Raw genomic sequence first — 54531 nt, 5'->3', positions numbered from 1 at the left:
TTTGCGGGGGAATACCTAAAGATACAAAAAAGCCAACTAATTCGCAACATTTTATGTATGAATTAGTTGGCTGATTTTATAGTATTTACTGAATGTCCCCATTTAGACAAACTTATTGTGCCAAAACCTTTTGTACACATTTTTCCAACTCTTCTCCTCTCAAACCTTCACCCACAATTCGGTTATTCTCATCCAATACAAACAACATTGGAATACCATGAATTTGATAAACATCCGTAACAATACTATTCCAACCTTTCAAATCAGACATATGCAACCAAGGCAAGCCATCTGCTTCAATTGCTTTACACCAAGCATCAACTTTTATATCTAATGAAACACCTATAACCTCCAAGCCTTTGGATTTATACCTCTCATAAATCTTTTTCACATTAGGATTCTCTGCCCGACACGGTCCACACCATGAAGCCCAGAAATCAATAATTTTCGCTTTGGCTTTCACTCCATAAATAGAAAGCGAGTCACCTTCCGGTGTTTGCATTCGTAAATCCGGTGCTGTTCCTCCAACCACTAGTGCTGCAATCTTCTCAGCAAATGGTTTCACATAGCATCCCGGGACAGTTGCTCGAGCATTCATACCCAATAATTCATACTTCTTTGACAAACTCTTTCTTTCCATCAAACGCTCCATTCTCCATGCCAACAACGCAGCACTCACGATATTGTCATTTGCCTTCAAAAATTCATCTTCTGCTTCATCATAAAGGTCTTCATATCGCAACAACAAACCTTTTATTTGCAACCTACTAAAATAATCATCTTTACCATACTCAGCTTCATATTCTTTACGTATGGAATCACATTCACGCTGCAATTCAAGTTCTTTTTTTCTAAATTCGTTACGAAGCTTTTGCATTTTACCTCCACCTGCAACTTCATACACTTTCAACTGCTTAACGTCTGCACTCACCTTATAATCACCCTTCTCCAAAAAAATAGGTATACGTAAACGTGTATTCACTGCACGAATTTCAGCTGCAATAGGTCGTCTTACTTTTCCGGTGAAATAAAACTTTCCATTAGCTGTCAGAGAATTAGCAAGAGTATCATATTTACCGGTAGCATCCTGAACAAGCAATAAAATACGTCCTCCATGATTCTTGATATGTCCACTAATTTTATACTGCCCGAACATTTGCAAACTCATAAATAATAAGCCTACTAACATTGCTATATTTTTCTTATGCCAATTCATCGTCTATTTTTTTCTTTCTTTGTAAACAATGTCCACAATTTTACCTAACTTCTTGTATTCTTTTTTCTTAACTAAATCCCCCATCAAATTCGGGACATCATACAAACGCATAATACCACATTCATTCTCAGGAACTCTTCTTTCACGTGTTCCTATAAGCAATTGGTAATTACGTGCACGCTCCCAATCTTCATACGCTTCCCACGCAACAAAAGGATTAAATCTAAGTACTTTTATACTCTCTCCGGGGAAATACAACACTTCTTTTGCCGGAATATCCGGATGCCCCATATCAAACTGATAAACCTTTTGTCCATCTGAGTAAAACAAATAAGGAAGTGAATGATGACAAGCAAACATTGTAGCATTTTCCAAATCTGCACCAGTTACCTTCCCATAATATTCTTGAATATTATACTCCTCATAATCTCCTTGTTGCCACCAATATTGCGGTGCTTTATAACGCGCACGCAATTTCATACCACAGAAGAAAAATTCATGAGTTGTCGGATGTTTCAATATAGCATAGATTAATCCCGATTTTGTTGACTCCATGTGTACAAGGTCGCATCCTGTCTGAACAGGAAATATATGCTCTCCAGAAAAAGTCATCACGGAGGGATAGGTAGAGTTATTTCTTATCACTAGAAATTGTCTATGAGTGGCATCATATAAAACGGCAGGAGCACATCCGTAACCACCATTAATATAGTTATCATCAAAACTAACACCGACAAAGGGAGCGGCTCTAAAATCTATTTTGCCGTCAATCTTATTGATAGGATATTCAAATACACTACCATAAACAGACCTATCGATACTATACACCTCATGTCTATCATCGACGATTACCAAACGATTACTCACAGAAAACATCGATAAATTCGAAGCAAGTAAATGAACTGCATCCGGGGTAATACCGAATCGCCATTTCAAACTATTGTCTTCACCCACTCGCAAATATTCAGGATCCATTACATAAGTATCATCATCAGTCACTAACATTGGGAATACTTCATTAACGCTATAATTATATAACAAACGCCTCGGGAATCCCGGCTTAAAAGGTTCATTTCCCCAAATATTATGAGCTATCAAGTCATCATTCTCATTTGAATTAAATATAATATCCATGCGAGATTTCCCATTTTCTTCACACAACACCATCCAACCTTCACTTGTCATAGATTTCACTCGCAACTGAAAAGGTGTCGACCAACAAATGCCTGTTTCTTTATCTATTATATTAAAAAAGCATGAGTAATCACCAGGTTTCAACGTTAATAACATATCTATCCGGCGTTCTGTAGAAAGCACCAAACTATCTACATGCTCAATTTTATTAAAATCAACTCCTTTAGGAATTGCCTTCCATAAATATTCATAATCTGCTTCATTAAAATCTTTTAATGTCGAATTAATTACAGGATCAAATGAAAGGCTATCGACAAAAGAGACTTTTGTATATAACTTACCCTTTTCCAAATTCTCTACAACCATCAATTCATTGATTTCCTTGTAGATATAATTACCTTTATCGTCCGAGCATGCCCCAAATTGCAACACACTCAACACAATTAATATATACTTAAATTTCATAGCATCAAATATTTAAACATTTAACCTTGAGAAGCAGCCCCCATCTCCATCGGCTTGCCATTCTCATCTTCTTGAGGATTATCTTGCAACCAACGGTGCATATATTTTCCTACAAACTTTAAATACCCTTCAGTCAATTTTGTCTTTACAAAATCTTCGCGGTCGATATTCATCACATCACAAATTAATGCAGTTTTTTTCTGCGACCAAACTCCAAAATATTTTATCCCATATATATTCCACCATGCCGGCATGGGAAAATTCTCATTCATCACAATGACGCGCTGATAATCAATAGGCCGTGTCTTGAAATTTACGCTATCGATTAGAATCGTAGCTTCTCGCGTGTAAATAAAACGAAGTTCAGGATTCTCTATCAATTTCACCACAAACCGCTTAGGATGCTTTATCAGGTCTTCTGTACGCAATAAATCTATACCAATAGAAGTTTCCGCTTGATTAGCAGACATCACATACTCAGTTGCAAATGCCTTAAAATCCACTCCTTCTATCGCCGACAAAGTATCTGTATCTGAATACACTTCAATGTTAAATTTACGGTCATAATTTGCAGTATTTCCATACAGACAAACTTTCAATTGAATTGATTGCATCTTTATATCGGAATTTTTTAACCCCCAAGCCACTCTAAGTGTATCAGAAAATATTCCCTCATCTGCAAAATAAATTCCGCTATCTCCTTCGTAAGTGTTGATATCCTTTTCACATGATACACAACTTACTAATATCAATAATAAAAATAATAGATTCTTCATAATAGATACATTTTAATTATACTGACTTTCTGCATCAGGTATTGGAAGCACATAATTCGACAATTTCACTGACACTAAACCATATTGGTCTGTAGCAGATTGCATTTCAGTTTTTTTGTTGCGCTTGTACCAGAAAAATAGTTGCCCCTCTCCATAAAACTCTTTCTTCCACTCTTTTTCTAAATAATAATTTACATCCCATTCTCGTACATTCCCCAAATTACGATGATTTCTGAACGTATTAAAATATTTAGCACGTGTTGGTCCATCTGTTGATGTTTCAGAAGCTATCATATACATCTCACTGATACGAATCATCGGTATCATTTGATTATACAAAGAATCTGTACCTTGAAACTTATTAAACACTCTATATGTTGTGCCTGAAATTTCTACAGTTCCGCTTAAAGAACTTGAATAGCGATAGTCTGCTTTATCTGACTCGAACACATAATTAACAACATCTCCACGCGGAGCCAACAAGGTATTAAGTTTCAAATTAGCACCATCAAACAACGAAGTATATAATGTATTTCTGTTCAAATTTTGCAAAGCAAACATAATTTCAGTAGAAAACACTCTATCTGCACTCTTAGAATTATCTAATTTCATCGGAGTTACCCATGGAAATTTTTCCTCTTGGATTTTAATGACAGACTCGGCATAATAAAGAGCACGTTCTTTGTTGCCCATATATAAATAAGCACGTGCTAATAATCCCTGTACGGCATAATAGTTCAACCGCAAATTTCTATCCTGAAGAAAAACATCTTTAGCATTTCCCTTCACACCATATTTCACAATGGGATCGTTTACTAACAATTGCTCTGCTTGCAACAAATCTTCAATAACCATGTTCATAAAGCCATTTGCAGCATAGGATGGTGCGGCATCAAACTGAAATTCCTTATAATAAGGGATTGAAATTGCCGTTGAATCCTCAGTATAAATAGGTCCGAACAAACGAAACAAATCAAAATGCAACAAGGCCCTCAATGCCAATGCTTCACCTTTAATCAAATTATAATACTCTCCTGCAAGCACATCACTATGAAGCTCTATATTTTTCAAAATAAGATTAGTATTAGCAATCAATTTATAGGCTGTGCCCCAAATACTTGTAGTCTTACCTCTTCCTGCAGAACCATTATACGAGAACTCCATCAACTCTTTATTGCTCTTATTTTCATCTCCAATAGCATATCGCTGAGCTAAAATTTCTATAAATTCACATGACAGATTCTTACCATACAAATCAGAACTATTTAATTCTATATAGACACCATTCAGCGTTTTCTTAAAACCCACCAAGCTAGAGAAATTATTATCTTCAGAAATTCTATCACTCGGCTTTACATCCAGCCAATTTGAACAGGAAAAACCAACTCCTCCCCAAAGGCATATAAAAATTATCAAATACTTTTTCATACATCATCCAGTTTAGAAATTAATAGAAACGGACATCGAAACACTCCGTGCAAACGGATAACTTATACCTCGTTCATCTTTAATCGTAGAAAAACGACAAATATCATTCATATAAGCACTTACCGTCAATCCGGAAAATCGGACATGCTCCATCCACCTTTGTGGAAACTCGTAAGCCAAACGTGCTGATTCTATAGCTATATAATTGTTATCTTGCACAAAACGCGAAGATATTGGTGTTATCTCAGTGCGAGAAATACCTTTAAACTTTGTTTTATCGCCAGGCTTTTGCCAACGATCGTACAAAGCTCGTCTATCCTGATTCTGCGACAAACCGGCAACTGAAATATTCTCTACTTTTTCATATAAAGTACTATTAAATCTTTGACCGCCTAAACTATAACGAATATGCAAGTTCAGAGAAAAACCTTTCCAATATAACGAATTACTCCAAACACCTTCTACATCAGGATTTGTATTACCCACAACGACTTCATTATCGTAGCTATGTTGAAATGTAGGCTTTCCATCCTTTGTCAAGAATATTTCCTTACCTGTTGCAGGATCTATACCTGCCGAACGCACCGCCCACAACGCTGTTGGACTACCTCCATCATAATATCGAGTCAAGTTCTTTGACAAATTTTCCTTGTTATACTGGTTTAATTTTCTACCAATCTTATCATAATACGTTTTAACACTTCTGAAAGAAAGACTCATCGTCCAATTAATACGTTCTTGAGGACGGTAGATAATAGCATATCTGACAGTTCCACTGACACCTTTATTTACTTGTTTACCGATATTACTAAGACGAGATAACATCCCGACAGATAAAGGAATTCCTATCGAAGCCAATAATGGGTCGGTGTTCTTATGAAAATAATCGAAATTAATATGGAAACGATTCCACATACTCAAATCAAAGCCCACATTAATATCTGTTGTCTTCTGCCATTGTAAATCCGGATCTCCGAATGTACTAACCAACAAACCTGTCCCAAAATTATTCTGCAGCCAATTATTATATTGATAGGTTGTAATCGTATTATACGAACCAAAGTTTTGATTACCGGGATTACCGACAGAAGTACGAATTTTCAACACATCAAGAATATCGGTATTATCCTTGATAAAATTCTCATTATGAACATTCCAAGCAACCCCTACAGCCCATGTCGTCGTAAACTTTTTATTAGAACCAAACACAGAAGTTCCATCCATTCTAGCATTTGCATCCAACAAATATTTATTCTTATAGGAATAGCCACCGTTAAAATAGAAATTTGCAGAGCGGTTCTTTAAATCACCATAAGAAGGTTTGCCATTATCCGGATATTTATTAGAGAAGCCTGGAGTTGTATAATTTCCCTCTGGAAAACCTACTGCCGAAAAACCTTTGGAAATACTCTTCCTTTCGCTTATCGACATTCCCAATACAGCATTGATTTGATGAGCATCATTGAAAATCTGTCCATATGTCAGGGTCAAATCCCCATCATAAGAAAAATCATCTCTTCTCACATCATTATACGAACCCTTCTTCAATAATTCCACTTGGTCAAACTCCGTTGCCTCAGGAGACGTAAATCTTTCGGAATCGGAAGTTTGTTTTGCAACTCCAAAACGACCTCTTATGTATAGAAAATCAAATGGACGGTATTCCAAATTAAAATTATTGCGAACTCCAAACATTTTGCTTTTATCATAGCTGCTTAATGCGGCATTCCATAATGGATTACCAACAATCTCTGAAGCATCCGTTGCACTGAATTCATTATCTTTATACTCCAACCACTTTTCTACTATACCATCAACCGTTCTTTTAGGATAATACGGATTTGCATGAGCATATTCAGAAAAAGGTACAACAGGATTAGTATATTTCGTAACATCCACACTTATTTTATTAGAGAACGTTAATTTCCCAACGCGATACAATAAATCAAGATTCCCACTAAAAATATCACGAATAGAAGATTTCATCACGCCTTGTATTTTATTATAGCTACCACCAAATCCATAACGAAACTGCTCGCTTCCCCCTTCCACATAAAGATTATGCCTCTGATTAAAGCCTATCCGAATCGGTTCTGAAAGCCAATAGGTATCAACACCTCTCAACACATTGCTTAATAATTTATTATAACGGACTTCTTTTAACTCCTGATAATCTGCAATATTCGATTTAAAGTTACCTGCCAAACGTTCAAACTCCAATTTTTCAGCAGCATTCATCAAATTATAATCAGTTAAATCTGCAAAAGAGATTTCGTAATTACCGTTATATGATAAACGTAGCCTACCCCCTTGAGGAACTTTTGTTTCAACCACTACCACTCCGTTCGCAGCTTTAGCACCATAAATAGCAGTTGATGCAGCATCCTTCAAAATAGTAACAGATGCTATTCTGTCCATACTCAAATCCATAATTGTCTGCAAACTAGTTTCGAAACCATCCAAAATAAACAGAGGCTGATTAGGATCTTCTCCAAACTGTTCCTTCAAACCAACAATGCTACTCTTTCCACGAATTTCCAAATCGGGTAATTTATTTGGGTCTGACCCAAACTCATTGTTTTCTAACACAGCAAAAGCAGGGTCCAATACTTTCAAACTCTGAATCAAATTCTGATTTCCTACACTCTTCAATTCTTCCGCCTTATATGTCTGAGAAGAACCGGTAAAACTTTCTTTTTTTCGAGTATATACACCAGTAACAACGACTTCATCAATATTCGAAGATTCAGTTTTCAACAAAACATCCAAATATTCCCGCTTGCCCACAGTCACCTCTACAGTCTCATAACCAACAAATGAAATCTCCAAAGCAATAAAATTATCAACAACTGTCAACTCAAATTTACCTTCCATATTAGTGGCTGTTCCCAACGAAGTTCCTTTAATCTTAATGGTCGCTCCAGGCAATGGATCTCCTGTCGTTTTATCTCTTACAATACCTTTTATTGTCCTAGATTTAATCTTTTGATCATCCAATCGTACAGACTCACCACGAACAATAATAGCTCCATCACGAAATTCAAACCCTAAATTTTTTCCCTTTAACAAATCATGCAAAAAGTCTTTCAAATCCACCATTTTTGCATTAACATCTACAGTCCCCTTATTTTGTACCAAATCATAATTGTACAAAAAATCATAACCGGTTTGCTTAGTAATTTCATTAAAAACTTTTACCAAAGACACATCCTTCATCTTCAAGCTAACTAATCCATTCTGAGAATAGACTTCTGCAGAAACAGAAAGTGCCCCTAATACTAGCAAACAAAACAAATAATTCATACGCAAAAACATTTTACGCAGCCATATTCTTTTTCTTGACATGGCATTCTTTAATAATCTTTTTTTCATACATTTGTTAAATTAAAATTAAACGTTGCCTCAAATGCTTGCCGGCTTATATGAGGCATCACTTCTCAACCGGAAATACCTCCCTATTTCCGGTTTTTGTTAGTTCTTACAATAATTACCCGTTCTGCAATTTCAAAATCTACGTCATTAGTTAGTTTTATCATGGTTAATAAATTATCAATATCCTCATATCTTTTCAACCGTCCTGAAAAACGCAATTTTCCCGCTACAGAATCCGCAAACACCACATGAATATCATACCAACGTTCCAAAGTCCTCATTATTTCTCCCAATGGTTGCTTGTCAAAAGCATAATATCCGTCCTTCCAAGAAGTGTAAAGATTCGTATTCACTTTCTGCACTTCAATCCCTACCACGCCTTTTTTACAAACGGCCTGTTCCGCCGGAGTCAAAATACAGTCTGCACCTTCTTCATTCACTACCCGCACAGAACCATTTACCAACGTTGTCAACACCTCATCCCCACCTTGTACTGCTGCAATATTAAACTCAGTTCCCAATGCCGTAACATCCACTCCATTCACACAAACAACAAATGGACGTTCCGCCTCTTTTGCCACATCGAAATAAGCCTCTCCTTTCAGAAAAATTCTACGTTCACTGTCACCAAAAGCAACCGGAAAACGCAACTCAGTCTCTGCATTTAACCAAACATTCGTACCATCTTCCAATTTCAACTGGTACTCACCTCCACGCGGAATCGTCAAAGTGTTATACTCCAACTTTTTCTCTCCGTGCTTCTTTACGCCTGCCTCATATTCAAGTACATTCCCCACATTGCGAATTCTGCTGCTATCCTTGCTTACAAATTGTCCCTCTTCCTGCAAGTCCAACTCTTCGCCGGAAGCCAAGGTCAACACAGCCTTCGGAGAACCGGGAACAATCTGAGATTCTACAAATTCAACTTTTACAGCCTGCTCATCATCTTTTTCAGTCAATAACAACACACCAACACCAATAGCCAATGTAACGACAGCCGCATATCCCCAACGTACAATTTGCCGGCGAAGCCTTATCATTTTACCAGCTTTTCTTCTAGCGCAGTTATCTTCCCACGCTCGCTGCACATTTATATTATCTTTAAGACCACCTTTGTTCTCTGCATAAAAAATTTGCAACCTGGCGTATTCATCCCGGTTCTGCTTATTCTCGTCCAGCCAAACTTGCAATGTACTTATCTCTTCCTGAGATAACTCCTCGCCATGAATTGAAGCTGCTATAATCTCCCAAATTCTATTTTCCATTCCCACTAATTTTGTTTTTATATTATTAATGACACCAAATTCAAAAAATAATGTGACAAAAAATTTATTTTTTTTACACTATTCGGAGACCGAACAAATTATTCCCCCCTATAACCTTCCACCCATATCTCACTGCGGTCTCACTCCCCTCTCACCATTCTCCGTTCTTCTCCCGAAGTTTCCCCGAAGCTCATCCGAACGAGAAGCCGGGAGCTACGAGGAAGCTACGACTAAAGCTAAAAGACAAGTAAGAGAAATAAATAATTTGCATATATCTATTTTTTTTATGAACATTGTAACAGCGTTGTATACACAAAAAAATGAAAGAAGAGCAAATTATTCTAAAAGGATTACAGCAAGGAAGTGAACAAGCATACAAAGACTTGTTTACAGCCTATTTTTCCGACTTGGTGCTATATGCAAATCATTTTATAAAAAATCAAGCAGCTGCCGAAGATATCGTTCAAGATTTTTTTATCACCTTATGGTTTGAAAAAAAATTTTCCAATATAGAAAATGGCTTAGAAAGTTATCTCTACCGCTCGCTACACAATACATGCCTGAACCATCTGCGCAATGAACAGAGAAAACAAGAAAAGCTTCTGCACATGACGATTGAGAAGGACTCTTCCCCAACTCTAACAACCGAATTAGAAGATAAAGAACGAGAATACAACCAACTTTACCAAGCACTGCATAAACTACCGGAACAATGCAAACAGGTGTTCACTCTCTGCTGTCTGCAAGATATGAAATATCAAGAAGCTGCCGACTATCTGGGCATCTCTATCAATACCGTACGCACCCAAATGGGAAGGGCATACAAAATCCTACGCAATTCATTGGATAGCAAGTCATTTCTTAACCTGCTATTCCTACGTTTCTTAAAATAGATATTTGCTCTATTACCATTTTCTCAAAAATAAACTACCTTTGCACAAATAAATGACAGAAATGAAACTGGTTATATTAACAGGAGCCGGCATGAGTGCGGAAAGCGGCATCAAAACTTTCCGGGACAGCGACGGTTTATGGGAAAATTACCGGATCGAAGATGTTTGTACCCCTGAAGCATTAGAACGTAATCCGGAATTAGTAAACCATTTTTACAATGAGCGCCGGAAACAGCTCTACGAAGCCCAACCCAATGCCGGTCATAAGGGCTTAGCCGAGTTGGAAAATTATTTCGATGTCCGGATCATCACCCAAAATATCGACGATTTGCACGAACGTGCCGGTAGCAAACATGTTCTACACTTGCATGGAGAACTGAAGAAAGTGAGAAGCAGTAAAAATCCCGATTCGATTTACGACCTGAAAGGCTGGGAACTGAAACCAGGGACCCGTTGTGAAGACGGCTCACTGTTACGTCCTCATGTAGTTTTCTTCGGAGAAGCAGTACCCAATATCGAACCGGCAACCGATCTGGTTCGTCAGGCAGATATTTTCGTCATTATCGGTACTTCACTGGCCGTTTATCCGGCAGCCAGTCTGTTGCACTATGCCCCCGAAGGTATTCCGGTCTTCGTTATCGATCCTAAGATTCCTCAACAAGCACACCGGATGGGCTATCACCTGATTGAAAAAGGAGCTTCCGAAGGAGTACAAGAATTGAAAAATATCTTACTATCCGAAACTCGTTAAAGCATGAATAAAATAAACCATTATAAAAGCTGAATACAAGTGGGAAGAGGTAAAAAACCATTGTTAGAAAAAGTAGAAATACAAAAAATCGCAGCGGAAGGTAAATCCATTGCTTATATCGACGAAAAAGTGTTATTTGTCCCGAATACGCTTCCGGGAGATATTGTTGATGTTCAAGTCACCCGAAAACGTAAAAATTTTATGGAAGGCATAGTCACCCATACCCATCGGTTCTCGGCCTTACGTATAGCCCCGGCTTGTACCCATTTCGGCATTTGCGGAGGATGCAAATGGCAAAATCTCCCTTACGAAAAACAACTGGAATTCAAACAGCAGGAAATCAACGACAATTTGCAACGCATCGGAAAAATAAAACTACAAAATGTTTATCCGATCATCGGATCTGCCCGCCAACTCTATTACCGCAACAAGCTAGAGTTTACATTTTCGAATAAGCGCTTTCTCACCCGGGAAGAAATCAGCAGGGAAGCGGATATAGAGCGTACTCCGGCTTTAGGATTTCATGTGCCGGGACTGTTCGACAAAGTGGTAGATATCGATCATTGCTGCCTGCAAGGATCGTCTTCCAACGAAATCCGGAATTTCATCAAAACTTATGCCCTGAAAAAAGGTCTTTCGTTTTACGATATCCGGGCCCAGCAAGGTTTCCTGCGCACCCTGATCATCCGAACTGCCTCGACAGGGGAAATCATGGTTATCCTCGCCTTCGGACATGAAGATACTGGAGCACGCGAACAATTATTGGAAACGCTTGTCCGGCAATTCCCACAAATCACCTCCCTGATGTACGTGATCAACGAAAAACTGAACGATAACCTAACCGATCAGGATATGTTCCGTTTTCATGGCCGGGATCATATCTTTGAAGAAATGGAAGGTCTGAAATTCAAGATCGGTCCGAAATCTTTCTATCAGACTAATTCCGAACAAGCCTATAATCTGTACAGCAAAACACGCGAATTGGCAGGTTTAACCGGGCAGGAAACTGTCTACGATCTCTACACAGGAACAGGAACGATCGCCAATTTTATCGCCCGTCAGGCCCGGAAAGTGATCGGTATAGAATATGTTCCCGAAGCAATCGAAGATGCTAAAGTCAATTCAGCAATCAACCACATAGATAACACTATTTTTTATGCCGGAGACATGAAAGACGTGCTGAATGCTTCATTCATAAGTAAACATGGACAACCGGATATTATCATCACCGATCCTCCCCGCGCAGGCATGCATCCGGATGTAGTCCAAACGATCCTTCAAGCCTCTCCCGAACGTATTGTCTATGTCAGCTGTAACTCAGCAACCCAGGCCAGAGATTTGCAAATGATGGATTCTGCCTACGAAGTTATAGCTGTTCAACCGGTCGACATGTTTCCACACACTCATCACGTCGAAAACATCGTCCTGCTCAGGAAAAGAGAGTTCTCCCAAACTGATTCGTGTCAGCCCTAGAGCTTTCTAATCGACGGAATCGTTCCTTTTTTGATTAGCACACCTATGGTTCTGATTGAGATTTTTCATCGGCACCGTAGGTGCGCTTATGAATATCAACAATTCGTAAGGGACATCGGACCAAAAGCCTGCATGCGGATAAGGGAAGTATCCAAGTTTCCGTCCGGAAAACAGTTCCCGTACAAACTTGCCGATATAAAACTAATATCCGCTTCTTTGACAAACGTATAAAACGGAGGGATGAAATAAAAAAAGCCAGGATTGGTCAGGACCAGGAGCCTGTACAATAGCCATGGTCAATCCGGGAGATGGCAATTTCACCGGAACTGTTGTCAATTCTTCCTTAAAAACAAAAAAGGTAAAAGCCCCCCGTACGGTAACTTCTACCTTTTTATATACAACAATACAATCAAACAATTATTTCTCCAGATATGCCCGGATCATCCAAGCCGTTTTTTCCTTTTTCTCGATCATATCTTCCAGGAAATTTGTCGTACCGGCATCATCGGTATCCTCTTCTTTCTCGAGTTGTTCGATGTCCTTACGGATTTCACGAATTAACGTATCATTGTCCTGACTCAGGATAGCCAACATCTGTTTAGCTTCAGGCAGAGGTTCCGATTCACAATGTTCTTTAATGCGGTTGTGCTCCAGATAACCGGCCAACGAACCGATGGGACGTTCGTCCAAAGAACGGATACGTTCTGCAATAGCATCAATATCTTCAATCAACCCATTATACAAATCTTCCATGAAAACATGGTAAGAATGAAAACTTACCCCTTTGACATTCCAATGGTAATTCCACGTCTTTGCCAATAACACAAAATGGTCGGACAGCAAATTATTCAATACTGTTTTGCTGGCTCTCACCATACCTTCATTTAAACCAATATTAGCAGCCATAATAAATATTTTAACAATTAGACTTTATTTATGTATGGCTATATAACGCAATAAATCAGTTTTTGTTACGCAATAAACGATTGAAATAAAAGCCAACGGAACTTTCTCCCCCAACCCGGCAGTTCAAAATTTCAGGGCTCAGATCTTTTTCAGCCAATTGGCCAACAAATTAGTCCACTGATTATGGTATTCGAAATTATTCCGCATTCCCCAGCCATGCCCGCCTTTATCAAAAATATACAATACAGCAGGCACTTTATTCTTTTTCAAAGCCTGATAAAATACGACACTATTCATCGAAGGCACCACTGTATCGTCATCGCTATGAAATAAAAGTGCAGGTGGGGTCTTGGCAGTAACATGTTGTTCGTTCGAGTATTGTGCAATAGCTTCGGCAGAAGGATTCTTACCCAACAGAGCTTCACGAGAACCGCTATGTGTCAACCCGGCAGTCATGGAGATCACTGGATAAAAAAGAATCTGAAAATCAGGCCGGGAACTATATTGCTCCAAACGGTCGGTAGTTCCGCTCTTTCCACTATCGAAATGCGTCGACACGGTAGAGGCCAAATGCCCGCCTGCAGAAAATCCGGCAATTCCAACTTTCGCCGGATCGATACCCCATTCCTCACTACGGCTCCTTACCCACTTCATCGCACGCAAAGCATCGGTCATCGGTATACGATCATGTTGGTTAGGCATCCGATATTTCAATACGATACCTGTAATCCCCTGCTTCACCAGCCACTGCGCAAATTCTTCACCTTCATATCCCATAGCCAGATAAGTATAACCACCTCCCGGACAAATCAAAACAGCCTTGCCCGTATTTTTAGCAGGATCAGGATGAAAAACCAACAGTTCTGCTGTACTATTGTTCGAAATTCCGCCCTGATCATCTACCGTACGGTCCACTTTAATGCCATTATTCTCTTTTACTCCCTGGGGCCATAAAGGAAATACTTCCGGTGTCTGAGCTCCGGCAAGCATAGCACATCCCAAAACAAAACTCAGCAACAAGAACTTCAATCGTTTCATTTTCACAGCTTTAAACATTCTTATTCTACAATTTATAAGGCGAATAAATATAAACATTTTTTATTTTATCCGGTTTTATTTCAGAATCTTCTTTAATTTTTTTTACTTTGTAAAAAAAGAAATCATGTGGCAAAACATAATTTTTGTAGGCCTGGGTTCTATCGTCGGAGGGGTTTCACGTTATTTTATCTCTGAGTGGAGCCGGCACCTATTTCCCTCAAGCTTCCCTTGGGGAACTTTTATTGTAAATATCGCCGGTTGTTTCTTACTCGGTTTGTTAAGTGGTTTTTTCACTTCCCATCCTGCTCCGGTCTATCGTCTCTTTTTTACCGTAGGATTCTGTGGTAGTTTTACTACCTTTTCCACCTTCTCATTCGAAAATCTGCAATTACTAAGCAATAAGGCATATGGTTTATTTTCATTAAATATCGGACTGAGCCTCATTTTAGGCATACTTTTTGCTGGACTGGGATATTTGATGACCAATAAGTGAAAAAAGACAGTAAAACATGGATTTCAGTATTATAGACCCACATACGAACGCAGTTTTTCAGCAAATACTTTCACGTATCCGTCGTCTTCAAAGCGGAGGGACGATCGATAGCCTGCAAGACATCGGCGCTAATACCGATCATCAGATCGGTGCCAGTTACGTTTCCCTGAAAGAATTGTCAGCAGCTTATCCGCCCGATGAAAAATTGGCCCTTTTGTTATGGAATCAAGGACAAAGAGAAGAGCAAATCGTGGCCTGCCTGCTTTTCCCTCAAGATTTAAATAAAGAAAAAATTACGCAATTAGCACCTCACTGTCTCCATTTTGAAATTGCCGGTTATTTAGGTTCGCTTTATTTATATAAACGCCCGGATTTACTTGAATTAGCGGAAGAATGGCTCAATTCAGAAAACCCGTTCATGCAGCTGGCAATCATGACAGCCCTTGCCAGATACCTCATTTTAAATAAAGAGAGTGACAAAATATCTAAAGATTACTTTCGTACTGTTGTCAACCGGAATTATAAAGACAAGTATGTTCAGTTAGCAGCCGAACGCTATCGTTTTAACATTTAATAAATGTTAAAGCTGGCATTTAATGAGTAGTAAGAGATTTTTAATAAGAAAACTTTCTTACTTTTGTGAAGTTATTACGGAAAAAAAGTATTAATAAATCGTTTAATATAAATTTACTACTATGTCAAAATTAGATTTAAGCAAGTATGGCATTACCGATGTGAAAGAAATCCTTCACAATCCTTCTTACGAGGAATTATTCAAAGCCGAAACCGATCCCTCTTTAACCGGATATGAAAAAGGCCAGGTAACCGAATTGGGTGCTGTAAACGTAATGACAGGTATTTATACCGGTCGTTCTCCTAAAGATAAATTCTTTGTAAAAAATGAAGCCAGTGAAAAAACTGTTTGGTGGACTTCAGAAGAATACAAAAACGACAACAAACCTTGTAGCGAAGAAGCTTGGGCCGATCTGAAAGCAAAAGCTGTTAAAGAATTATCAGGTAAAAAATTATACGTTGTCGATACTTTCTGCGGAGCAAACGCAGGTACTCGTTTGAAAGTTCGTTTCATCATGGAAGTTGCGTGGCAGGCTCATTTCGTAAAGAATATGTTTATCCGTCCTACCGAGGAAGAATTGGCCAACTACGGCGAACCGGATTTCGTTTCTTTCAATGCTGCTAAAGCTAAAGTAGACAACTACAAAGAACTGGGTCTGAATTCAGAAACAGCAACTGTATTCAACCTAAGAACCAATGAGCAGGTGATACTGAATACCTGGTACGGCGGAGAAATGAAAAAAGGTATTTTCTCTATCATGAATTACCTGAATCCGTTACGTGGTATCGCTTCTATGCACTGCTCGGCAAACACCGATCTGGAAGGTAAAAACACAGCTATTTTCTTCGGTCTGTCCGGAACCGGTAAAACCACTTTATCGACCGACCCGAAACGTTTGTTGATCGGGGATGACGAACACGGTTGGGATGACGAAGGTGTGTTCAACTACGAAGGCGGTTGCTATGCAAAAGTAATCAATCTGGACAAAGACAGCGAACCGGATATCTACAACGCCATCAAACGTGACGCCCTGTTGGAGAACGTAACTGTAGATGCAAACGGCAAGATCGATTTCAACGACAAATCGGTAACTGAAAACACCCGTGTTTCTTATCCGATCTATCACATCAAGAATATCGTCAAACCGGTATCTAAAGGCCCGGCAGCCAAACAGGTTATCTTCTTGTCAGCCGACGCATTCGGAGTATTGCCTCCGGTATCCATCCTGAACGCAGAACAGACAAAATATTATTTCCTGTCCGGATTTACCGCAAAATTGGCAGGAACAGAGCGTGGAATTACCGAGCCGACACCGACTTTCTCTGCTTGTTTCGGAGCTGCTTTCTTATCACTGCATCCCACCAAATATGCAGAAGAGCTGGTAAAGAAAATGGAAAAATCAGGTGCTAAAGCTTATTTAGTAAACACCGGATGGAACGGTACCGGCAAACGTATTTCTATTAAAGATACCCGTGGTATCATCGATGCCATCCTGGACGGTTCTATCGATAAAGCTCCGACCAAAACGATCCCGTTCTTTGATTTCGTTGTTCCGACCGCTCTGCCGGGCGTAGATCCGAAAATCCTCGATCCCCGCGATACTTATGCTAACGCAAGCGAATGGGAAACCAAAGCAAAAGATCTTTCAGAACGGTTCATCAAAAACTTCAAGAAATTTGAGGGTAATGCTGCCGGTAAAGCTCTGGTTGCTGCAGGACCGAAACTTTAAATTACAAGACTCCCGGAAACGGGAGTTTTTTTTATAGCTTCCCAAAACCTATCAAAAAGCATGTAATTTGAAATAAAATTGCATGCTATTTTTGTGAGACATAATTCTGATCTCTGATTTGATCGATAACATCTCTGAAAATAGGAAAACAGTATTCCGGATTGTTTTGCTTCATATCTAAGAGGAAAATGTAGCTGATAAATTTACACTATCATAATTACCGGGAAACAGAAACTCACAATAATTCCCGATAATAAAAAATAATAGGGTAAAAATACATATTATCCGAATGCCTCCAGAAGACTTCAGACAACAAATACACTTTAGAAGCATTGTTCGGCTCGAACAATTCACTCCAATGTGTCCTAAAAGAAATTCTATTATGAAAAAAGAGGGTGACTTCACCCTCTTTTTCCTATTATCCCATATATCCCTTCATGATTCCCCGCTTACTGTTGCGGACAAACATGATAATTTCATCCCTTTCTCTGGAAGCAGGCATTTCAGCTTCTATTCTTTCGATAGCATCGGAGTTGTTAAGACCCGATTGATAAAGAATGCGGTAAATATCCTGGATTTCATTAATTTTCTCGTTTGAAAACTCCCGACGGCGCAAACCGATAGAATTTACTCCGACATATGAAAGCGGTAAACGGCCGGCTTTTACATAAGGAGGTACATCTTTTCCAATCAAAGAGCCTCCCTGGATCATCACATGTTTGCCGATATGCACAAACTGATGGACAGCGGTCATTCCTCCCAGAATCGCAAAATCGTCTACGACCACTTCACCCGCCAACTGACAGGCATTGGTGATGATACAATTATTACCGATCTTACAGTCATGAGCGATATGGGCATAAGCCATAATCAAACAATTATCCCCGATTTCAGTAACTCCCTTAGCAGCAGTGCCCCGATTAACAGTCACACATTCGCGGATAGTCGTATTATCTCCGATTTTTACAATGGTCTTTTCACCTCTGAATTTCAAATCCTGGGGTACAGCAGCGATCACTGCTCCCGGAAAAATTTTACAATTCTTACCGATATGGGCACCTTCCAGAATAGTTACATTCGATCCGATCCGCGTACCTTCTTCTATCACCACATTTTTATCAATCGTCACAAAGGGTTCTATCACCACATTATCAGCAACCTGAGCTTCCGGATGAACATATGCTAACGGTTGTTTCATTCGTTTATTATTTAATGAATACTATATTACCTGAATAAAAAATTTCAGCCTGCAAATATAATTATAAGTTTTTGGTTTTTGCGACCTGAGCCATAAATTCTCCTTCACAAACCAGTTTTTTTCCAACATAAGCATATCCCTTCATCTGCACGATACCTCTTTTTATAGGTGCTGTAGTGATTAATTTGAAGACCAGTGTGTCACCGGGCACTACTTTATTCCGGAATTTCACCCCGTCGATCTTCATAAAATAAGTCGAATAGTTTTCGGGATCAGGCACTCCACTCAGCACCAATATACCACCACATTGCGACATCGCTTCCACAATCAACACGCCCGGCATCACCGGCTCATCAGGAAAATGTCCGACAAAATGAGGCTCGTTCATGGTCACATTCTTGCAACCGATCACCATGTTTTCAGTTACTTTATAAATCTTATCGACCAATAAAAACGGTGGGCGGTGAGGCAGTAAAGTACGGATCTTATTGATGTCCATCAGCGGAGTGGCATCTAAATCCAGATCTATAGGATAAGCATCGTCTTTCTCTTCAGCCAGAATTTCTTTATAGATCATCTTGGCCATAGAAGTATTTGCTTTATGTCCGGGTCTCTCAGCAATCACCCGGCCTTTGATAAAACGGCCACATAAAGCCAGATCACCGATAACGTCCAATAATTTATGACGGGCAGGCTCATTATCGAAATAAAGTTCCAGATTATTGAGAACACCTTCTTTAATCTGAATATTCCCGTAACCGAACAATTTAGCCAAACGATCGATTTCGGGCTGATCCATCTTACGGTCGACGATAACGATCGCATTACTCAAATCTCCTCCTTTAATCAGATTATTGGCCAGCAACATTTCCACTTCCCGCAGAAATACAAAAGTACGGCAAGGGGCGATCTCTTTCGCAAAATCAGTAGAAGCTTCCGAATAAGAAGCGAACTGCATCGCCAGATAAGGAGAATCGTAAGCTACCATGGTATTGATAGAATACGTATCATCCGGCAATAATGTAATGCGGGTATCCGAAGCTTCGCAATAAAATTCCATTTTTTTCTTTACTGAAAAATAACGGCGTTCTGCTTGTTGCTCTTCAATCCCAACTTTTTGAATCTCTTCCACATAATAACGGGCACTCCCATCCAAAATCGGAAATTCTTCTCCCGACAGTTCGATCACACAGTTATCTATACCGCAACCGTATAAAGCAGCCATAGCATGCTCTAAAGTATATACTTTGGCTCCGTCTTTTTGCAGACAACTGGCGCGATCTACCAATTCAATATATTTCGCCAGTGCCGGAATCTCGGTTTTCTCTTCGAGATCGACTCTGACAATTTTATATCCGGTATTTTCCGCTGCCGGCTTAAAGGTAGCACATACTTCTTTACCCGTATGCAAACCTTTGCCTTTTAATGAAAATTCTCCTTTTAATGTGTTTTGTTTCACTGACATTATTGTTTTGACTTTAATGTTTGTATTTCTTTTTCCAAATCCCGGAGCTGCCCGTATAATTCAGGTAATTTTCTGAACAGCACATAACATTTCCGATATTTCGAAACATCGAAAGCAGGTGCTCCCATAAATACGGATCCTTCGGGGACATCGTTCGTAACCCCGGATTGAGCGGCAAGCATCGTCTTGTCTTCAATCCTGAGATGTCCGGCAATACCGACCTGTCCGCCGAACATACAATGCGCACCCACCTTAGTTGTTCCGGCAATGCCACACTGAGCCGCCATCACCGTATTTTCTCCCACCACCACATTGTGAGCGATCTGAACCAGATTATCCAGTTTTACGCCTTTTTTTATACGGGTAGACCCCATAGTTGCCCGGTCAATACAAGCATTGGCACCAATCTCCACATTATCTTCAATAACGACATTACCAATCTGTGGCACTTTATTATAATTATCCCCATTGGGAGCAAAACCAAAACCATCTGCGCCGATCACCGTTCCGGCATGGATCGTACATCCACTACCGATCACACAGCCATAATAGATTTTTGCCCCGGCATAGATCGTCGTATGATCACCGATCACAACACCCTCACCGATATAAACCTGAGGATAGATTTTTACATCATTACCGATTTTCGCCCCTTTACCGATATAAGCAAAAGCTCCCACATAAGGAGCTTCACCGATAACCGCCCCTTCACCGACATAAGAAGGTTGTTCGATACCTGTCGGCCGGGAACGCATACTATCGTACATCTGCAACAAAGAAGCGATCGCTTCATAAGCCGAAGGCACCCGGATTAAGGTACAGGGTACCTGCTGTACAGGAGAAAAGTCATGATTCACCAAAACGACAGAAGCAGCTGTCGTATAAATATAGTGTTCATATTTGGGATTTGCCAGAAAGGCCAATGTATTGGGCTTTCCTTCTTCAATTTTAGATACATTATTAACCATCACTTCCCCATCCCCTTCAACTACACCTTTTAATAATGCAGCAATATCTTTCGCCTTGAATTCCATATTTCAAAAATTTCGGCAAACTTACAAATTTTATTTGTAACTCATAAAAATATTACGAATATGTTTCAATTTTAAGAAAAATGAAACATATTCCCCATTGAATCAACCTCATAATTAACAACCACTTATCTCCTCTTCAAACTATAAAGATCAGCTATCCGGAGGATATAACAAAAACGAAGCGACACCGATCTATTTAAAACTACGATTGAAATAGTTACAGGAGTTTCAACGATTACAAAGGTTTCAGCAGTCAAGTTTAACCGTTGTAACTAAAAACGGTAGTTTAAACCAGATTTATAAACTTTTGCCCTATTTATCCCGCGATTATTTTGTATTTTAATAATTAAGTCGTATATTTGCAGAGGTTTAAAGCCAAAGAGAGGGGACGGATGTCCCCTCTCTTTTGTATCAATCGCAAAACAAAGAGATGAAAACGGAAGAAATCAAACACCTCATAGAACCGGTTCTGACAGAACACCATTTATTTCTGGTCGAATTGAAGATTTCTAAAGACAATGTTATCGAAGTCTTTGTCGATGCTCTGGAAGGAGTCAACATACAGACTTGTATCGCCGTCAGCCGGGAGATCGAATCTTCACTCAACCGGGATGAAGAGGATTTCGAATTGACCGTATCCAGTGCCGGACTAGGTTATCCTTTCAAAGTGGAGCAACAATATCAAAAAAATCTGGGTAAAAGTGTCGAAATAAAGCTGAACGACCATACCAAACTAAATGGTATATTACTTCGTTTCACCCCGGAAGAAATTGTCATCGAACAGGAAGAGAAAAAAATCATCGAAGGAAGCAAACGGAAACAATTGGTAAAAACAGAGCGGACAATTGTCCGAAACGACATCAAAGAAATCAAAGATATCGTGAAATTTTGAACCGGAAAAACAGATAAAATAAATAATCAATAAAAATAAAAGCTAAAAAGTCGAAATGGAAAATATTAATCTGATAGATTCATTCGCTGAATTTAAAGAATTCAAAAACATAGACCGGGCCACATTGATGAGAGTATTGGAAGATATTTTCAGAAATATGCTGTTGAAAAGATATGGTACGGATGAAAATTTTGACATCATCATCAACATCGACAAAGGTGACCTCGAAATCTGGCGGAATCGTACTGTTGTAGAAGATGACAAACTGGAAAATCCCAATAGCGAGATTACTTTAACCGAAGCGAAAAAAATCGATGAAGATTATGAACTCGGAGAAGAAGTTACGGATGAAGTAAAATTCAAAGACTTCGGCCGCCGTTCTGTATTAGCTTTACGGCAGAATCTCTCCGCCCGTATTCTGGAATTGGAGAAAGACAATGTTTACAATAAATATAAGGATAAAGTCGGACAAATCATTTTGGGTGAAGTCTATCAGGTATGGAAAAAAGAAATGCTGGTCCTGGATGACGAAGGCAATGAATTGATTTTACCCAAACAGGAACAAATCCCGACAGACTTTTTCAAAAAAGGAGATTCCATCAAAGCCGTGGTCATTCGGGTAGAAATGCGGAATTCCAATCCTTACATTATCTTATCGAGAACTTCTCCGGTATTCCTGGAAAGATTATTTGAAAACGAAGTACCTGAAATTTTCGACGGTCTGATCACGATCAAGAACGTAGTCCGGGTACCGGGAGAGAGAGCCAAAGTTGCCGTAGAATCCTACGACGACCGTATCGATCCGGTGGGTGCTTGTGTGGGTATGAAAGGTTCGAGAATACATGGTATTGTCAGAGAGTTGAGAAATGAAAATATCGATGTGATCAATTATACCAATAATTTACAACTCTACATCACTCGTGCTTTAAATCCGGCTAAGATCAAAAATATCGAAATCGACGAAGCCCATAAAAAAGCAAATGTCTACCTCGATCCGGAAGAAGTATCACTGGCTATCGGTAAAGGTGGATTGAACATCAAATTGGCCAGTCAGCTGACCGGTTACGATATCGACGTATATCGCGAACTCGATCAAGCCCAGGAAGAAGATGTCAATCTGGATGAATTCGCCGATGAAATCGAAGGTTGGGTGATCGACGAACTGAAACGTGTCGGCTGTGACACTGCCAAGAGTGTATTAGAACTCAGCGAGTCAGAACTGGAAAGCCGGACAGACCTTGAAATTGAGACCATACGTGAGGTTCTCAATATTTTAAAAGCAGAATTTGAATAATTCTGTATTAACGCTTGTAAATTTGTAATCTCAATATGGCAGTAAGATTAAGTAAAATAGCCCGAGAATTTAACGTAGGTTTATCTACTATTGTAGAGTTCCTGCACAGTAAGGGGATCAAAATATCCTCAGATCCGAATGCAAAGTTAACGGATGAAGATTATGCTTTGGTTGCAAAAGAATTTTCATCTGACAGCCAGGTAAAAAAAGAGTCCTCTCTGGTTGATCTGAAAAATACCAGAAAGAAAAAAGAGACTGTCACAATAGACAACGCTGGCAACATCTCTTCAGGAAACGAAGATACAGAAGAAGAGGAAGAGGAATTCATTTCGATTAAAGATGAAGTGAGATTCGAAAATAAAATTAAGATTGTCGATCATATCGATCTGAATCCGGAGAAAAAAACACAACCGGAACCGGTAGAAGCAAAGGTTGAACAACCGAAAAGAGAAACTCAGGAAGAAATAACCGAAAAAGTGGAAGAACCGAAAGTAACCCGGGTTGAAGTAGAAGAAACTCAGGAAGAAGAAAGAAAAGTAACACCAGAAGTGGAGCCCGAAATTTCCGTACAAATGGAAGAGTCTTCCGAATCCACTCCTTTCAAAGTAGCACAACCTGCGCTGAAAGATGTAAAAGTAGTGGGTACAATCGACCTGGACGCCATCAACCAACGTACCAGACCTCCGAAAAAAAGTAAACAGGAACGGGAACGGGATCGCCGTGAACAGAAAAAAGCCAACAAGCCTTTCGTATCGGCCGCTAAAACCGAACAGCCGGTAGCAAGCCCATCGACAGATATCGTTAATAAGGGAGAAGAGGATGCAGATATCCGTAAAAAACGGAAAAGAATTCATCGTCAGGATGAAAAAATTCAGGTGGAAGCAGCTACCATTCCGGCCAAAAATGCCAAAATTGAAGAAAATAAGCGGAAACTGAAAAAGCTGAAGAAAAAGAAAAACGAAAAGACTGAAATCTCCGATGAAGATATCGACAAGCAAATCAAAGATACTTTTGCCCGCTTAGGAAGCAAAGGAAAATCACAGACTGCAAAACACCGTCGGGATAAGCGGGATGCTGCACAGCAAAAGTTACAGGCCGAACTGGAACAAGAAGAAAAGGAAAAGAGCATTCTGAAACTAACGGAATTCGTGACGGTAGCCGAATTGGCAACCATGATGAATATTAGTGTGACAGAGGTTATCTCTGCTTGTATGTCGCTCGGACTTTTTGTATCTATCAACCAACGCTTGGATGCAGAAACGATCAATATTGTTGCCGATGAATTCGGCTATTCGGTTGAATTTGTAAGCATTGAAATTCAGGAAGCCATCGACGAAGAGGAAGAAGATTCCGAAGAGAACCTGTTGCCACGTCCGCCGATTGTCACTGTTATGGGGCACGTCGACCATGGTAAAACCTCTTTATTGGATAGTATTCGTAAAACCAATGTCATCGCAGGTGAAGCCGGTGGTATCACACAGCATATCGGAGCTTACAATGTAAAATTGAGTGACGGCCGGACGATCACTTTCCTGGATACTCCGGGGCACGAAGCATTTACAGCGATGCGTGCCCGTGGTGCTCAAGTGACCGATATCGCTATCATCATCGTCGCTGCCGACGATAACGTCATGCCTCAAACCATCGAGGCGATCAACCACGCCAGTGCTGCGGGAGTACCTATTGTGTTTGCCATCAACAAAATAGATAAACCGGGAGCGAATCCGGACAAAATCCGGGAAGAACTGGCCAATATGAATTATCTGGTGGAAGAATGGGGAGGAAAATACCAATGTCAGGAAATCGCAGCTAAGAAAGGCTTAAATATCGAAGAGTTGCTGGAGAAGGTATTGTTAGAAGCCGAACTTCTGGATATGAAAGCCAATCCTCATAAGAAAGCTACCGGTTCTATCATCGAATCGTCTTTGGACAAAGGACGTGGATATGTAGCTACAGTGCTCGTACAATCCGGAACGCTTAAAGTAGGTGATATTGTGCTTGCCGGCCAGTATTTCGGACACGTCAAAGCCATGTTCAACGAACGGGGAGAAAAAATGGAGAAGGCAGGTCCTTCCGAACCGGCTTTAATATTAGGTTTGAACGGTGCTCCACAGGCAGGTGACAAATTCAATGTAATGGGGAACGAGAAAGAAGCGCGGCAACTTGCCAATAAACGGGAACAGCTCCAGCGTGAACAAGGTCTGCGTACTCAGAAACACATCACTCTGGACGAAATCGGACGCCGTATCGCTATCGGTAATTTCCAGGAATTGAATGTGATTGTTAAAGGCGACGTCGACGGTTCTATCGAAGCGTTGTCCGATTCACTGATCAAGCTGTCTACAGATGAGATCCAGGTGAACATCATTCACAAAGCTGTCGGACAGATTACAGAAGGAGATGTACTACTGGCTGCAGCCTCGAATGCAATCATCGTCGGGTTCCAGGTACGTCCGTCTATGGGCGCCCGTAAACTGGCTGAAAAAGAACAGATAGATATCCGGCTTTATTCTGTCATCTACCAGGCGATCGAAGAATTGAAATCAGCTATGGAAGGTATGCTTTCTCCGGAAATCAAAGAAGAAATCATTGCAACGGTCGAAGTTTTGGAAACCTTCAAAATCTCCAAAGTGGGTACCATCGCCGGTTGTATCGTCCGTGACGGCAAGATCACCCGTACAGCGAAAATCCGGGTTATCCGCGAAGGTATCGTTATTTACACCGGTGTTTTGGGTTCTTTGAAACGTTTTAAGGACGATGTAAAGGAAGTAACCAAAGGATTCGAATGTGGTCTGAATATCGAGAACTACAACGACATCCGGGTCGGAGACATGATCGAAGGATACCAGGAAGTGGAAGTGAAAAAAACACTTTAAATATATCGGACGAGCGACAAACGATTTCCATATTGCTTGCCGCTCTCTATTTTGTTAATCATTAATTAAGGAACATTTAACACCTGTCTAACACTGCTTATCAGGGATTATTTCTTTACTTTGTGATAGATAAAAACAAAACAATTAATTTTTGAAAAAATGAAGAAGATATTGGTTATAATGGTACTGTTCGCAGCATTTACAACAGGACTGACAGCTCAGGTTTTAAAACCCGTAAAATGGCAAATCACCCAGAAAAAAGTGAGTGACGGAGTATATGATATCATCTGCAAAGCTACTGTAGACGGCGGATGGCATTTATACGACACGAAACTTCCCGAAGGCGGACCTCTGCCAACCACCTTCAATATGGATGAAGATGAAACCAGCGGTATCGAACTGGTAGGTGAATTCAAAGCGACAGAGAAAGCTCTGACCGAACATAGCGAAGCGTTCGATATGGATCTGAAATATTTTATCAATGCCGCTACTTTTGTTCAACGGGTCAAGGTAACCAGCGCAAAAGCTAAATTAGTGGGTTATGTAGAATATATGTCTTGCTCCGGCGGACAATGTACTCCTCCTGCAGAAGCAGATTTCAGTTTTGATTTAACAAAATAAGTACAGGATTCCGATTCCTGCTATAAAAAGAGACAAAGATCCAACCGATATTTTTGTCTCTTTTTTTCATTTTATCCGCTTATATAGTATGAAACATTTCCTGTTGGTTTTTCTGATTTCAGGATATATCCCGGCTTTAGCCCAACCCTGGTTATACCGGGATAATAGTCCGGAATTGGATAGCCTGAGCTTTTTTTTCTTCGGAGACGTCATGCAACACGAACCTCAGATCAGCGGGGCCTGGAATGCAGAGACAGCTGATTACGACTATCTGCCCTGTTTTCAGTACATCACTCCTTATTGGCAAAAAGCCGATTATGTCATCGCCAATCTGGAAACGACTTTATCCGACAGGGGGTATAGTGGTTATCCTCAATTTTGTGCTCCCTGGCAACTTGCCCGTGATTTAAAAGCATGTGGAGTCGACATCCTGACCACCAATAACAATCATTCCTGCGACAAAGGACATCGCGGTATAGCTAAAACCATATACTATCTGGATTCCCTGCAATTCCCCCATACCGGTACCTTTACCGATACAACGGCTTGGCTTACCCGTTCTCCCCTTTATATTCGCCAGGGAAAATTCAAGATTGCCCTGATCAGTTATACTTATGGGACTAACGGTATTCCGGTAACCCACGGCCAGGTCGTTTCCATGATCGATACCTTTCATATGGCCCGCCAAATCGAAAAGGCCCTTTTAGACACGGTTACCAATATCATTGCAGTCATGCACTGGGGTGAAGAGTATTTTACAGCTCCGAATGCAACTCAAAAAAAACTTTCTTCCTGGTTGCACGAACGGGGAGCCGACATCGTCATCGGTTCACACCCACACGTCATCCAACCGATAAGCTATATTCAACACGAACAGGACACACTGGGTGTTACTGTCTTCTCTTTAGGAAATTTTGTATCCAACCAAAGTAAACGATATACAAACGGAGGCTTGGGAGTTCACCTCACTCTTTACCGCCAAAACGGGAAAACCCGTTACCGGATGCAAACCCTCAGTAACTATGTCTATCGTCCGCTGGAAGATGGGAAAAGACGTTATTATGTCATCCCCGAACCGGAAGCCCACCGAATCCTCGCCAGCCAGGATTCTTTGCTCTATACCCGATTTTTTCAGGATACCGATTCGATTATCGGTCATATAGCACCGAAATTCCAATTAGAATAGGTGCTCACCGAAATCGACTCCGCAAATATTTTTACCGGAAGGACTTATTTTATGTAATAAAATTTGTAATTTCGTAGAGTTAAAAAATAATAACTTTTAAATTATGAAAATTGCAGTAATTGCACATGATGGAAAAAAAGCCGAAATGGTAGCTTTCCTGAACAGACACATGGACTTTCTGAAATCCGTAGGTACAGAAATCGTAGCTACCGGAACTACAGGGAAACATGCACAGGATGCAGGTTTGGAAGTTGAACGCTTACTATCAGGGCCGTTGGGAGGTGATGCTCAGATTGCCGCATTGGTAGCTGAACACCAAATTGCGATGGTAATTTTCTTTCGGGATCCGCTGGGTAAACACCCACACGAACCGGATGTACAAATGTTAATGCGGGTATGTGACGTTCACAACGTACCTATCGCGACCAATCCAGCCAGCGCTGAAATGATGATTCGGGGATTCCTCGATATGCATCAGAAGTAAAGCCCGGACCCCGGACTTTACTAATGGAAACGTCTTTATCAATCGGCAGATAAAGCCGTTATTCAGAGAAATCTATGAAAACCTTTGCACAAACCATTCTCATCTATTATATTTGTGCAAAATATAAGATTCGGATGATCAGGAAATTTACAGCAATAACGCTTCTTTCTATGGCCAGCATAGTGATGCTTGCTTTTGTTGTATTTCCACATCATCATCACAACGAATATATCTGTTTCGCAACCGCTCACTGCCAGGATGAAGGAGAAAACGAAGAGCACAGTCATGACACAGGCAGTAGCAATCATCGGTGTGTAAAAAATCTTTTTCAAACCCAGATCAACCGGGGCCAAAATGTAGAACATCAGAGCGAAGAAGGAGCCTATCATCATTTTAGCCTCTCGTTGTTTCTTGTTTCCAATATTCTTGAATTCTTATCTTCTGAAGCAGAGCAACAATGTGATTCCGATAGTTATTATCAGGAAAAACTTCATACAGCCTGTTATATATCAGCCTTGGCCGGCCGAGCCTCTCCTTTTACAGTATAGTTTTCTAAATATCAGGGAGATACCCTTCTGATAAACCGGACAGAATTTTATCGTACCGATAAAGCTTAGTTCATAAAATTTATAAAGTCGATACCCCTGCGGGCGTTTTATTTACGGCCGCAGAACGATCGTTAGAAATGAGGTTTGGTATAATCCTCCGAAGAATACGATCCACTTTATAAACTTCAGACAGTGAAAACACAACTTTATCAGCTTTACCAATAAGAATTAACCGAATTAAATATCCATAAATAAAACGATATGAGACTATTTATTATAGCCCTAACTATTTTATCGATGTGTTTTTACGGATGTAAAAATACTCAAAAATCCTCTCATGAACACGAGACAGCCGAGGAGCATGCAGCTCATAACCACGACCATGAACACGAAAATCACGACCATGAACACGAAGGTCACAACCATGAAGAAGAGGAACATGAGAACGGCGAAGGACATAGTGATGAGATTATCTTCACAAAAGCACAGGCAGCCAAAACAGATTTTGAAGTGAAAGAAATACAGCCCGGAACCTTCCACCAGATTATCAAAACGACAGGTCAGGTGCTTCCGGCTCCCGGAGATGAATCGATCATCGTAGCCACCAACAACGGGGTTATTTCCTATGCTAACAATAACCAGGCGGAAGGAAGTATGGTAAAACAAGGACAACCTCTTTTTTACATTACTTCGAAGCACATGGGCGAAGGAGATTATTATACCCGTATCCATGCCAATTACGAAAAAGCCAAAGCCGAATACGAACGAGCTGAAAAATTAGTAAAAGATCAGATTGTTTCTCAAAAAGAATTTGAAAATGCCCGCTTAAATTATCAGAACGCCAAAACCGCTTATGAAGCTATTTCGGGTAAACAATCGGCCAAAGGTGTCGGGATCACCACTCCATTAACCGGTTATCTCAAAAACATCTCTGTCAAAGACGGCGAATATGTTACAGCAGGTCAGGCTATAGCCACTGTATCGCAAAATAAAAAACTGGTTTTACGTGCAGACGTATCTGAAAAATACTATAACTCGCTGAATTCCATCAATAATGCCAACTTTAAAACTCCTTACGATAATCGCGTATATGCTTTACCTGATTTATCCGGGAAATTACTATCCGTCGGTAAGGCTGCCGGAACAAATTCATTTTTTATCCCGGTAACCTTCGAATTCGACAACCGTGGTGATATCATTCCGGGTTCATTCGTCGAAATATACCTGCTCTCTTATCCCATGGAGAATGTACTGAGCCTTCCGGTATCGGCCTTAACGAACGAAATGGGTAATTTTTATGTATACCGCCAACTCGATGAAGAAGGTTACCAAAAGCAAGAAGTCACACTCGGAGCCAACAATGGCAAGGAAGTTCAGGTATTATCAGGCTTAACTCCGGGAGACCGGATCGTTACCCGTGGAGCTTATCAGGTGAAAATGGCTTCAGCCTCTGCTGCTATTCCGGGTCATACCCACGAACATTAAAATGGAGTAACTATGCTAAATAAAATCATACAATATTCATTACACAACCGTTTGTTGGTAATGATCGCAGCAGTAGCCCTGCTGATTTGGGGAAGCATTACAGCCCACAACATGGAAGTGGATGTTTTTCCAGACCTGAATGCTCCGACCGTAGTGGTGATGACCGAAGCTCAAGGGATGGCACCGGAAGAAGTAGAACGGCTGGTGACCTTCCCGGTGGAAACCGCTGTCAACGGAGCCACCGACGTCAGACGTGTACGTTCGTCTTCTACCACAGGTTTCTCGGTCGTATGGGTTGAATTCGAATGGGGTACGAATATTTATACAGCCCGGCAGATTGTATCGGAAAAGCTGGCAACCCTGGGAGAAGCACTTCCTGATAATGTCGGTACTCCCACCCTGGGCCCCCAATCTTCGATCCTGGGTGAAATGATGATTATCGGTCTGACTGCCGACAGTACTTCTTTACAGGATTTACGTACAATAGCCGATTGGACCATCCGACCGCGCTTACTCTCGACCGGAGGAGTTGCCCAAGTGGCCGTTATCGGAGGCGACATCAAAGAGTATCAGATATTGCTCGATCCGGCCCGTATGAAGTATTACAATATCGGATTGGACGAGGTCCTGCCGGTAGTAGAAAATATGAACCAAAATGCCACCGGAGGTATCCTTTACGAATACGGAAATGAATATATCATACAGGGAGTTATGGCAACCACCCGGGTCGAGGAAATAGGTAAAGCCGTCATTAAAACCGTCGACGATTTTCCTATCACATTGGCTGATATTGCAAACGTTCAGATCGGAGCTAAAACACCTAAATTAGGAGTTGCTTCAGAAAAAGGTAAACCGGCAGTGCTGGTTACCGTCACCAAACAACCCGGCACCAACACCCTCGAACTAACCGACAAACTGGATGCCTCTATCCAGGAACTTCGTAAAACTTTACCGGAAGACGTCGAGGTTTCGACAGACATTTTCAGGCAATCCCGTTTTATCAACAGTTCGATCCACAACATCCAGGAAGCTTTACTGGAAGGAGCTGTTTTTGTGATTGTGGTGTTGTTCTTTTTCCTGATGAATTTCCGGACCACGATCATTTCCCTCGTCGCTCTTCCTTTGTCTATGTTGATGGCAATCCTGGTGATGCATGCTTTGGGGTTGACAATCAATACTATGAGTTTAGGAGGTTTGGCTATTGCTATCGGCTCGTTGGTCGACGATGCGATTGTGGATGTGGAAAATGTATATAAACGCTTACGCGAAAACCGATTCAAACCCGCCACAGAACGACGCCCGACCATCGAAATTGTTTTCGAAGGTTCGAAAGAAGTCCGGATGCCTATCCTGAACTCTACGTTGATCATCGTGGCTTGTTTTCTTCCTTTATTTTTCCTTTCGGGCATGGAAGGCAGAATGCTGATACCGCTGGGTATTGCTTTCGTTGTCGCCCTGTTTGCTTCGACCGTCATCGCTTTGACACTGACTCCGGTATTATGTAGTTATATGCTGACTACCGAAAAAGCATTGAAAAAAAGCGAAAAGGAGCCATTTATCTCCCGCAGCTTAAAAAAGGTATACCGAAAATCGTTAAACTGGGCACTGCATTACAAAAAAATAGTGATCGGTACAGCTGCCACCCTACTGGTTTTATCGCTGATCATCCTATTCAGTTTAGGACGTAGCTTCTTGCCTCCTTTCAACGAAGGTTCGCTGACCATCAATATCAGTACCATGCCGGGTATCTCACTTGAAGAGTCGGACCGTATGGGTGGATTAGCCGAAAAGATTCTCCTGGGGATTCCGGAAATTCAAACTGTGGCACGTAAGACAGGACGTGCCGAGCTAGATGAACATGCACTGGGAGTAAATACCTCCGAAATCGAAGCACCTTTCGAGTTACAAGACCGGGACAGAGATGAATTTCTGGCTGATGTACGAAAACAATTGGGTGAACTGAAAGGGGCCAATATCGAAATCGGTCAACCGATCTCCCACCGTATCGACGCCATGCTTTCCGGAACGAAAGCCAACATTGCGATCAAACTATTCGGTAATGACCTGAATAAACTGTATAGCTTGGGAAGTGAAATCAAAAATTCTATACAAGGAATCGACGGTATTGCGGACCTGACTCTGGAACAACAGATCGAACGTCCTCAGTTACAGATTCTTCCTAAACGGGACATGTTGGCCAGGTATGGTATTACTCTACCGGAATTTTCCGAATTTATCAATGTCGCTCTGGCCGGGAAAGTAGTTTCACAAGTGAATGAAGGTGGAAAAATCTTCGACCTGACCATTAAAGTAGCCGACCATGACCGGGATAGCATGGAAGAAATCGGTGAACTCATGCTGGATGCCGATGGACGTAAAGTGCCCCTGCATTATGTAGCGGAAGTACTTCCCCTATCCGGGCCCAACACCATCAGCCGGGAGAATGTACAACGTAAGATCGTCGTTTCTGCCAATGTTGCCGGCAGGGATTTGAAAGGCGTAGTCAACGATATCCAAAAAACAGTAGACGAACAAATCTCTCTACCGGAAGGTTATCACATCGAGTATGGCGGACAGTTCGAAAGTGAAGCAGCTGCTTCCCGAACTTTATTCCTGACTTCCCTGATCTCCATCCTACTGATATTCTTGATTTTGTATCATGAATTCCGGAGTTTACCTTTATCCGGTATCATCATGTTGAATCTGCCCTTAGCCATCATCGGAGGAGTGATCAGTATCTGGTTTACCTCAGGGGTAATCAGTATCCCTTCTATCATCGGATTCATTTCCCTATTCGGTATCGCTACCCGTAACGGAATACTACTGGTATCCCACTACAATCATTTACGGGAAGAAGGTCTGAATCTGAGGGAAAGTATTATTCAAGGTTCTTTGGACCGGCTCAATCCGATTCTGATGACAGCCTTAACCTCTGCACTGGCTTTAATTCCGCTGGCTGTGGGTGGGGATCTTCCGGGAAATGAAATCCAAAGCCCTATGGCACAGGTGATATTAGGAGGATTATTAAGCTCCACTCTGCTAAACGGATTTGTAGTCCCTATCGTATATTTTCTGTTGAACCGGAAAAAAGAAGCATCAATAGTAACCCCTCAGGAGATACAAGCCGATTTATAAATTTACAATTCATCATTATGAAAAAATACATATACATCCTTTGCCTGTCTCTGATCGTCACTCTCCCTGTATTTTCCCAATCGGGAATCAAGGAAGTGCTTAAAAATATCGAGGTAAACAATCCCACCTTACAAGCAGGCATGCAACTAAACCAAGCACAAAAGCTGGAAGCACGGACGGGGATTTTTTTACCCAACCCGACAGTCGAATTAAATCAATTGTGGGCCGACCGTAGTGTAGGCGGAAATGCCAACGAATTAGCCGTCGTACAGAGTTTCGACTTCCCTACGGTCTATGCCAATAAAAACAAATTGGCCAAATTGAAATCTGCAACTTCCGATCTCCAATATGCAGCCACCCGTCAGGAGATCTTACTGACAGCACAACAGACCTGCCAGGAAATCATATACTTACGCAAACAAAAACAGTTATTGGACCAACGGCTGAAAAATGCGGAAAAACTAGCAGAATTGTATCGTCAACGTTTTGCGAATGGTGATGCCAACCGATTAGAATACAACAAAATTCAATTAGAAAAGATTAATGCCAATAATGCCAGCCGACTCAATAACTCGGCTTTGCGGGCTCAATTGGAGAAATTACAGGCACTGAACGGTGGCCACCCCCTCGATTTCGAAGTAACGGACTACCCACAGACTCAGGTTCTACCGGACTATTCCAGTCTGGAATCGGAGTATCTGGCCGCTGATCCCACATTAAAAAGTCTACGCAGCGAATCCGAATCCGCCCAACGGGAGATCAAAGTAAACCGGGCCCTGACTTTACCTAAATTCGATCTGGGTTACCGTCGTAACGGGGGTAGTGAATCAAAGATGAACGGTTTCAAAATCGGCCTTTCGATTCCGCTTTGGGAAAATAGAAACACGGTTAAACAAGCAAAAGCACAAGCCGAATATACGGTTACCAATATCTTAGCCAATCAACAGACCCTGAAAGCTACCCTCCGGGAACTATACCTGCAAGCCGAAGCTTTGGCAAACTCCCGGAATGAATATGCAGAGGCTCTTTCCAGCCAACGGACCGACGAATTACTCAATAAGGCTCTCGAAACCGGGCAGATATCCATGATCGATTATTTTGTAGAGATTACTCTGCTTTACGATAGTATGCAAAACTATTTGGATGTAGAAAAAGAATATCAGAATGCAGTGGCCCAACTATTACAATATCAATTGTAATAAGTTTTAAAGTCCCCCAACCTGCCGGCGCGTTTTTACAGCCACGAGTGCTGCTGTAAAAACGCGCCGGCAGAGTTCAAAAAACTTTAGGAAGCAATTACTCCAGATTTTAATAATTACAGGGGGCACAAAAGTTGCAAGAAATTCAGCATCAAGGCAATTACCGCTATACGGCTATCCCCCTAATAACTCATCAAACACAGGTCAGCAATTCCCTCATCCGATGAATGACAGGAGCTTTTTTCTGCAGGCGTTCTTCATTGTTATGCCCTCCTGCAAATAAGATACAATCGAACCCCAAAGCGTCGGCCACCTCGGCATCGTGAATAGTATCTCCAACCATCAGGGTGTCTTCGGGTACAATCGGACAAGTCTGTAACATTTGCTGTCCCCGTTCGATCTTGCCGGCCGCATAAATATCATTCGCCCCACAAGCGCGGTCAAAACGGGAATCGATCTGAAAATGCCGGAGCATCTGTTGCAACAAATCTTCCCGAAGAGCAGACAGGACATACTGTTTTACACCGGTTTGCTGTATGCCTGCCAGCACCTCTCTTACTCCTTCGTTCAATCCCACTTCGCCGGCATATTTATCATAGGTCTCGACAAAATCGACAGACAGTTCATGAAAAGATTCTTTCTCCATATCGAATCCGACCCGATCATAAAAGTCTATGACCGGAAAACCGAATTTTTCTTTATAATCTTCTACAGAAAGCAATGGCAAACCTCTTCTCCCGAGCATATCGTTCAACGTATTCACACCGACTTTCACATCATTCAATAAAGTACCGTTCCAATCCCACACGACATTTTTATACTTCATAAATTTATCTTTAATCCCTATTATTTATTCCTCTTCTTCTACAGGCTTATAAAAAGCTTCCGCTCCAGGCCAATCCAATTTTTTCCGCGCCACTTCTTCCGGGTAAATCATATACACCACATCAGCCTCGGTCGCCAACTCATTTTTTTCATTGAAAAGCTCCACGTGAGCGGTCACCAACCGTCTTGCCACTTCGGTCACCTTGGCTCTCAACCAAATTTCTCCCTGATCTGTCCGGACAGGCCGTCGGTATTTCACCTGCATTTCTGTTGTCACACCAGCTGTTTTTTCATGAGAAAAGATTGCCCAACTGGCAATCTCATCGATCAGTGTCGCCTGTATCCCTCCATGCAAAACATGAAAAAAGCCCTGATAATTCTCCGAGGGCACCCAATGGCAGGTGATATATTCACCTTCATCCACAAACTTACATTTCAGTCCATACGGATTTGTCGGCGAACAACCGAAACAATTGTATCCCTCCAAATCCGCATAGGCATTATACATTTTCCGTTTTTCCATTTTACGTTCCGATTATCGAACCGTAAAATTAACGCATTTTTCTAAGAATTGTTGCCTGCTTTATATTTTTCATACTCGACCACGACCAATTCGATCGGAATAGCCAATAAACTCATTCGCCGGAAGATATCGGGCAGTTCCGTCCCGACAAACTCTTCACGTCTGGATTCAGTAATCTGCTTCGAAGCTCCTTCTGTCACAAAAAAGCCGACTCCCCGCTTGTTACAAATGATCTCCCGGGCCTGCAAATAGTCGTAGGCACGCATCACAGTATTCGGATTTACCTCCAATTGTACCCCCAATTCACGAACAGACGGAATCCGTTCCTGAGCTTTCCATTTACCTGTGACAATGTGATCACAAACCAAATCCACAATCTGCAAATAAATCGCCTGCGTCTCCTTAAAGTCCATAATCAGTAATATTGTCTTTAACCTTTGACTTTGAGATACACACCTTCGGTGCATTCAATGTATCCACTTTTACACCGGGAGATACCCATAACTGACATATCACACCCGAATATTCCTCGGGGCCACTTACATATAAAGTGTCTCCGGCCACCCGAAAACCAGTAACCTGCCGGAACGGTATCACACCGGTTATTTTAAATCCCTGCTTTACCTTTTCCGGCGACTCAATCACCCTGACTGCCATATCTGTATTATAGATCACAACGTTACTTACCGGCTGTTTATACAATTTTTCGATATAAGCCCCGGCTTTTTCCATCTCCTGATCACTTGGATTTTTTAAGTTATAAAAAATGATAAATCCCAAAATCACCGGTAAAATATAAAGGACTGCTAAAATTAAATCATATTTTTTCATTGTCTTTTCAATTATTGAACTTGTTTCGTTTTCAATTTTATCCAAATTACTGCCTGATAGGTCAGTGGGAAAATATAGAACACCAGTAACCAGCGGAAAGAAGGTAAATCTGGCAAGACTTCTCCTCCGTAAAAACTCAACTCATCGGGTTTCATTTGTGGCTCTGCCCCGAACAACTTATTCCCCAACCAGACGGAAACGGCTACCAAGGCCAATAAAAATATCACATGAACCAAAAAAGTCAATATAAAAGGATGCTTCCGGAAAGTGACCGATCCCCACATGCCTACCGACATTACATATAAAAACCAAATGACAACCATATTCACTACAATGCCATTGGTCAGCTTTCCATAGTTCAGTTCTTTCTGGTCATACGAAATATTCATCAGGTACCCACCCTCCGAAAAGTCGAACACATTCCCGATTTCGGTATGAACCACTTCCTGTCCGGGAGTCATGGCAGGGACCTGATTCCCGAAACTCCCGCTTACATACTCCAATCGATTGAGTCCTGTAAATTTATAACTATTCGTAACCGAAGCCAAAGCATAAAACATCAACAAATAAACGACAAGTAATACGACCGTGGAATTCAGGAAAGCCAGCACATATTTTTCAAAGACAGAAGCCGGTAACAACAGCGTATTCAATATTTTATCTTTTACAACAAAATCACGCAAAGAATGCAGAGCGACAACCAAAGCAAACAATCCATATAGTCCCCAGAACAGCTGACGATATACCCCTTTGTAATATTGAATAAAATCAGATACCTCCGCCGGATTTTCTACTTGCGTGTATTCCCTCAGAAAAGGATTAAATTTACACAAACACAAAAAAGTGATTATTCCTATGATCCCTAGGAAAATAATTCCTAACCTCCTATTTTCCCGGTAATACTTCCGGGCCAATGCTCCAAAACGCCGGTATTCAAATACTTCATTCATAGCTATCATTTTATACATTTTCCTATTTCAAAACTTTTTCAATCTCCGCCGGATGTTCCAAAACCGCATTAAAAAACAATTCCATATCCAGTTTGCTATCTTCCTGCTGTAAGTTGGGTACCATTCCCCAGCGGCCTCTTAAAGATTCTTCGGCAAATAAAGCCGTTTCTCCCTCTCTCAGCTGCCTGAACACAAAATGATCCGTAATCTGTTCTACCGTTGTATTGACCAAGATCCGGCTCTTCTCGATAATGACCAAAGCATCGATCAAATTTTCCAGATCCCGGACCTGATGAGTAGAAATCACAACACAACGTTCCTCTGAAGCCACCGACGCAATCAATCGCCTGAACTGACTTTTTGAAGGGATATCCAATCCATTGGTTGGTTCGTCCATCATCAACAACCGGGTATTACAAGCTATCCCCAGACTGATCAAAGCCTTCTTACGCTGTCCATAAGACATTTGTCCCATTTTATCCGATTCGGATACTTCAAAAATTTCCATGGCATGGAACAATAATTCTTCGTCAAACTTCGGATAAAACCGACAGATCAAAGGGAAATAATCTTTCATCTTCATATCCGGCAAACAGATTTCTTCAGGAATGAAAAAAATATCGGATAAAAAAGAAGGTTTCCTCAACCGGGGAATAGCATCACACACCTCTATCCGGCCTCGCAAAGGAAACAATAAACCACCGATCAATTTTAATAAAGTAGTCTTACCGGCTCCATTCTTTCCAAGCAGGCCATAAATATGCCCCCCGGTCAATGAAAGATTCAATCCGGAAAAAACTTCCCGTTTTTTTTGATAACCAAAATCCAAGTTTTCAATATAAATCATCTTTTCAATATTAAGATTGATAAATTTTCATAGTGTATTAATATACTAATACACTACAAAAGTAGATATAATAATCAGAAAAACAAATTCTGAAGAAAAAAAAACGGTCAAAATAACTCTTCGTTACTTTGACCGTTTCCTCTATCGTCAGTCAGCCTTCTCAGGCCGGATTCATAATCACATATTCGTAGCGATCGATTCGGCACAAGCTTTCATTTCCTCAGCCGGAAATTGCTTTTTAGGATTACAAAAATTCATATCGTCCCCTCCGTTGAGAGGCACCAGATGAACATGTGCATGCGGGACATCCAAACCCAATACAGCCACACCGACCCGTTGGCAAGGAATGGTTTTACCAATAGCCCTGGCGACCTTCTTGGCAAACACCATTAGCCCGGCTAACTCTTCATCCGAAAGATCGAACAGGTAATCGGTTTCTTTTTTAGGAATCACAAGCGTATGTCCCTTTTGCAAAGGATTAATATCGAGAAAAGCATAATAATACTCATCCTCAGCTACTTTATAAGAAGGAATTTCTCCTTTCACGATTTTAGAAAAAATTGAAGCCATACAAATCGCATTTTACAGACTGATATCCATAATTTCGAACTCCATTTCACCGGCAGGTACCTTCACCATCACTTTATCTCCTAATTTCTTTCCGACCAAAGCCTGTGCAATCGGTGTATGGATAGATAACTTCCCTTCCTTGAAATTTGCTTCAGTTTCAGAAACCAGAGTATAAGTCATTGTTGCTCCGGTTTTCGTATTTTTGATCGTCACCTTATTCAACATCTGTACTTTAGATGTATCGATCTGTGACTCATCGATCACCCGACAGGTCGCGATGGTATCTTTCAGTTGGGCTATTTTTGCTTCCAAAAGCCCCTGGGCATCTTTGGCTGCATCATATTCTGCATTTTCTGAAATATCGCCTTTTTCGATAGCTTCTCCAATAGCCTTGGAAATTTTCGGACGTTCTACATTCTGCAATCTTTCCAATTCCTCCTGTAGTTTCTTCAATCCCTCTTTTGTTACATAAGACACTTTGTTGCTCATAACCGTTTATTTAACATTTATTTTATACATAAAAAAATAAATGACACTTATCCTCCAATAAGTGCCTTTATTAAAAAGAATTCCTGTTGATACTAGGAATCCTCACCTCCGATTACAAAGATATGACCTTTTTTCGGAATAAAAAATTTTTTCAGCAAAATTATACAAACGTTTCCACCTCAGAATTTCTTCGTTTCGCCCCTAATCTCACTCTTTATCAATATTTTCTCTTTCAATACCCTTCAAAATACCGGCTTGTTTTCAGACCAGCCTTGTAAATAACCGGATAGATAGTTCCTCTTTTATACATAAACTTTTCAGAAGTTATAAAATAAAAAGGGAATCATTTGCATATAAAAATAACTTTTCCTACATTTGCACCTCGATAAAAACGTACACAGTCTCTTATACGAAAGACTCCGTGATAATACTGTGTCCGATAAATGGATTTTTAAAATTTGAAATAATGGATTTAATTAAAGTTGCAGAACAGGCATTTGCCGCTGAGAACCCAGTAGAGCATCCTTCATTCAACACAGGTGACACAGTAAGCGTTCACTACAAAATTGTCGAAGGAAATAAAGAGCGTATCCAGGTATTCCGTGGTGTAGTTATCCAGGTCAAAGGAACCGGAAGCACTAAAACTTTCACTGTTCGTAAAATGTCAGGAAATGTCGGTGTTGAAAGAATTTTCCCGATAGAATCACCGTTTATCAAAGAAATCGAAGTAAACAAAGTCGGAAAAGTAAGACGTGCCCGGATTTATTATTTCCGTAATCTTACCGGTAAGAAAGCCAAAATCAAAGAAAAGAGATCTTAAAGATCAAGTTAAAAATAAAAAAGCTCTGCGTTGCAGGGCTTTTTTTATTTCCTATCTTTGTCAAATCTTTAAGGAATATTTTATCGTATCAACAAAGACAGAATCATCACAACAATAAAAAATACATTATGGAGAATACTGAAATTATTCAAAAAGCCAGAGCCAAAGCCGAAATGTGGCTGAACGATGCCTACGACAAAGCTACCCGTACAGAAGTAGAACGCCTGTTGAATGCCAGTGACCCGACCGAATTGATCGACTCATTTTACAACGATCTGGAATTCGGTACCGGTGGGTTACGCGGAATTATGGGTGTGGGGAGCAACCGGATGAATATTTATACGGTAGGTGCCGCTACCCAAGGTTTCGCCAATTATATTAACCGGCTGTTCCCGGGAGAAAATAATTCAGTATGTATAGGCCACGATTGCCGCCATCATTCGCGGGAATATGCAGAAACGACTGCAGCGATTTTTTCAGCCAACGGCATTACAGCTTATCTTTTCGAATCGCTGCGTCCGACACCGGAAATGTCGTTTGCTATCCGTGAATTGGGATGTAAAGGAGGAGTCATCATTACCGCTTCACACAACCCGAAAGAATATAACGGTTATAAGGCTTACTGGAATGATGGTTCACAGTTAGTTCCCCCTCACGATAAAAATGTGATCGACGAAGTAAAAAAAGTGAAGGTCACCGATATTAAGTTCACGGCTGTCCCGGATAAAATCAAGACTCTTGGCGAAGACTTTGACCAGAAATTCCTGAATACAGTAAAAACCCTGAGTTTATCTCCGGAAGCCATTCAACATCAGCACGACTTGAAAATTGTTTTTACTCCCTTACATGGTACCACTTATAAATTAGTGCCTGCTTCTTTACGTAATTGGGGGTTCACCAATATCACCACTATCCCGGAACAGATGATTACCGACGGTGATTTTCCAACCGTAGCTTCTGCAAATCCGGAAGAACCGGCAGCCTTCAAGATGGCATTGGATAAAGCCCGGGAGATCGATGCCGACCTGGCTATGGCTTGTGATCCGGACGGTGACCGTATCGGTATCGCTGTTAAAGACGACCGGGGCGAGTGGATTCTACTCAACGGCAACCAGACCAACATTATTTTTACCTGGTATATCATCCAGCGCAGGAAAGCATTAGGCCTACTCAAAGGCAACGAGTATACTGGTAAAACGATCGTTACTTCCGAGCTGATTAAAGATATCGCCGAGAAGAACGGGATTCCCTGTTACGATGTATACACCGGTTTCAAATGGATCGCCGATATGATCCGTAAAAAGGGAGCTGAAGGTTACATCGGAGCCGGTGAAGAATCGTTCGGTTTCATGCCAGGTTCTTTTACCCGGGATAAAGATGCCGTATCTTCGACCTCTTTGATGGCAGAAATTGCTGCCTGGGCAAAAGATCAGGGGAAAACTTTGTTCGGTATTCTCGAATCGATCTATGCTGAATATGGTTTCTCACAAGAAAAAATGGTTTATATTGTACGCAAAGGCCTGACCGGAGCTCAGGAAATCAAAGATATGATGAACAACCTCCGGCACAACACCCCGAAAACGATCAATAACAGTGAAATCATCATCAAAAAAGATTATGCAACATTACAGGAAATCAATCTGAAAACCGGAGAAACAAAAACCATGGATTTTCCAACCACCAGTGACGTACTTCAATTCTTCCTGGCCGACGGTTGCAAAATCTCCGTTCGTCCTTCCGGTACCGAACCCAAAATAAAATTCTATTTCGAAGCCCGTGCCACGATGAAAAATGTAAACGATTTTCATAAAGCCCAAGCTGAAGCTTTAGCTAAAATCGATGCAATGATGGCCGATCTGAAAATAAACTAATACCCGGCAGGCTAATGTACCGCACTGTGTATACAGACCGGTACATTAGCCTATTTTCAAATCGGTATTTCGAAGAACTCTTCTTTAAAATTGACGAAATATACCCTTTCCTGTGCCCGGGTAATCGCCGTATACAACCAACGCCAATACTCATCATTCAGCATCTCCTCCGGCAACCACCCCTGATCGATAAACACGGCATCCCATTGTCCCCCCTGAGCTTTATGACAGGTAACGGCATAAGCGAATTTCAGTTGTAAGGCATTGTAATATTCATTTTCCCGGATTTTTTCAAATCGTTTCTTTTTAGAAGGGATATCGGCATAATCGGCTTCTACAGCCTGATAAAATATACGGTTTTGTTCATACGTCATCGCCGGATAATCGGACATCAGGGTATCCAGCATAACCCAAGCCGTCACCTCTTCTTCATACCCATCTATCTTCAGTGTAGCATTTACAAAATGATGACCATAAAGCTCTACTCTTCTGCCGGCCCGTTGTACGGTAGCCATATCTCCATTGGCAATAAAATCGATTTTTTCATAATCAGCTCCCCAGAAATAATTGTTTTTTACGATCATAATCCGGTCTCCACTACAAAAATCCTCTTCCCGGTATAAGATCGTGCGGCGTATTCCTTCATTAAACCGATTGGCCCGTTTATTCGAACGACAAACGACAATCGTTTCTTCTTCCCCGAACCGCCCGTAACAGGAATCTATTTCTTCCAGAAGTTCCCCACCACCGATCTTAAAAACATCGGGAAATTTTCCGATCCTGAGCCGCAGATTTTCCGATCCGATTCCGATCAGACTCCGTACCTGTGTGGCATTGTATAAAATACCCGACTGTTCTGCCTGCCGCATAATATCGGTCAAAGCCACCTCGGTCACCTTGAAATTATAAGCAGCTTCCAGTTCCCGTCTGTCCAAGGCCGGACTAATATCCAGGCCTACAGGGGGTAACTGAGCCACATCCCCGATCAGTATCAAACGGTTATTCCGTCCATTATATATATACTGTATCAAATCGTCCAACAAACAACCACTCCCGAAATTACCTTCCCCATCGGCATTTGAAATCATCGAAGCCTCATCGACAAAAAACAAGGTGTCAGCACCGGCATTAAATCCCAGATTAAACAAGCCTTCTCCATCGGTCGAAGACTTTTGACGATAAATCTTTTTGTGGATCGTAAAAGCCGCTTGTCCGGCATAACCGGCAAAAACCTTCGCCGCCCGACCGGTCGGGGCCAGCAAAACGACTTTATACTCAAGGCTTACCAAAGCATTCACAATAGCAGCGACCAATGAAGTCTTTCCCGTACCGGCATATCCTTTCAACAGAAAAATCCCTTCTTCTTCCCGGGCAAAGAAAAAACGGATAAAATGCTCAACAGCGATCTGTTGGGTCGGAGAAAAATCATAACCGAATTTCTTCCGGATAATATCTTCAAAATGTTTTTGGATCATCATGAAATTTAATAGAAGATTATGCCTTTAATCTAAATTTTTTCCTAAATTTGCGAGCAATATTAAGATTTTGTGCTGCGTTGACAACGTTTGAATTGCGGGGATAAAGATACGAAATTAGGATCAACCTCACAGGTCTGATGAAAATTTATGCATTAATATCATACAAAAATAACGTTAAATATGAAAAAGCTTATTATTCAGATTATCCTTGCCGGAATTATTATTTTTCTTGGCTATAAATGCTACGAAAGTATTAAGATTCCTCAACAATTTAAAGTGATAAAAGAACAGAGATATGCGAGAATTGCCGATCGTCTGAAAGATATCCGTACAGCTCAGGAAGCTTATAAAGGAGTATATGGGAAATATACCGGTAGTTTTGACACTCTGATCAATTTCATCAAATACGACTCGGTAAAAGTTGTTCGTTCAATCGGTTCGTTGAGCGACGAAGACCTGGAAAAAGGAATTACCGAAGCTCAGGCTATCAAAGAAGGGCGGATTGTTCGTGACACTGTAAAACAAGGCGTTTTAGAAACCATTTTCAATAAAGATTACCCGATCGACGATCTCCGTTATGTGCCTTTCACGAAACGGAAATATCAATTCAATATGGGTGCCTCTTCTATGTTTACCGATTCAGGAGTAGAAGTCCCTCTTTTCCAGGCTTGGATTTCCAATACCTATATCTTTGAAGACATCGAAGATCAATACAAAGACGAAATCCTTCAGGAAAACGGTGAAAGAAAAAGGTTGAAGAAATATCCGGGGCTGAAAGTCGGTGACCTGAAAGAAGCGAATAATAACGTAGGTAACTGGGAATAATGTAGTTGCATGCAGAACGTATATTATATTGACAGTAATTTCATAAAAGAAAATTCTTCACAATATATTTTGTCCATCCGTTACTCGACGGATGGACTTTCATTTTGTGTCCACAATCATAATCACCAGCTTTTGGTGTTTTTTTTCCAGCCTTACCAGTTGGATAGCCAGGATGCCGTCATTGCCAAGGTAAAAAAAATCATGGTGGAAGATGAACTATTGAATTTAAAATATAAAAAAGTATATATTCTACCTTGCCAAAAAGAAAAAATCCTGTTGCCCGCCCATGTGTTCAATAAGAATACCTTGGGAGATATGTACCGGATCTGCCTGCAACCTCAGAAAAACGATATCTTATTATACCGGAAAATCAAAGCGATCGAAAGTTACCTGGTCGAAGTACTCCCACGTAGTTTCGTCAATTTTCTGAGCTCCCGTTATGCTTCGCTGTGTATCGTCAATAATGCTTATGCTTTTATCATTCAAGCTATCGAAAGCATTCAATTCAATACCAATCATCTATTTATCGACATACACGATCGGTATTTCGATTTATTATTGACTCAGAACAACGAGGTACTGTTGTTCAATTCTTTTGATTACGGTTCGGTGACTGACCTGATTTATTACACCCTGAATTGTCTGCAACAATGTCATATCGATAAAGAGAACGTGCATACCTCCTTATCGGGCAATCTGGTCAACGATCCGAATTTACTGACGTTCATGAATAAATACATCCCGAATGTATCTATCCTGAATTGCGCCCCATTGTCCCAGCTCGTACGGAATAATGAATTGAATAATTCCAGTTTTATCCACTTGCTAAATATCCACAAATGCGAATAATCAGTGGTTCTCACCGAGGACGGCAGATTTTTCCCGACAAGAGTTTCAGTGCCCGTCCGACGACCGATTTTGCCAAAGAAAATTTGTTTAATGTACTGACCAATTATATGGACCTGGAAGATATTTCCGCCCTTGATCTATTCTCAGGTACCGGCAGTATCAGTTATGAATTTGCTTCCCGTGGTGCCCGGGAGATTGTCTCCATCGAACAGAATTACAAACATTATATGTTCATCAGGCGGACTGCAAAGGAATTGGGTTTTAAGCACATAAAAATCTATAAAACCGATGTCTTTATCGCTTGCAAAAAATTAAAAGGACGGAAATTCGACCTGATTTTCGCCGACCCTCCCTATAAGTTGGATAAAATCGACGATATCCCTGCCGCAATCTTCGATAATGAATTGTTAGCCGAAAATGGGATTGCTATTATAGAACATCCGGCCAACACCGACTTTTCCAGTCACCCCCGTTTTTCAGAACACCGGCAATACGGCAGCGTGAACTTTTCGTTATTCAGATAGGTTGTTTCGCAAAAAAATCCCGGGATTCGGCTTCAACCGTCCCGGGATTAAAATATGATCGACCGATCTTTAATTTTCGTCGTTCACATAATCGTAAAGCGGATCGCAGGTACACATCAGGTTGCGGTCGCCATACCCATCGTCTACGCGTCCTACTTGAGGCCAGAACTTATTCTCAGCCACCCAAGGCAGCGGATAAGCCGCTTTACTACGCGGATAAGTGTGAGTCCACTCGTCAGCTGTCAGAACCTTATGCGTATGCGGAGCATTCTTCAGTACATTATCGGTTTTATCTGCTTTTCCTTCGGCTACCTCACACATTTCCTCGCGGATTGTCTTCAGTGCTTCGATAAAACGATCCAGTTCTTCTTTCGGTTCACTTTCAGTCGGTTCCACCATCAAAGTACCATGTACCGGGAACGACAGGGTCGGTGCATGGAAACCGAAGTCCATCAACCGTTTAGCAATATCGAGCTCGGAAATACCATATTCTTTATTGAAAGCGCTGCAATCCCAGATCATTTCATGCCCTACGCGTCCCTGTTTGCCTTTGAACAAAATTTTAAAGCCGAGCTTTTCAAATGAAGAAGCCAGATAGTTCGCATTCAGGATAGCCATTTCAGTTACGTGCTTCAAACCTTCTGCTCCGAGCATCAACAGATAGCCATAGGTCACAGGCAGCATGCTCACCGAGCCATAAGGAGCGGCTGACACAGCATGTATTCCTTGTTCTCCGCCAGTCTTCACCACAGCATGTGAAGGTAAGAAATCTACCAGGTGTTTAGCCACACAGATCGGACCGACACCCGGGCCACCACCACCGTGAGGCATAGCAAACGTCTTATGCAAATTTAAATGGCAAGCGTCGGCGCCGATAAATCCGGGACTTGTCAAACCACATTGACCGTTCATATTCGCTCCGTCCATAAAGACCTGTCCACCGTTATCATGAATAATCTTCACCAGTTCCCGGATTGATTCTTCAAAAATACCATGGGTAGAAGGATAAGTAATCATAGCCCCGAACAGATTGTCTTTATTCGCTTCCGCTTTAGCCCGAAAATCTTCGACATCGATATTTCCTTCTGGATCGGTAGCCGTTACGATAATCTGCAAACCGGCCATAGCACTGGAAGCCGGATTCGTACCATGAGCGGAGGCGGGGATCAACATCACCTTCCGGTGACCTTCTCCACGGGAAATATGATATTGACGTAATACCATCAGAGCGGTATATTCACCGGCAGCACCGGAATTCGGCATCAGGCTGCAACCTGCAAATCCGGTCACTTTTTCCAGCATTTGTTCCGTCTCACGGATCATTTGCTGATACCCTTCCGCCTGATCAAACGGAACAAAAGGATGCATACCTCCGAATTCAGGCCAGGTGATCGGCATCATCTCTACAGCGGCATTCAATTTCATCGTACAAGAGCCCAAAGAAATCATAGAGGTCGCCAAAGAGATATCCCGGCGTTCCAGATTCTTCATATAACGCATCATGGCCGTCTCGGAATGATAGATATTGAATACCGGCTGAGCCATAAACTCATCCTCCCGCAACATGTCAGGATCGAGTACGGTGCAATCGTCCAGGAAAGTCACTTTCTCAGCTTTCTTCCCAGCAGCTTCGGCAAAAATACCGATGATCTCATTGATTTCAGCTTCACTGATCTTCTCGTCGGTCGATAATCCGACAGTCGTTCCGCAAGCACAATAGAACAGATTGATCTGATGTTCCAAAGCTACTTCCCGAATCATTTCCTGAGTCACTCCCTGCGGCAGCACGAAACGGATCGTATCGAAGAATTTTCCTTCCTTCAGCTGATAGCCGTATTTACTAATTTCTTCCGCCAGAATAACAGCAGCCGAATGGATATGCCGTGCTATCCGCTGTAAACCTTCCCGACCGTGCCATGCACCGTAGAAACCAGCCATCGTAGCATTCAATGCCTTGGCTGTACAGATATTTGAAGATGCTTTTTCACGTTTGATATGTTGTTCACGGGTTTGCAAAGCCAGACGCAATGCTTTATTTCCTTGAGCATCGATCGTTACACCGATAATACGTCCCGGAATATTCCGTTTGTATTCTTCCTTAGTAGCCATGTAGGCAGCATGAGGCCCACCGTATCCCATCGGGATACCGAACCGCTGCGAAGTACCGACAACCACATCGGCCCCCCACTCTCCGGGAGGAGTCAATAATACCAAACTCATCAAATCGGCGGCAACAGTCAAAAGAGAACCATTGGCATGTACCCGATCGGCAAAAGCTCTGTAATCCCGGATCGCACCGTTAGCAGCAGGATATTGTACTAAAGCTCCGAATATTTCCGGAGTAAATTCAAAAGTATCGTAATCTCCGTAAACCAGTTCGATTCCCTGAGGAGCAGAACGTGTGACTAATACATCTTTAATCTGAGGGAATACTTTATTATCTACAAACAACTTGTTTGCTCCGGCTTTCTTCATTTCCTTTCCCCGCAGAGCATACATCATAGTCATTGCTTCTGCCGCAGCAGTCGCTTCATCCAGCAGAGAACAGTTGGTGATCTCCATAGCTGTCAGTTCGATAATCATGGTCTGATAGTTCAGCAAAGCTTCCAGACGTCCCTGGGATACTTCGGCCTGATAAGGAGTATAAGAAGTATACCAAGCCGGATTTTCCAATATATTCCGGATAATAACAGCCGGAGAAATGGTATCGTAATATCCTTGTCCTATAAACGAACGATATAGTTTATTCTTAGCAGCGACAGCCCGTATCCGAGCTAAAAACTCATCTTCAGTCAAAGGAGCAGGCAAATCCAACAGTTCCTGTAAACGGATGGATGCCGGTACTGTTTGTTCTATCAATTCGTCGACAGACTTCACTCCGATCACCTTCAACATCTCCTCTACATCTTCCGGACGTGGGCCGACATGTCTTCCTAAAAATTGTTCTTTAGCCATTGTTATATCATTAAAATTAATTGAAAACGTTTTCAAAATTAAAGGCGTGTAAAATTAAAGATATTCCGGCATATCTAATCTATATTTCCCGGAAAATTTTCAAACATTCCCTTCCTCCTGTCTTTTCTGAAAATCAGGCCTCCCAATTCAGTACAATTGTGGAAAAATTCTACAATTGTAGAAAATATCCTTTTACATTGTAGAAAAATTCTACACATCTCTATTTTTTCAAGAAAACGGTCATCCACTGATAACCAATAACTTAAATCACAAACCTCAATTATGGCACACTAATCGTTATATCATAAAACGAATGGCATAAGCTGAACCCAGAGTTCCTTTCCTTTTTCAACTTGCTGCCCTTTTCAAAAAATACACCAATTCTTTCGGAAATTCCGACATTCATATAACACAACACTTTACTCTGGGTTCTGGCCGCCTTTCATTTCTCGCTCCGGTTTTTCCAACCATGAAATGCACAATTCGTTTATAGATTCCTGAATTCCGGATTTCCTCCTGCTTTAATCGCAATACATTCTGTTTCGATCAACCATCCGGGGCGACATACGGGAGCCAGAACAATCACTTTAGGAACATCGGGAAATTGTTGTTCCATTAAATCCCGGACAATCGGATAATCGGCGATATCCCGCAGATAAACGATCATTTTGGCCAGATCGGCTAAACTACTTCCAGCCTCTTTCAACAAAGCTTCGATATTAAGTAACATCCTGCGCGTCTGCCCCGCAATATTCCCTGGATAAACAACTTCCCCCCGATTGTCGATACTCGCTGTACCAGAAATAAAGATATGCTTACGATCACCGTATTCCACTGCCGTTCCCCGTTCGAAAGTCACCCCATATTCATAAGTAGGATTCAGATACTCCGGGGCATGCAAAAAACGAATCTGCTCTGCCTGCAAGCCATCCACAGCATAAGCATCCAATAACACCAAACTACGGGAATCGGCAATCTGTCCCTGAATACCGGTACTAGCCAGATAGTGTGTTTTCTCGGTCAATCCCAAACGTACAAATTCTTCTTTTCTTCCTTTTACCACTCCGGCATAATTCACATCGACATCACGGACAAAAAACAGGTCCGGATGCATTGATCCGCAAAAAAGAGGTAATCCCGGGATAGCCACCTGCATACTTAATTCCTGCAGTACCCGTTGTAACCACCGCAAGCCTGATTCTCCCACCCCTTCGAAATGATGAGCCCTTGAACGGGGTTTCCAAATCCCTCCCCGCAGTGTCTGTATCCCTATCTTCTTCAGGCCACGCGCTGTTGCGAACAATTGCTCTTCAGACTCAACACTACAAGGCCCTGCGACAATCTGAATTGCTTTCTCATTCCATAAAAACATAGCTTCAAAATTTTGAAGCAAAAACACATTCCTATAAAAGATGTAAAAATACCTAATATTACTGAAATATTTCCAAAAAATGCCTAATTCTGGGGATGCTATACCCTCAAAAGTTTTCCGCTCCCCGGACAGGAACCAAGGAATTTCACACATAAAAATTGATAATCAACGGAATTGTTCTTGATTTAAAGAAAAATATTTTCCCTTCATCCGAAGCAACTCTTCATGGGTACCCCGCTCGACGATCTGCCCGCGTTCAAGCACCAAAATCATATCGGCATTACGGATAGTAGAAAGACGATGGGCGATGATCAGACTGGTACGCCCCTGCATCAATTGGTCTAATCCTTTTTGTATCAGGATCTCACTTCTGGTATCGATATTACTGGTTGCTTCATCCAATAGTAAAATGGCAGGATCGGCCACTGCCGCCCGGGCAATGTTCAGCAACTGTCGTTGTCCCTGGCTCAAATTAGCACCATCATTCTCCAGTAAAGTATCGTAACCATGAGGCAACCGCTTAATAAATGAATGAGCCGCAGTCAGTTTAGCCGCCTCAATGACCTCTTCGTCGGTGGCTTCCAAACGGCCGAAGCGGATATTTTCCCGTACCGTACCTGTAAACAGATGGGTATCCTGTAAGACAATAGCCATCGAGCGCCGAAGACTATTCCGGTGTATGCAACGAATCTCCTGCCGGTCTATACGGATTTCTCCTGACCGGATATCGAAAAATCGGGGTAACATACTGAGTATCGTCGTTTTACCGGCTCCGGTAGCTCCAACCAAAGCAATCTTACGCCCGGCTGCCGCCTGAAAAGAAATGCCTTTCAGAATCATTTTTTCCGGTCGGTAGCCGAACCAAACTTCCTTCATAACCACCTCTCCCTTCACCTTCTCCAGATTCACGGTCTCCGGTAAATCGGGAGCTTCCGGTTGTTCGTCGATCACCTCGAATATTCGTTCAGCTCCAGCCAAAGCTGCCTGGATGCTATTATAAAGACTCGCCAGCTCGTTGATAGGACGTCCGAACTGTCTGGAATATTGCAAAAATGCTGCCAAACCTCCCACATCAAAACCCCGGAATATAGCTAACAAAGCCCCCACAATAGTGATCAGCACATAGTTCAAGGTACTCAAATTTTGCATCACAGGCATCATCAAGCCCGAATAGAACTGCGCTTTCAGTGATTTTCCCTTCAGATCCTGGTTCAGTTCCTCGAAATCTGAGATCGCCTTCTGTTCGTGCCCGAACACTTTTACTACCTTCTGCCCGCTAATCATCTCCTCGATATATCCGTTTATCGAACCCAAAGATGCCTGTTGTGCCTTAAAATATTGCCGACTTTTACGAACAATTCCCCGGGCACTCCAAAACATCAGTGGGACAGTAACCAAAGTGACCAAGGTCAAGATCGGGCTGATGACCAACATCAGACAAAAAATACCCACTACGGTCAAAGCACTCGACAACATATCCGACAAGCTATCCGTCAAAGCATCACTAATCCGGTCCATATCGTTGGTATAGCGACTCATCAAATCACCATGCTGGTGGGTATCGAAATACCCCACCGGCAGCTGTTCCATCTTCCGAAACAAATCTTCGCGCATCCGGGCCACAGTCCGCTGCCCGATCTTATTCAGCAAGCGGTATTCCACATAAACAGCAAACACTCCGGTCAGATATACCCCGATAAGTATCCCCAACATCTTACCCAACCCCAGGAAATCTCCGGGAATAATATAGCGATTGATAATCGGACGGAGCAGATAAGAACCTCCCAGATTAGCGGCAATATTCAGCACGATCAAAACGCCGATGACAGACAATAACAGCCGATCGCATACCAGATAAGAAGTCAGCCGGAACAGAGTTTGTCTTCCCGCTTTAGGCTTAGCTTGATATTTCAGGTGATCTCCGTGTGCCATAACTAATTTAAAATTTGCTGTGAGTTATAAATCTCCTGATATATCCGGGAGGTCGCCATCAATTCATCCGGTGTACCGATAGCCTCAACTTCACCGTCTTCCAATACGATTACCCGATCGGCAGACTGCATTGTATTGATCCGTTGTGTTATAATCAGTACAGTAGTATCTTTCAGCAAACAATTGAGATTATTCCTGATCCGGAGTTCTGTTTCCGAATCCACAGCACTCGTACTATCGTCCAAAATCAAAATCTTAGGTTTCCTCAGCAGAGCCCGGGCAATGCAAAGACGTTGTTTCTGTCCTCCCGAAAGATTGATTCCTCCGCGTCCTAATATCGTCTGGTACCCTTCGGCGAGTGTCAGAATAAAATCATGTACCTGAGCCACCCGGCAGGCCTCTTCGGCTTCTTCCAGAGTAGCATCCGGTTTTCCCCATCTCAGATTTTCCAATATGGTTCCTGTAAACAATTCATTCTTTTGTAATACCATACCGATACGGGCATGTAACTCTTTCAGATGATAATCCTTCACAGGTACACCATCGATGCGAAGTTCTCCCCCCGTAACATCATAAAGTCGGGGAATCAGCTGCACCATCGAACTCTTAGCCGCCCCGGTAGCCCCGACAACAGCAACTGTCTCCGCCGGCCGGATATGAAAGTTTACATTCCGTAAGACATCGTTTTCTCCATTACCATACCGGAAGCTAACATTCACAAACTCCACTTCCCCCCGTTTTATTTTATACCGGTCCGCCAAGCCTTCGGGCGTATTCGCCAAAGAAGGTGTAGTATTCAAGACCTCCATAATCCGGCGTGAAGAAGCCGAAGCACGGGCAGATGCCATGATAAACATCGACAACAACATCAGCGACATCAACACCTGTGCCAGGTAATTCACAAATGAAATCAACTCTCCGATCTGCAATTCCCCTTCCATCACCTTATATCCGCCTACCCACAAAATAGCGATTACCGACAAATTCATCACCAACTGCATCACCGGAAAAATCGCAACAATAATATTCGAAGCCCGGATCACCATATCCCTCAGTTCCTCACTGCTACGTACAAATTTTCGTGCTTCGAAGTCTTCTCTTACAAACGATTTTACCACCCGAATATTAATCAGGTTTTCCCGAACCACACCATTCAGCTGATCAATTTTCTGCTGCACTTTTAAAAAATAAGGAAATCCCTTTCTCAGAATCACAAAAACAGCGATACTCAACGCCGGAATCGAAGCCATCAAGGTAAGAGCTAACTGCTTATTGATCTGTACAACAAAAAATATGGCCATCACCAACATAAACGGTGAACGCAACATCATCCGCATCGACATCAGCACTACCTGCTGTATCCGTGCTATATCATTCGTCAGGCGGGTAATCAATGAGGAGGTACTGAAATGATCGAGATCAAAAAAAGACAAACGCTGGATTTTTTCGAACAGAGCCCCTCGTAAATCCGTACCGAAACCGATAGAAGTACGCGAAGCGATATAGACATTCACCACACTAAAGCCCAATCCCGATAAGGAGATAAGAATCATATACACTCCTTTCTCTGCAATCAGTGACAAATCGCGCTTCATCACTCCTTGATCGACTATTTCGGCCATATACATGGGCTGTATCGTTTCACACCATACAGTAATCAATACAAGGATAGGGCAAAGAGCCAGACTTATCTTATATTTTCGGAGTATATGCCAATATCTGCGCATGTCATCCAATTTTTTCCATAACTTCATTAAAAATACAACGAATGTAAGGAAATATTGGTTTAGTCAGTATAATCAGATAAAAAAAAGCGAGTCACTTTCGTAACTCGCTTTCACAATTCGGCGCCAACCTACTCTCCCACCATAAGGCAGTACCATCGGCACTCAGGGGCTTAACTTCTCTGTTCGGAATGGAAAGAGGTGGATCCCCCCGGT

44 protein-coding genes, 1 rRNA gene and 2 pseudogenes are annotated in these 54531 nt (G+C 41.6%); 21 read left to right on the top strand and 26 right to left on the bottom strand.

The window, feature by feature from the left end; genetic code table 11:
- Positions 1 to 112: 112 nt before the first annotated feature.
- From AC5RDS_RS02460 to AC5RDS_RS02435, 6 genes are all read right to left on the bottom strand, one after another.
- Positions 113 to 1216, bottom strand: a complete 1104-nt coding sequence (locus AC5RDS_RS02460; RefSeq protein ID WP_118104796.1) for a TlpA disulfide reductase family protein — start codon at positions 1214 to 1216, stop codon at positions 113 to 115.
- A 3-nt stretch (positions 1217 to 1219) separates the two neighbouring features.
- The gene (locus AC5RDS_RS02455) at positions 1220 to 2815 is read right to left on the bottom strand and encodes a PKD-like family lipoprotein (protein ID WP_118104795.1); all 1596 of its coding nucleotides are present in this window, start codon (positions 2813 to 2815) and stop codon (positions 1220 to 1222) included.
- Positions 2816 to 2835: 20 nt separating this feature from the next.
- Positions 2836 to 3591, bottom strand: a complete 756-nt coding sequence (locus AC5RDS_RS02450) for a DUF4843 domain-containing protein (RefSeq protein WP_118104794.1) — start codon at positions 3589 to 3591, stop codon at positions 2836 to 2838.
- Positions 3592 to 3603: 12 nt separating this feature from the next.
- Positions 3604 to 5019: a RagB/SusD family nutrient uptake outer membrane protein gene (locus tag AC5RDS_RS02445; RefSeq protein WP_118104793.1), complete on the bottom strand. Its 1416-nt coding sequence runs from the start codon at positions 5017 to 5019 to the stop codon at positions 3604 to 3606.
- Between the two features lie 12 nt (positions 5020 to 5031).
- Positions 5032 to 8391, bottom strand: coding sequence for a SusC/RagA family TonB-linked outer membrane protein (locus tag AC5RDS_RS02440; protein ID WP_229039751.1), 3360 nt, complete (start codon positions 8389 to 8391; stop codon positions 5032 to 5034).
- 83 nt (positions 8392 to 8474) lie between these two features.
- On the bottom strand, positions 8475 to 9656 hold the full coding sequence (locus AC5RDS_RS02435; protein WP_118104791.1) for a FecR family protein: 1182 nt from the start codon (positions 9654 to 9656) through the stop codon (positions 8475 to 8477).
- Between the two features lie 320 nt (positions 9657 to 9976).
- Between AC5RDS_RS02435 and AC5RDS_RS02430 the strand changes: the two genes are divergently transcribed.
- The 3 genes from AC5RDS_RS02430 (at position 9977) to rlmD (ending at position 12773) form a co-directional block, all read left to right on the top strand.
- Positions 9977 to 10549 carry an RNA polymerase sigma factor gene (locus tag AC5RDS_RS02430; protein ID WP_118104790.1) on the top strand — a complete coding sequence of 191 codons (573 nt, stop codon included), beginning with the start codon at positions 9977 to 9979 and terminating at the stop codon, positions 10547 to 10549.
- Between the two features lie 61 nt (positions 10550 to 10610).
- A complete protein-coding gene (locus AC5RDS_RS02425) occupies positions 10611 to 11300 on the top strand; it encodes an SIR2 family NAD-dependent protein deacylase (RefSeq protein ID WP_013612099.1) in 690 nt (229 codons plus the stop codon).
- Positions 11301 to 11339: 39 nt separating this feature from the next.
- Positions 11340 to 12773 (top strand): 23S rRNA (uracil(1939)-C(5))-methyltransferase RlmD, encoded by a 1434-nt coding sequence (rlmD, locus tag AC5RDS_RS02420; RefSeq protein ID WP_118108381.1) that lies wholly within the window; start codon positions 11340 to 11342, stop codon positions 12771 to 12773.
- A gap of 417 nt (positions 12774 to 13190) precedes the next feature.
- Here rlmD and AC5RDS_RS02415 read toward each other — a convergent pair whose 3' ends face one another.
- Positions 13191 to 13679, bottom strand: a complete 489-nt coding sequence (locus tag AC5RDS_RS02415) for a Dps family protein (RefSeq protein ID WP_013612101.1) — start codon at positions 13677 to 13679, stop codon at positions 13191 to 13193.
- Positions 13680 to 13817: 138 nt separating this feature from the next.
- Positions 13818 to 14717, bottom strand: coding sequence for an alpha/beta hydrolase (locus AC5RDS_RS02410; RefSeq protein WP_041557303.1), 900 nt, complete (start codon positions 14715 to 14717; stop codon positions 13818 to 13820).
- Positions 14718 to 14841: 124 nt separating this feature from the next.
- Here AC5RDS_RS02410 and crcB point away from each other — a divergent pair, with 124 nt between their 5' ends.
- The 3 genes from crcB (at position 14842) to pckA (ending at position 17513) form a co-directional block, all read left to right on the top strand.
- A complete protein-coding gene (gene crcB / locus AC5RDS_RS02405; RefSeq protein ID WP_013612103.1) occupies positions 14842 to 15210 on the top strand; it encodes a fluoride efflux transporter CrcB in 369 nt (122 codons plus the stop codon).
- A gap of 16 nt (positions 15211 to 15226) precedes the next feature.
- On the top strand, positions 15227 to 15784 hold the full coding sequence (locus tag AC5RDS_RS02400) for a DNA alkylation repair protein (RefSeq protein ID WP_013612104.1): 558 nt from the start codon (positions 15227 to 15229) through the stop codon (positions 15782 to 15784).
- A 121-nt stretch (positions 15785 to 15905) separates the two neighbouring features.
- The gene (gene pckA / locus AC5RDS_RS02395) at positions 15906 to 17513 is read left to right on the top strand and encodes a phosphoenolpyruvate carboxykinase (ATP) (protein ID WP_013612105.1); all 1608 of its coding nucleotides are present in this window, start codon (positions 15906 to 15908) and stop codon (positions 17511 to 17513) included.
- 418 nt (positions 17514 to 17931) lie between these two features.
- Here pckA and lpxA read toward each other — a convergent pair whose 3' ends face one another.
- The 3 genes from lpxA to lpxD form a co-directional block, all read right to left on the bottom strand.
- The gene (gene lpxA, locus AC5RDS_RS02390; protein ID WP_013612106.1) at positions 17932 to 18711 is read right to left on the bottom strand and encodes an acyl-ACP--UDP-N-acetylglucosamine O-acyltransferase; all 780 of its coding nucleotides are present in this window, start codon (positions 18709 to 18711) and stop codon (positions 17932 to 17934) included.
- Positions 18712 to 18772: 61 nt separating this feature from the next.
- Positions 18773 to 20176 (bottom strand): bifunctional UDP-3-O-[3-hydroxymyristoyl] N-acetylglucosamine deacetylase/3-hydroxyacyl-ACP dehydratase, encoded by a 1404-nt coding sequence (locus tag AC5RDS_RS02385; protein WP_013612107.1) that lies wholly within the window; start codon positions 20174 to 20176, stop codon positions 18773 to 18775.
- Positions 20176 to 21210, bottom strand: a complete 1035-nt coding sequence (lpxD, locus tag AC5RDS_RS02380) for a UDP-3-O-(3-hydroxymyristoyl)glucosamine N-acyltransferase (RefSeq protein WP_118104788.1) — start codon at positions 21208 to 21210, stop codon at positions 20176 to 20178. The genes AC5RDS_RS02385 and lpxD overlap by 1 nt, the downstream gene beginning before the upstream one ends.
- 430 nt (positions 21211 to 21640) lie before the next feature.
- On the opposite strand from lpxD, the gene rimP reads away from it, so the two are divergent.
- The 10 genes from rimP (at position 21641) to AC5RDS_RS02330 (ending at position 34930) form a co-directional block, all read left to right on the top strand.
- The gene (gene rimP, locus AC5RDS_RS02375) at positions 21641 to 22102 is read left to right on the top strand and encodes a ribosome assembly cofactor RimP (RefSeq protein ID WP_013612109.1); all 462 of its coding nucleotides are present in this window, start codon (positions 21641 to 21643) and stop codon (positions 22100 to 22102) included.
- Positions 22103 to 22157: 55 nt separating this feature from the next.
- Positions 22158 to 23396: a transcription termination factor NusA gene (gene nusA / locus AC5RDS_RS02370; RefSeq protein WP_013612110.1), complete on the top strand. Its 1239-nt coding sequence runs from the start codon at positions 22158 to 22160 to the stop codon at positions 23394 to 23396.
- A gap of 35 nt (positions 23397 to 23431) precedes the next feature.
- Positions 23432 to 26272, top strand: a complete 2841-nt coding sequence (infB, locus tag AC5RDS_RS02365; RefSeq protein WP_013612111.1) for a translation initiation factor IF-2 — start codon at positions 23432 to 23434, stop codon at positions 26270 to 26272.
- 159 nt (positions 26273 to 26431) lie between these two features.
- Entirely contained in the window at positions 26432 to 26893 is a 462-nt protein-coding gene (locus AC5RDS_RS02360; RefSeq protein ID WP_013612112.1) for a protein-disulfide reductase DsbD domain-containing protein, read from the top strand.
- An 88-nt stretch (positions 26894 to 26981) separates the two neighbouring features.
- Positions 26982 to 28079, top strand: a complete 1098-nt coding sequence (locus AC5RDS_RS02355) for a CapA family protein (RefSeq protein ID WP_118104787.1) — start codon at positions 26982 to 26984, stop codon at positions 28077 to 28079.
- Between the two features lie 103 nt (positions 28080 to 28182).
- Complete coding sequence (locus AC5RDS_RS02350; RefSeq protein WP_013612114.1) at positions 28183 to 28563, top strand: methylglyoxal synthase; 381 nt, start codon at positions 28183 to 28185, stop codon at positions 28561 to 28563.
- A 74-nt stretch (positions 28564 to 28637) separates the two neighbouring features.
- Positions 28638 to 29111, top strand: a complete 474-nt coding sequence (locus AC5RDS_RS02345) for a DUF6769 family protein (RefSeq protein ID WP_041556644.1) — start codon at positions 28638 to 28640, stop codon at positions 29109 to 29111.
- Positions 29112 to 29372: 261 nt separating this feature from the next.
- Complete coding sequence (locus tag AC5RDS_RS02340; protein ID WP_229039750.1) at positions 29373 to 30596, top strand: efflux RND transporter periplasmic adaptor subunit; 1224 nt, start codon at positions 29373 to 29375, stop codon at positions 30594 to 30596.
- 12 nt (positions 30597 to 30608) lie between these two features.
- Entirely contained in the window at positions 30609 to 33731 is a 3123-nt protein-coding gene (locus AC5RDS_RS02335) for an efflux RND transporter permease subunit (protein ID WP_013612117.1), read from the top strand.
- Positions 33732 to 33748: 17 nt separating this feature from the next.
- Positions 33749 to 34930: a TolC family protein gene (locus AC5RDS_RS02330; protein WP_272054881.1), complete on the top strand. Its 1182-nt coding sequence runs from the start codon at positions 33749 to 33751 to the stop codon at positions 34928 to 34930.
- A gap of 193 nt (positions 34931 to 35123) precedes the next feature.
- On the opposite strand, the gene AC5RDS_RS02325 is transcribed toward AC5RDS_RS02330, so the two are convergent.
- From AC5RDS_RS02325 to greA, 8 genes are all read right to left on the bottom strand, one after another.
- A complete protein-coding gene (locus AC5RDS_RS02325; protein ID WP_013612119.1) occupies positions 35124 to 35756 on the bottom strand; it encodes an HAD family hydrolase in 633 nt (210 codons plus the stop codon).
- A 24-nt stretch (positions 35757 to 35780) separates the two neighbouring features.
- Positions 35781 to 36278 carry a PaaI family thioesterase gene (locus AC5RDS_RS02320; RefSeq protein ID WP_118104785.1) on the bottom strand — a complete coding sequence of 166 codons (498 nt, stop codon included), beginning with the start codon at positions 36276 to 36278 and terminating at the stop codon, positions 35781 to 35783.
- A 41-nt stretch (positions 36279 to 36319) separates the two neighbouring features.
- A complete protein-coding gene (locus tag AC5RDS_RS02315; protein ID WP_013612121.1) occupies positions 36320 to 36691 on the bottom strand; it encodes a GntR family transcriptional regulator in 372 nt (123 codons plus the stop codon).
- The gene (locus AC5RDS_RS02310) at positions 36681 to 37109 is read right to left on the bottom strand and encodes a hypothetical protein (RefSeq protein WP_013612122.1); all 429 of its coding nucleotides are present in this window, start codon (positions 37107 to 37109) and stop codon (positions 36681 to 36683) included. Before AC5RDS_RS02310 ends, AC5RDS_RS02315 begins: the two co-directional genes overlap by 11 nt.
- 11 nt (positions 37110 to 37120) lie before the next feature.
- Complete coding sequence (locus AC5RDS_RS02305) at positions 37121 to 38059, bottom strand: hypothetical protein (RefSeq protein ID WP_146752579.1); 939 nt, start codon at positions 38057 to 38059, stop codon at positions 37121 to 37123.
- A 22-nt stretch (positions 38060 to 38081) separates the two neighbouring features.
- On the bottom strand, positions 38082 to 38906 hold the full coding sequence (locus AC5RDS_RS02300; RefSeq protein WP_022159830.1) for an ABC transporter ATP-binding protein: 825 nt from the start codon (positions 38904 to 38906) through the stop codon (positions 38082 to 38084).
- 177 nt (positions 38907 to 39083) lie between these two features.
- A complete protein-coding gene (locus tag AC5RDS_RS02295; protein ID WP_013612125.1) occupies positions 39084 to 39476 on the bottom strand; it encodes an HIT family protein in 393 nt (130 codons plus the stop codon).
- 12 nt (positions 39477 to 39488) lie between these two features.
- Entirely contained in the window at positions 39489 to 39965 is a 477-nt protein-coding gene (greA, locus tag AC5RDS_RS02290; RefSeq protein WP_013612126.1) for a transcription elongation factor GreA, read from the bottom strand.
- A 466-nt stretch (positions 39966 to 40431) separates the two neighbouring features.
- Here greA and rplS point away from each other — a divergent pair, with 466 nt between their 5' ends.
- Positions 40432 to 40785: a 50S ribosomal protein L19 gene (rplS, locus tag AC5RDS_RS02285; protein ID WP_013612127.1), complete on the top strand. Its 354-nt coding sequence runs from the start codon at positions 40432 to 40434 to the stop codon at positions 40783 to 40785.
- Between the two features lie 128 nt (positions 40786 to 40913).
- The gene (locus AC5RDS_RS02280; protein ID WP_013612128.1) at positions 40914 to 42656 is read left to right on the top strand and encodes a phospho-sugar mutase; all 1743 of its coding nucleotides are present in this window, start codon (positions 40914 to 40916) and stop codon (positions 42654 to 42656) included.
- A gap of 56 nt (positions 42657 to 42712) precedes the next feature.
- On the opposite strand, the gene AC5RDS_RS02275 is transcribed toward AC5RDS_RS02280, so the two are convergent.
- Positions 42713 to 44131: an AAA family ATPase gene (locus AC5RDS_RS02275; protein ID WP_306443888.1), complete on the bottom strand. Its 1419-nt coding sequence runs from the start codon at positions 44129 to 44131 to the stop codon at positions 42713 to 42715.
- 183 nt (positions 44132 to 44314) lie between these two features.
- Between AC5RDS_RS02275 and AC5RDS_RS02270 the strand changes: the two genes are divergently transcribed.
- From AC5RDS_RS02270 to AC5RDS_RS02260, 3 genes are read left to right on the top strand one after another with little or no spacing between them, the layout of a single operon-like run.
- Entirely contained in the window at positions 44315 to 44959 is a 645-nt protein-coding gene (locus tag AC5RDS_RS02270; protein ID WP_118108378.1) for a hypothetical protein, read from the top strand.
- A 9-nt stretch (positions 44960 to 44968) separates the two neighbouring features.
- Positions 44969 to 45808: a DUF3822 family protein gene (locus tag AC5RDS_RS02265; RefSeq protein WP_118122261.1), complete on the top strand. Its 840-nt coding sequence runs from the start codon at positions 44969 to 44971 to the stop codon at positions 45806 to 45808.
- Positions 45799 to 46332: an RsmD family RNA methyltransferase gene (locus tag AC5RDS_RS02260; RefSeq protein ID WP_013612132.1), complete on the top strand. Its 534-nt coding sequence runs from the start codon at positions 45799 to 45801 to the stop codon at positions 46330 to 46332. Before AC5RDS_RS02265 ends, AC5RDS_RS02260 begins: the two co-directional genes overlap by 10 nt.
- 69 nt (positions 46333 to 46401) lie before the next feature.
- Here the strand turns inward: AC5RDS_RS02260 and gcvP are convergent, their stop codons facing one another.
- The 6 genes and pseudogenes from gcvP to rrf all read right to left on the bottom strand — a co-directional run.
- Positions 46402 to 49287 carry an aminomethyl-transferring glycine dehydrogenase gene (gcvP, locus tag AC5RDS_RS02255; RefSeq protein WP_013612133.1) on the bottom strand — a complete coding sequence of 962 codons (2886 nt, stop codon included), beginning with the start codon at positions 49285 to 49287 and terminating at the stop codon, positions 46402 to 46404.
- A gap of 487 nt (positions 49288 to 49774) precedes the next feature.
- A pseudogene (locus tag AC5RDS_RS02250) lies at positions 49775 to 50409 on the bottom strand (Rid family hydrolase); the annotation flags it as partial.
- 82 nt (positions 50410 to 50491) lie between these two features.
- Positions 50492 to 50659, bottom strand: a pseudogene (locus AC5RDS_RS02245) (phospho-2-dehydro-3-deoxyheptonate aldolase); the annotation flags it as partial.
- A gap of 165 nt (positions 50660 to 50824) precedes the next feature.
- Positions 50825 to 52591 carry an ABC transporter ATP-binding protein gene (locus AC5RDS_RS02240; RefSeq protein ID WP_493711290.1) on the bottom strand — a complete coding sequence of 589 codons (1767 nt, stop codon included), beginning with the start codon at positions 52589 to 52591 and terminating at the stop codon, positions 50825 to 50827.
- Positions 52592 to 52593: 2 nt separating this feature from the next.
- A complete protein-coding gene (locus AC5RDS_RS02235) occupies positions 52594 to 54318 on the bottom strand; it encodes an ABC transporter ATP-binding protein (RefSeq protein ID WP_013612136.1) in 1725 nt (574 codons plus the stop codon).
- Between the two features lie 115 nt (positions 54319 to 54433).
- Positions 54434 to 54531: ribosomal RNA gene (gene rrf, locus AC5RDS_RS02230) — 5S ribosomal RNA — on the bottom strand; the annotation flags it as partial.

Source organism: Odoribacter sp. (genome assembly GCF_985060555.1).
The sequence above is the reverse complement of the archived record's forward strand: the minus strand, read 5'-3'. Positions and strand labels throughout refer to the sequence as shown.

Excerpts from the sequence above, each read along its gene's own strand:
- AC5RDS_RS02460 (WP_118104796.1), bottom strand. The coding sequence starts at position 1,216 with ATGAATTGGCATAAGAAAAATATAGCAATGTTAGTAGGCTTATTATTT.
- AC5RDS_RS02455 (WP_118104795.1), bottom strand. The coding sequence starts at position 2,815 with ATGAAATTTAAGTATATATTAATTGTGTTGAGTGTGTTGCAATTTGGG.
- AC5RDS_RS02450 (WP_118104794.1), bottom strand. The coding sequence starts at position 3,591 with ATGAAGAATCTATTATTTTTATTATTGATATTAGTAAGTTGTGTATCA.
- AC5RDS_RS02445 (WP_118104793.1), bottom strand. The coding sequence starts at position 5,019 with ATGAAAAAGTATTTGATAATTTTTATATGCCTTTGGGGAGGAGTTGGT.
- AC5RDS_RS02440 (WP_229039751.1), bottom strand. The coding sequence starts at position 8,391 with ATGAAAAAAAGATTATTAAAGAATGCCATGTCAAGAAAAAGAATATGG.
- AC5RDS_RS02435 (WP_118104791.1), bottom strand. The coding sequence starts at position 9,656 with ATGGAAAATAGAATTTGGGAGATTATAGCAGCTTCAATTCATGGCGAG.
- AC5RDS_RS02430 (WP_118104790.1), top strand. The coding sequence starts at position 9,977 with ATGAAAGAAGAGCAAATTATTCTAAAAGGATTACAGCAAGGAAGTGAA.
- AC5RDS_RS02425 (WP_013612099.1), top strand. The coding sequence starts at position 10,611 with ATGAAACTGGTTATATTAACAGGAGCCGGCATGAGTGCGGAAAGCGGC.
- AC5RDS_RS02415 (WP_013612101.1), bottom strand. The coding sequence starts at position 13,679 with ATGGCTGCTAATATTGGTTTAAATGAAGGTATGGTGAGAGCCAGCAAA.
- AC5RDS_RS02410 (WP_041557303.1), bottom strand. The coding sequence starts at position 14,717 with ATGAAACGATTGAAGTTCTTGTTGCTGAGTTTTGTTTTGGGATGTGCT.
- crcB (WP_013612103.1), top strand. The coding sequence starts at position 14,842 with ATGTGGCAAAACATAATTTTTGTAGGCCTGGGTTCTATCGTCGGAGGG.
- AC5RDS_RS02400 (WP_013612104.1), top strand. The coding sequence starts at position 15,227 with ATGGATTTCAGTATTATAGACCCACATACGAACGCAGTTTTTCAGCAA.
- pckA (WP_013612105.1), top strand. The coding sequence starts at position 15,906 with ATGTCAAAATTAGATTTAAGCAAGTATGGCATTACCGATGTGAAAGAA.
- lpxA (WP_013612106.1), bottom strand. The coding sequence starts at position 18,711 with ATGAAACAACCGTTAGCATATGTTCATCCGGAAGCTCAGGTTGCTGAT.
- AC5RDS_RS02385 (WP_013612107.1), bottom strand. The coding sequence starts at position 20,176 with ATGTCAGTGAAACAAAACACATTAAAAGGAGAATTTTCATTAAAAGGC.
- lpxD (WP_118104788.1), bottom strand. The coding sequence starts at position 21,210 with ATGGAATTCAAGGCGAAAGATATTGCTGCATTATTAAAAGGTGTAGTT.
- rimP (WP_013612109.1), top strand. The coding sequence starts at position 21,641 with ATGAAAACGGAAGAAATCAAACACCTCATAGAACCGGTTCTGACAGAA.
- nusA (WP_013612110.1), top strand. The coding sequence starts at position 22,158 with ATGGAAAATATTAATCTGATAGATTCATTCGCTGAATTTAAAGAATTC.
- infB (WP_013612111.1), top strand. The coding sequence starts at position 23,432 with ATGGCAGTAAGATTAAGTAAAATAGCCCGAGAATTTAACGTAGGTTTA.
- AC5RDS_RS02360 (WP_013612112.1), top strand. The coding sequence starts at position 26,432 with ATGAAGAAGATATTGGTTATAATGGTACTGTTCGCAGCATTTACAACA.
- AC5RDS_RS02355 (WP_118104787.1), top strand. The coding sequence starts at position 26,982 with ATGAAACATTTCCTGTTGGTTTTTCTGATTTCAGGATATATCCCGGCT.
- AC5RDS_RS02350 (WP_013612114.1), top strand. The coding sequence starts at position 28,183 with ATGAAAATTGCAGTAATTGCACATGATGGAAAAAAAGCCGAAATGGTA.
- AC5RDS_RS02345 (WP_041556644.1), top strand. The coding sequence starts at position 28,638 with ATGAAAACCTTTGCACAAACCATTCTCATCTATTATATTTGTGCAAAA.
- AC5RDS_RS02340 (WP_229039750.1), top strand. The coding sequence starts at position 29,373 with ATGAGACTATTTATTATAGCCCTAACTATTTTATCGATGTGTTTTTAC.
- AC5RDS_RS02335 (WP_013612117.1), top strand. The coding sequence starts at position 30,609 with ATGCTAAATAAAATCATACAATATTCATTACACAACCGTTTGTTGGTA.
- AC5RDS_RS02330 (WP_272054881.1), top strand. The coding sequence starts at position 33,749 with ATGAAAAAATACATATACATCCTTTGCCTGTCTCTGATCGTCACTCTC.
- AC5RDS_RS02325 (WP_013612119.1), bottom strand. The coding sequence starts at position 35,756 with ATGAAGTATAAAAATGTCGTGTGGGATTGGAACGGTACTTTATTGAAT.
- AC5RDS_RS02320 (WP_118104785.1), bottom strand. The coding sequence starts at position 36,278 with ATGGAAAAACGGAAAATGTATAATGCCTATGCGGATTTGGAGGGATAC.
- AC5RDS_RS02315 (WP_013612121.1), bottom strand. The coding sequence starts at position 36,691 with ATGGACTTTAAGGAGACGCAGGCGATTTATTTGCAGATTGTGGATTTG.
- AC5RDS_RS02310 (WP_013612122.1), bottom strand. The coding sequence starts at position 37,109 with ATGAAAAAATATGATTTAATTTTAGCAGTCCTTTATATTTTACCGGTG.
- AC5RDS_RS02305 (WP_146752579.1), bottom strand. The coding sequence starts at position 38,059 with ATGAATGAAGTATTTGAATACCGGCGTTTTGGAGCATTGGCCCGGAAG.
- AC5RDS_RS02300 (WP_022159830.1), bottom strand. The coding sequence starts at position 38,906 with ATGATTTATATTGAAAACTTGGATTTTGGTTATCAAAAAAAACGGGAA.
- AC5RDS_RS02295 (WP_013612125.1), bottom strand. The coding sequence starts at position 39,476 with ATGGCTTCAATTTTTTCTAAAATCGTGAAAGGAGAAATTCCTTCTTAT.
- greA (WP_013612126.1), bottom strand. The coding sequence starts at position 39,965 with ATGAGCAACAAAGTGTCTTATGTAACAAAAGAGGGATTGAAGAAACTA.
- rplS (WP_013612127.1), top strand. The coding sequence starts at position 40,432 with ATGGATTTAATTAAAGTTGCAGAACAGGCATTTGCCGCTGAGAACCCA.
- AC5RDS_RS02280 (WP_013612128.1), top strand. The coding sequence starts at position 40,914 with ATGGAGAATACTGAAATTATTCAAAAAGCCAGAGCCAAAGCCGAAATG.
- AC5RDS_RS02275 (WP_306443888.1), bottom strand. The coding sequence starts at position 44,131 with ATGATCCAAAAACATTTTGAAGATATTATCCGGAAGAAATTCGGTTAT.
- AC5RDS_RS02270 (WP_118108378.1), top strand. The coding sequence starts at position 44,315 with ATGAAAAAGCTTATTATTCAGATTATCCTTGCCGGAATTATTATTTTT.
- AC5RDS_RS02265 (WP_118122261.1), top strand. The coding sequence starts at position 44,969 with ATGCAGAACGTATATTATATTGACAGTAATTTCATAAAAGAAAATTCT.
- AC5RDS_RS02260 (WP_013612132.1), top strand. The coding sequence starts at position 45,799 with ATGCGAATAATCAGTGGTTCTCACCGAGGACGGCAGATTTTTCCCGAC.
- gcvP (WP_013612133.1), bottom strand. The coding sequence starts at position 49,287 with ATGGCTAAAGAACAATTTTTAGGAAGACATGTCGGCCCACGTCCGGAA.
- AC5RDS_RS02240 (WP_493711290.1), bottom strand. The coding sequence starts at position 52,591 with ATGGCACACGGAGATCACCTGAAATATCAAGCTAAGCCTAAAGCGGGA.
- AC5RDS_RS02235 (WP_013612136.1), bottom strand. The coding sequence starts at position 54,318 with ATGCGCAGATATTGGCATATACTCCGAAAATATAAGATAAGTCTGGCT.